The organism is Actinomadura barringtoniae (assembly GCF_017573505.1).
In the GTDB taxonomy this organism is placed as follows: domain Bacteria; phylum Actinomycetota; class Actinomycetes; order Streptosporangiales; family Streptosporangiaceae; genus Spirillospora; species Spirillospora barringtoniae.
In genome coordinates, this window is the sequence record NZ_JAGEOJ010000024.1 from 112275 (window position 1) to 169399 (window position 57125).

Genomic DNA, 57125 nt, shown 5'->3' on the forward strand with positions numbered 1-57125 from the left:
TGTGGGACGGCGACCGCGAGGCCGAGGGCGACGTGGTGTTCGCCGGCGCGATCATGCGGCCCGAGTCGTTCACGTTCCTGCTCACCCAGGTGTGCGGGCACCCCACCGTGCCGTGCGCGCCCGGCGTCCTGGACCGCCTGGAGATCGACCCGATCCCCGGCGAGGGCGACCGGCACGGCACCCGCCCCCACGTTCCGGTGGACCTGGCCGCCGGGACCGGCACCGGCGTGTCGGCCGCCGAACGCGCCGCCACCGTCCGCCGCCTCGCCGACCCCGGCGCCGCGCCGGCCGACTTCCTGCGGCCCGGGCACGTGTTCCCGCTCGCCGCCCGCCCCGGCGGCCTGGCCGAACGCGGCGGGCACACCGAGGCGACCGTGGCGATGTGCGTCGCCGCCGCGACCAGCCCCGTCGGCGTGTGCTGCGAGGTGATGAACCCCGACGGGACCATGGCCGGTCCCGCCGACCTGGAGGCCGCCGCGCTGCGCTGGGGCCTGCCGCTCGTCGACGTCGCCGACCTGCGCGCCTGGCTGTGACCGGCCCCGCAACCGGCCCCGCAACCGGCCCCGCAACCGGCCCCGCAACCGGCCCCGCGACCGCGACCGGCCCCGCCTGACACAACGACGAAGCCCCGGCCCGCCGGTGAAGGCGGACCGGGGCTCAGCCGACCCCCGCGTCTCAGCCGACCCCCGCGTCTCAGGCGGCGACCGGCAGCGCGACCGGCTCGGGCAGCTGCTGGGCGGCCGGGCGGACCGGGTTCATCCGGCTGCCGACCATCATCTTCAGCACCCGCCACCCGTCCCGCCAGGTGTTGAGGTGCGACTCGCCGAACAGCCGGTTGCCCTCGAACGACGCGACCTCGGCGATCTTCAGGCCGGTGGTGACGGCGTTGACGCACATCTCGGTCTCGATCTCAAAGCCCGTCGACTTCAGCTGCAGCCGCTCGACCGCGGTGCGGTGCATGGCGACGTAGCCGTAGCACAGGTCGGTCCACTGGGTGCGGTAGAGCGTGTTGGCCAGCCGGGTCAGCCACTCGTTGCCGGTGCGGCGCAGGAACGTCAGGTCCTCCGACCCGCCGCCGCAGGCGTAGCGCGAGCCCTTGACGAAGTCGAAGCCCCGCCCGACCAGCGCCACGAACGAGGGGATCTCGGCCGGGTCCATGCTCCCGTCGGCGTCCAGCATCACGATCACGTCGCCGGTCGCGGCGGCGAACCCGGCCTGCAGCGCCGAGCCCTTGCCCTGCGGCGGCTGGCTGATGACGACCGCGTCCGGGCGCAGCGTCGCGGCGACCTCGGCCGAACCGTCGGTCGACTCACCGTCCACGATCACGATCTCGTCCACCCCGGTCAGCCGGGGCAGGAGCCATCGGAGGTTGTCGGCCTCGTTCAGGGTCGGGATGACGGCCGTGACCGTCGGCGCGGGGGTGTTGATGCGGCTCAGGTCTGCGGTGGCGTTCATCTTCAAGTCTCCGTGGCTTGCTGGCTGGCGATGTCCTGTTAGATGTGACGCCTGCCACGAGATGTTTGAAAAAATCTTCACGCGGACCTTATGTACCAAGGTCATCTTGTGCTAAAGCAGCGTGAGCTGCGTCGGGCCGTCCGCACGTCGCCGCACGTCACGGTGCGGGCGCCGCCCGATCCCGTGCTTGTCGGCCAGCTCCCGCACCCGCTGGGAGATCTTGTCCTGGAACGCCTTGGGCGCGTACGCCCTGCCCCCGTACAGGCGCGCGTAGGGCACCACCAGCTCCGGCCGGTGCTCGCGCAGCCACGACAGGAACCACTCCCGCGCGCCCGGCCGCAGATGCAGCGTGATCGGCGTGACCGACGTCGCGCCCGCCTGCGCCGCGCGCCGCACGACCTCCTCCAGCTGCGCCGGCGAGTCGGTCAGATACGGCAGCACCGGCCCGATCAGCACCGCGCACCCGATCCCCGCCTCGTTGATCGTCGCGCACACCTCCAGGCGCTTCTGCGGCGCGGGCGTGCCCGGCTCCACCAGCCGCCACAGTTCCTTGTCCAGGAAGCCCACCGACACCGCCGTGCTGACCTCGGCCCGCTCGTTCGCCTCCACCAGCAGCGGCAGGTCCCGCAGGATCAGCGACCCCTTGGTCAGGATCGAGAACGGATTGGCCGCGTCCCGCAGCGCCGTGAGGATCCCCGGCATCAGCCGGTAACGCCCCTCGGCCCGCTGGTAGCAGTCGACGTTGGTGCCCATCGCGATGTGCTCGCCCCGCCACCTGGGCGCCGCGAGCTCACGCCGCACCACCTCCGCCGCGTTCACCTTCACCACGATCTTGGAGTCGAAGTCGGCGCCCGCGTCCAGCTCCAGATACTCGTGCGTCTTGCGCGCGAAGCAGTTGTGGCTGATGACCCCGTTGGAGACGTAGTCCCCTGTCCCCGTGGTGATGTCATACAGGGGAATCTCGAAACCCAGCGGCTCGATCGACACGACCCTCGTGCGGCATTCGGCCTTCACGGCCATGCCGTCGATGATGCGCTTGCGGGTGATGACGGGATCGGTGAGGTGGAAGAAGCGAAGCCTCGCCCTGAGACCTCCGAGCAGCCTGATGGTGCATACCGGCTTCTCCCGGTCAGGGCTCGACGCCTCCTTGGTGCATTCGAAACCCAGACGCCATAGGCAGGTCTGGATCTGGTGGAGGATCTGGGGATCTGTGTTGCTGATGCGGAGTGCTTCACCCGTCGCGGGCGTGTTCCCTTCCGCGTCGAAGATTCCAGCAAGAAATCCCTTGGACCAGTCCATGGTCGGGAAGGTCGGCCACGCGATGATCTGTGTGATGGCGCTGACCGCGTCCCACCGGTAGGCGTTGATGGAATCCATGCGCCTGTAGCCGGGACGTTCCTTCTGGAAGATCCCGCGGTTGGTGGGGATGCTGAAACTCAACAGGTAATCGGCTGTGCGATCCAGAGCCTCATCATCCACGAGCGCGAGACGGAAGCAGTGAACGTAGAAGTTCTTGCGCACGCCGGATCGGTCGTACCACCGCGAATCGAGATGCGCGTCACCGCGGAGCATCCCGCACAGGTATCCCCGCCTGTATTCCGCGGTGTCCTTGGGGGAATCACCGAAACCACCGGTGCCGAGCAACCTGTTCTGCGTTGTCAGATGGGGTCGCTGACAGCCGGGTGGAGCGTCACTCACATGCTTCCATCCCCGATCGGTCAGGAAGCGGTGGTCGCCGCTGGTGATGAGCTCCGTTCCATCTTCCAGTGTCGTGCGGTAGGCGGGCTTAATGGTCGACCAGTGGTCCAGTACCTTCGTCGGCGTGTACCGCAAGTACCTCCCGCGGCGTTCCGTGCCGTAGATCCGGTCTCCAGGGCGAATATCCTTGATGGGCCTGACGCGGCCGTCGGCCATGAGGATGGGTGTTTCGCCCGATGTGCAGTACGTACAGGAATGGGAACATCCACGGTACGGATTAATGGTCCATTGGAAGCTCATCCGCGAGGCGGGCGGGACCTTGTTGATGACCGAGCGGGCCTGGATCTCGTAGAAGGTCATGCCCTGGAACTCAGGGGTGTCGAAGGTGCGGGCCACGGCCTGGCGCTCGATCAGGGGCAGGTCGGGGCGGTTCTGGTCCTCGGTCAGCCGGAGATGATCCCAGCGCACGGAACCCCCAGATCGAACGTGTGCACGATGGTGAAGCAGGGTCACAGTCTGGAACGTTTGTTCGAAGAGCGCAAGTCGAACCGGTCGATCGGGACGCTGGGGCATCAGGCGGGCGTGGCCGTTTCGTACGCACCACCACATTGGGTGCGTAACAATGGGCCGCTATGGCTTCGCGTTCGGGGACGGGACTCAGGGCGGCGGGCGCCGCGATGGCGGGCTCGCTGCTGCTGGCGGGCTGCGTGCCCGCGTTCGGCGGGGCCGACGAGAAGGGCGCGGGGGAGCGGGCGCCGGTACCGGCGAACGCGCGGGCCGAGTGCTCGGCGATCGCGGCGCCCGGGGACTCCAAGTCCCGGCAGCTGCGCGGCATGTGGATCGCCACGGTGACCGGCGTCGACTGGCCCAAGGACTCGGGGGAGTCGATCGCGCGTCAGCAGGCCGAGTACCGCAAGCTGCTCGACACCGCCCAGGCGATGAACCTCAACGCGGTGTTCGTGCAGATCAGGCCCAACTCCGACGCCTTCTACGCCTCGCCGTACGAGCCGTGGTCGCAGTGGATCACCGGGACGCCCGGCAAGAACCCCGGCTACGACGTGCTGGCGTTCATGCTGAAGGAGGCCCACGCCCGCAACCTGGAGTTCCACGCCTGGTTCAACCCCTACCGCGTCAGCCGCCAGAGCGACCTGAAGAAGCTCGCGCCCGGCAGCCCCGCCCGCAAGCACCCCGACTGGGTGCGCAAGTACGGCGACGGCCTGTGGTACGACCCGGGGCTGCCTCAGGTGCGCGACCTGGCGACCAAGGCCGTCCTGGACGTCGTGCACAAGTACGACATCGACGCGGTGCACTTCGACGACTACTTCTACCCCTATCCAGAGTCCGGCCAGTTCCCCGACAAGGCCACCTACAAGGCCTACGGCAAGGGCATGAAGCTGGCCGACTGGCGGCGCCAGAACGTCGACACGCTCGTGCAGAGCCTGTCGGCCCAGATCCACAAGGCCAAGCCCTGGGTGCGGTTCGGGATCAGCCCGTTCGGGGTGTGGCGCAACAAGAGCTCGGACCCGGCCGGGTCGAACACCCACGCGCTGCAGAGCTACGACGACATCTACGGCGACACCCGCACCTGGATCAAGAAGGGGTGGATCGACTACGTCACCCCGCAGCTGTACTGGGCGATCGGCGACGACCGCGCCGACTACGCCACCCTGGTCGACTGGTGGTCCAAGCAGGTCGCCGGGACCAAGGTGCAGCTATCCATCGGGCAGGCCGGCTACCGGGTCGGCGAGGACTCCACCTGGAAGAAGCCCGCCGAGCTGTCCAAGCACCTCACCCTGAACGAGAAGTACCCGGCGGTGCGCGGCGACGTGTTCTTCAGCGCCGCCGACCTGGCCGCCAACCGGCGCGGGTTCGCCGCCAAGCTGCGCGGCGACCACTACAAGCAGCCCGCGATCCCGCCGGTGGTCGACGGCCGCGGCGGCGAGGCACCCCCCGCAGCCCAGGGCGTGCGCGCGCAGGCCGATGACAAGGGCGTCAAGGTGCAGTGGCGCCAGTCGCAGGGCGCCACCGCCTACGCCGTCTACCGCGTCCAGGGCAAGAAGCCCGGCTGCGCCCCCGTCAACCCCGCGACGCTGCTGACCAGCGTGCGCGGCGGCGGCATCATCGACCCCGCCGCCAAGCCCGGCACCACCTACACCTACTACGTCACCGCCCTGGACCGCCTCCACCACGAGAGCGCGCCCGGGCGTGGCGCAACGGTGACCGTCCGGAGTGGATAAAGATCTTGCTGAAGGGGGAAGAAACACAAGACTTGTACGGCCCCCCGGAGGTATGGCATGGCGCTGTCGATGGATGAGCAGCGGATCCTCGCGGAGATCGAGATCCGTCTCAGTGAGGACGACCCGCGGCTGGCCCATCGCCTGTCGCGCATCGGAAAGGAACGGCGCCGGCGCCGGATCCGCCTGATCGCGGCTATGGCGGTGGCGGTGATCGGCGTGGTGACGGCGTTCGTCTCCGCGATCATCACCGCGTTCTCCTGACCCGGAAACGCCCGAGGCCCCGGCGAGAGATTCTCGCCGGGGCCTCGCACGTCAGGCCGGTGTGGTAGGTCGCCTCACGGCGAAAGGCACAACGTGGCTCCTGCCTGGAGACCAGCGGTATTCCACGAAGGCTTTATTTAGAGCCCGGGGGACACATGCCACACCGACACCAACCACCATAGCGGCAACTGCAGCGTGCCCGATCCACCCTGGCGTCCGGACATCGATCCCCTGTCCGGAAAGTGAGGCTTGTCTGTAGTGGTGCACCGGCCCTCCGGACGGCGCGTCCTGATTGTGGACAACGCAGGAGGAGCGGTGAGCTGAGGCGGATCGAGGCCGGCGGCGCACCCGGTGCGCCAGGGCGGAACGGTGCGAGCACCATCGCCGCCACCGGTACGGGGAACTCCCGGTTCGGCCAGATCTGGAGACGGGGCCTATCGCGCGGCGTGTCGCCGGGAACATGCCTGGTGGGCGCTGACCTGCGGCAACCGGCGAAAGTGAGGAGTCGGGGCATTGAGTACGAAGTGGCTCGGAATCGACGGGGGAACGGGGCACGCGCAGCCCACGGCGGTCTGGGAACTGGCCGCCGAGGCGCGCGCCGCCTCCCGGGCACGGGCACTCACCGGACAAGCGCTACGCGACTGGCGGGTCACCGACCCCGCCGACATCGACGACATCGTCCTCATGGTCGACGAGCTCATCACCAACGCCGTCGTGCACGGCACCGGCCCCGTCCGCCTGCGGCTCACCCTGGACGGGCCGCAGATCATCGGCGAGGTCACCGACGACAACCCGGCCACGCCGATCACCGGCGTCGCCCCCACCGCACCCGCCGTCCTGGACTGGTCCGAGGCCGGCCGCGGACTGCTGCTGGTGTGCGCCCTGGCCACCGACTTCGGCGCCCGCCCCGAGGGCACCGGCAAGACCGTGTGGTTCTGCCGGCTGCTGGCCACCGACCCGCCGCCCGCACCGACCCCGCCCTGACCCGGCCCCACGCCCACGCTCAGACCTGCAGGGGGCAGCGGTCCACCACCCAGACCCCCTCGTCGTCCTCGCCCAGCTCGGCCGCCCGGCCGTCATCGGCGAGACGGTCCAGATGCCACTCGATATGAGCGAGCGGCCCCCGCCACCCGGCCAGCAGATCGGCCAGTGGCCGCGGCCGCTCCAGATCGCCCGGATCGGGCAGCGGCTCGGCCCAGTACGCGTCGTCGCAGTCGGCCGCCCACCGCGCCGCGTCGTCCAGCGTCCCCTCCAGATCCCTCGCCAGCTCCCCCAGCGACCGCACCGCCATCGCGTCCTGGATGATGTGCTCCCGCGTCTCGTACGGAAGCTCCCGATCGAACGCCGCCGACAACGCCCCCGCAGCCGAGCCCGCCGAACGCGCGCCCGCGCGCTGAGCCGGAACGCCACCGCCACCACGAACAGACCGGGCTCGCGGCCCTGCCTCGGCCCGCGAGCCGGGCCGGGCACGCACATCGGAACGACCGCCCGCGCCGGCCCGGGCAGGCGCCGCGGGCCGCGCACGCGAATCCGAACCGGCATCCGCGTCGGGCTCAGCGTCCGCGTCCGGCCTGGGATCCGCGTCCGGCCCGACGTCCGCGGTGGGCCCGCCGGGCGGAGCGGGCTTCGGGCCGGGGACGTCGCAGGCGGCCTCGGCGGCGACGCGGACCGCCGCGACCTGCCAGCGCGTCCACTCGGCCAGATGCCCCAGCACCGCGCGCAGCGCCGCCGCGCCCTCACGGCTGGTCCGCACGCCCGCGATCGAGTCGGTCAGCCGCGACCGCACGTAGCGGATCCGGTCCAGCGTCCACGCCCGCGCACGGTCGGCGCCCTCGGGACCGCGCGGCGCGTCCTCGGCCGGGATGCGCGGCAGCGGCACCCGCAGCACCGCCAGCAGGTCGTCCAGATCCCGCAGCCCCGCCTCACGGCCGCTCAAGTAGGCCGCGCCGATCCGGTCGACGCGGAACATGCGCGCGCCGTCGCGCATCCGGCACCACCCCACCAGGTACTCGGCCTGCGGCGCCGACACCAGCCCGTGCGCCTCCACGTCCCGGCACGTGCGCACCCCCGCCTGGTCGGTGTAGACCATGCGGACGATGCGGCGGCCCCGCACGGCGGCCGCCAGCGTGTCACGCACCGGCCCGACCAGCGACGCGGCCTCCGACAGCGGCTCGGGCGGATCCGGCGGCGGCAGCACATACCCGTGGCCGCGTTCATGAAGCACCGGCAGCCCGCCGTGTATCAGCAGCTCCAGATCGCGCCGCACCGTCCGCGCGCTCACCTGCAGGCGGGCGGCGAGCTCGTCGGCGGGCAGCGGCTCGGGCGCCGCGGCACGCAGCTCGGCGGTCAGCGCCAGCAACCGGTCCGCGCGATTCACCCCTCCATGGTGACTCGCCGCACTGACATTTTTCAGTGCCGCAGTCCGGCCACCGTCAGTGCGACAGCTCGGCCGCCACACCCTCGAAGTCGGCCGCCATGAGCGTCAGCGCCGACGCGCTGCCGATGGCGTGCGTCGCCTCGGCGCGCCCCAGGTTCCGCGACGCAGCACGGTCCAGGTAGGCCTCGATGAGCCGCGCTCCCGTCAGTCGACCGCGGCCGCGCAGCGCCGCCAGCTCACGGTGCACGACCTCCCAGGCGTCCTGCGACAGCCGCAGCCGCCGCTCCTCGGCCAGCAGCGCCAGCAGCCGCGTGCGCGGCCGCATCTCCGACAGATCGGGCAGCCGTACGGCGCGCAGGTCGGCCACCAGCTCCGGCGAGGCCGCCGACAGCTCGCCCACCCGGTCCGGTTCGCACGTGCCGAGCAGCGCGGTGTCGCTCACGCCCTCCAGCCGCGCCCGGTAGAACGCCGAGGCGTACGCGCCGCCCTGCGAGTCGTCCAGGATGAGAGTCTCCAGGCCCTCCAGCAGCAGCACGTGACCGGCGTGCTCGTCCAGCGCCGCGCGCAGCCCGTCGGGACCGGCCTCACGCAGGTCCTCCGAATGCATGCTGTGGACCTCGCCGCTGGACACCTCCACCTCGGCCAGCGCGCGGGCGACCATGCGGGCCAGCCGCCGCTGCCCGCTGGACGGGGTGCCGATCAGCAGCAGCGCCGGTACCGACGCGCTGGACACCTCCTGGCCGCGCAGCCCCTTGGCCCACTTGCCGCGCCGCCGCACCTCGGTGACGACGCGTTCTATGTCGTCGGCACCGCACAGGAAACGGATGCCGTACGCCTCGGCGACCTGCGTGCCGGTCTCGGGCGCCGGTTGCGGCGGCGCGGGCGGCGGCGGCTCGGACACCGGCACCGGAGGCGGCGGCAGATTCGGCTGCGCGGCCGCCGCGGCGGCCGCGGGGGGCTCGGGGGGTTCGGGCGGTCCGGTCGGCCACACCGGCTCGGGCGCCGCGGGGGGCCGTCCCGGGTCCAGCTGGGTCGCCTCGGGGTCGGGATCGAACTGGGTCGCCGACGGATCGACCGGCCACGCGGGCTCGGGCGCCTCGGGCATCAGCGGCACCGGCGCCGCCGCGGGCGACGCGGCGGACGCGGAGTCGGCCTGCGGCCAGGCGGGCGCCGGCGGCGGCACGGCATGCGGGTCGTCCACCGTGGCGTCCGCCGCGGGCATGGGCGGCGGGGGAGGCGGAGGCGGAGCGATGCGCGGCGGCGGGCCCTGGGCGGCGAACGGATCCCGCCCCTGCGCCGCGGGCGGTGGCGCCGCGACCTCGGACTCGCTGCTGCCGTACGGGTCGATCGGCGGTGCACCGGCCGATCCGAGCGGCGCGGAGGGCGGCGGGCCGGGCGGCGCCTCTGCCGGGGACGGGATAGGGATCGGCGGCGCCTCCGGGGGAGGCTCGGGTGCGATCGCGGGCGGCGGCTCGGCGGCCTTGCCCTGCTCGCGCTGCGCGGCCAGGTGTTCGCGGGCCGCCTTGATGAGGTCCCACGCGCTGAGCTCGTCGGTGGAGGGCGGGGTGTTCACGCCCGCGCCCGCCAGCTCGGTCGCGGCGGCCTGCGGCACCGCGAACCCGACCGCGGGCGGCGGGACCTGGGCGAGCCGGCACCAGGTCAGCCCGAGGGTGTAGGTGGTGGCCAGCAGCGCGGCGGTGGCGTCGGGGTCGCTCGCGGCCAGCGGCTCGGGCAGCCGTCCCTCGCGCGGCCACAGCTCCCGCAAAGGGTTGCCCGGGTCGGCCAGGACCGCCTGCAGCGTGCGGGCACTGTCGGGGTCCAGCCAGCGCTGCAGCGCCGGGAGCGCGTTCGGCGCGGCCTGCAGGTCGGCGGCCAGCACCGCCACTCCCGCGCGGCGCACCTCGTCGTGGCCGCGGCCGACGGCGGCCGGGCGCGGCCCGGTGAGGCCTGAGACGATCTGCTGCAGGTCGTACAGCGCCAGCCGCAGGAACTCGCCCGGCGCCGCGTCGCGCACCATCGTGGTGGCGTACTCGGCGGGGCAGCGCCGCCGCCACTCCTGCAGCACCGCGGCCGGCCCGTAGCGGGCGGTCGCCATGTCCTGCGGTACGAGTCGCAGCGACGCGGCGGTCACGGCGGCGAGGGCGTCGGCGCCCGGCCGGAACCGCGGGTCGGCCTGCAGCCCGGCCGCGACCTCGTACATGACGCGGGCGATGTGGGCGGCGCCGCCGGCGTCACCGGCGCCCAGCCGGCTGGTGTAGTAGCCGGCGAGGGTGGCGAAGTCGGGCGGCATCATCCAGTGCAGCCGCTCGGCGGGCGTGGTGAGGAACGGGACGAACGAGGCGATCAGCGGGTGCTCGGCGAGCGCCACCGGTGAGCCCGCGCACCACAGCAGCGACGCCCACGCGGCGGCGATGGTGCTGGGCGTGCCGGGCTGGAACGTGGGGTCCTGCTGGGCGAACTGCGCCGGGTTGACCGCCAGCGCCGTCGTGATGGCCTGGGAGATCCGCGCGACCACGGCGGTCTCGGGCTGCGGGCCGAGGAACCCCAGTGAGGACACCCGGCCCGCCGACAGGTCGGGGCCGGTGGGGAACAGCTGCGGGGGAACGGGCGGGGTCGCGGCGCCGCGCGGCGCGGGGACCGCGACGCGGCGGTCGCCGGGGTCGGTGGGCGGCGGGCAGGGGTGCCAGCTGCCGTCCAGGCCGCCGCGGTACCAGCGGCCCCAAGCGCCGAACAGCCACCATTCGCCGGCGCCCCACAGCATCCGCGCGATGATCTGCTCGGCGCGCTGCTGCGGCGCGGCGGCCCGCCACCACTGCGAGGCCACCAGCTCCCGGACGTTGGCCTCGACCGCGGCGAACAGGTCGCCGGCCGCCCCGCCCCCCGTGCCGCTTCCGGTACCGGGTCCGCTCCCGGTTCCGCCGAGTCCCGCCCCGGCCGCCTGCCAGTTCACGCCGAAATCCTAGTCTCCCCGCGCGGATCAACGGTCATCGAACGCGATCATCGGCCCGGACGGGCGTCCATCCCTCGGACGCCTGTCGACGTGTAATGAGCGTTATGTCACTATGCTCCTTAGTCGGGCGGGGATCGGGCAGGGGAGCGGGGATGAGCACCATGACGCGGACGAAGGCCTGGGGGCTCGGGCTGGCCGTGTTCTCCTCGGTCTGCTTCGGCGCCTCCGGCCCGTTCGGCAAGGCCCTGATCCAGGCCGGGCTCAGCCCGCTGCAAGCAGTGTGGCTGCGGATCCTGGGCGCCACGATCGTCCTGGTCCCGCTGGTCGCGCTGCTGCGCAGCCGCGGCAGCCTGACCGCGGCCCGCGCGCACTGGCCCGCGCTGGTCGGCAACGGCCTGCTCGGCGTCGCCGGCTGCCAGGCGCTGTACTTCGTGGCCGCCTCACGGCTGCCCGTCGGGATCGCGATCCTGCTGGAGTTCTGCGGCCCGATCCTGGTGCTGGGCTGGATCGGCCTGGTCCGCCGCGCCCCCGTGCACCGCACCGCCGCCGCGGGCGTCACCGTCGCCATGATCGGCCTGGCCATGGTCGTGCAGGTGTGGTCCGGGCTGAAGCTGGACGCCCTCGGTCTTGCGGCGGGCCTGGGGGCGGCGGCGTGCCAGGCCTGCTACTTCCTGCTGATCGAACGGCTGTCGGGGAAGGTCGACCCGCTGGTCGCGACCGCCTCGGGCAGCCTGGTCGCCGCGCTCGCGCTCACCGCGATCGCCTCCCCGTGGTCGCTGCCGTGGACCGTGCTGTCGGATGCGGTGCCGGTCGGCGACCATCACGCGCCCGGCTGGGCGCTGGCCGCCTGGGTGATCCTGGTCAGCACCGTGCTGGCCTACCTCACCGGCGTCGCCGCCGTGCAGCGCCTGTCGGCGCAGGTCGCCGGGGCGATCTGCTACACCGAGGCGGTCGCCGCCACCCTCATCGCCTGGGCCGCCCTGGGCGAGCGCCTCACCACCGTGCAGCTGATCGGCGGCGCGATCGTGCTGGCCGGGGCGTTCATCGCCCAGCGGGCCACCATCGAACGCCCCGTCCCCGTCCCGGCCGCCCCCGGCCGCTCCGACACCGTCCTGGCCCACTGACCCTGGCCCACTGACCCTGGCCCACTGACCCTGGCCCACTGACCCTGGCCCACTGACCCTGGCCCACTGACCCTGGCCCACTGACCGGGGCCCGCCGACCCCGGTCCGGACCGACCCGACCGCGCCCTATCCGTCAGGCGTTCTCGCGGCGGAACCGGCGCGTGCCCAGCGCGACCGACCCCACCAGCAGCACCACCGTCACCGCCGCGCCCTCGGCCACCGCCGCGCTCGCGTACTCGCCCAGGAACACCGCCCGCACCGCGTCCACCACGTACCGGAACGGGGTGAGGCGCGACACCACGTTCAGCCAGGTGGGCGCCATGCTCATCGGCAGCAGCATCCCCGACAGCAGCATCAGCGGCAGCGTCACCGTGGTCAGCAGCGGCGCGAACGCGTCCTCGCTGCGCGTCATCAGCGCCAGCACGTACGACAGCGACGCCACGCTCACCGCCAGCGCGACCACGATCACCAGGCCGATGACCAGGCCCGCCGCCGGTGCGCGCAGGCCCATCACCAGCCCGACCGCCAGCAGCATCACCGCCTGCACCGACAGCACCACCGTGTCGCGCAGCACCCGCCCCAGCAGCAGCGCGACGCGGCTGACCGGGGTGACGCGCAGCCGCTCCACCACGCCCGAGCGCAGGTCGGCGATCAGGCCGAACCCGACGAACGCCGCGCCGAACAGCGACAGCTGGATGAGGACGCCCGGCACGAACACCTGCCAGGCGTTGCCGCCGCCGAAGCCGCGAGTGCCCGCCATCTTGGTCAGCAGCGGCCCGAACAGCAGCAGGTACAGCAGCGGCTGCATCGCGCCGAACACCACGGCGACCTTGCTGCGCAGCGTCTGCCGCAGATGCCGGCGGAAGATCAGGTAGGTGTCGCGAGAAGTCTGGGCGAAAGACATGGAGGAGAGTCCTTTCAGGCGGCGTCGCGCAGCGAACGGCCGGTGACGGTGAGGAAGACGTCGTCGAGGGTCGGGCGGGCCAGGTGCAGCGAGCTCAGCTCGGCACCGGCCGCGTCCAGCGCGCGGACCAGGCCCATCAGCTCCCGGTCGCCGTTGTGGACGGTGAGGCGGACCGTGTCGCCGGCCACCACCGCCTCCCGTACGGCCGGATGCTCCGACAGCGCGGCGCGGACGCGGTCGGCCGCGCCGGCGCCGGTGCCCGCGAGCTCGAGGGTGACCACGTCGCCCGAGACGCGGCGCTTCAGCTCGTCGGGGGAGCCCTCGGCGACGATCTCGCCGTGGTCGATGATCAGGATCCGGTCGCACAGCGCGTCGGCCTCGTCCAGGTAGTGCGTGGTGAGGAACACCGTGGTGCCGTCCTCGCCGCGCAGCCGCCGGATGTGCTCCCACAGGTTCCCGCGGCTCTGCGGGTCAAGGCCCGTGGTCGGCTCGTCCAGGAACACCAGCGGCGGCGTGTGCACCAGCCCGAGCGCGATGTCCAGGCGGCGCCGCTGCCCGCCCGACAGCGACCCCGCCGGCCGGCCCGCCAGGCCCTCCAGGTCCAGCCGCGCGCACAGCTTGGCGATGCGCTCTCCCGCGTCCGCCACCCCGTACAGGCTGGCCTGCAGCTCCAGCTCCTCGCCGACCGGGACCGACGGGTCGGTGCCGCCGCCCTGCGCGACGTAGCCGATCCGGCGCCGCACGCCCGCCGGGTCGGCGCGCAGGTCGTGCCCGGCGACGGTCGCGGTGCCCGCCGTCGGCGCCAGCAGCGTGGTGAGCATCCGCAGCGTGGTGGTCTTGCCCGCGCCGTTCGGGCCGAGGAAGCCGACGATCTCGCCGGCGCCGACCGCCAGGTCGACGCCGCGCACGGCCTCGACCGTGCCGTGCTTGGTGGTGAAGGTGCGGGCCAGCCCGCTCGCCTCGATCACAGGGTTCCTCCCGGGAGTGACGACGCCGATAGAGTAACCACAAAATTTAAGTGACACCAAATTTTCATCGACACCAGTCGCGGTTAGACTGGCGGGCATGAGCAAGCACCCGGCCGCGATCGGCGCCGACGACCTGGAACTGGGGCTGCGCGAACGCAAGAAGCGCGAGACGCGCCTGCGCATCGCCGACATCGCCACCGGGCTGTTCATGATGCGCGGCTTCGACGAGGTCACCGTCGCCGACGTCGCCCGCGCCGCCGACGTGTCGGTCAACACCGTCTTCAACTACTTCAAGACCAAGGAAGACCTGTTCTTCGACCGGCAGGAGGAGATCGTCCAGCAGGCCGCCGCCGCGTTCCGCGACCGCGGCCCCGGCGAGTCGGCCGTCGCGCTGTTCCGCCGCCGCTTCTTCGAGGGCCTGGACGAGGGCGCCTATGTGACCGGGTTCCACGAGGGCTCGGAGATCTGGGCCAGGACCGTGCGCGACAGCCCCGCCCTGGTCGCCCGCCAGCGCGAGATCGGGCAGCAGACCGAGGACCTGCTGGCCGGCATGCTCGCCGAGGAGACCGGCGCCGACCCCGACGACATCGCGCCCCGCCTGGTCGCCGCGATGCTCATGACCGCCCAGTACCGCCTGGTGAACGAGGTCCTGGACCGAAAACTGGCGGGCGAGACCCTGGAGGAGATGCGCGAGGGGATCTACGCCGCCGCCGCCCGCGTCTACGACCTGCTCGAGCAGGGCATCGGGGACTACGGCACCAAAAAATAAGTGTCCGGGAGCTCACCAAGATTCTTAGACTCCATGATTGCGGAGGCACAATCATGGAAACCCCGACCCCCCTCACCACACCGGCGCTCCTGGCCCACCTGGAGACCCACGACGGCCCGCTCGCCCTTCCCCGGGGCGGCACGCTGTGCTGGGACGACGCGGACCTGCACCGCGCCGCCTACACCACCGACCCCGAGGGCTACGCGCTGCTCGGCCTGGCGCCCGGCGTGCTGCCCTGGCAGCGCGCCCGCGTCCTGCTGCAGATCCTCGCCGCCACCCAGGCCGGGCTGAACGAACCCGCCCGCCACACCCTCGCCCGGGTCGCGCACGTGCTCACCCTGGCGCTGCCGCCCGCCGCAGTCATCACCGTGCTGCTGGCGCTGCGGCGGCTGCGCGCCAACCACAAGCACACCACCCGCGCCGTCCTGCGCTTCGTGCTGGAGCACCCCGAGGCCGACACCCTCATCGCCGCGCGCCGCCCCGCCCTCGCCGACTGCTTCGAGCACGCCCTCGGCAAGGCGACCGCGCGCGGCTGCGCCCGCCGCATCCAGGCAGGCGACACCGGCTCGGAATACCTGCGCCGCCGCCTCCTGCGCTTCCTGGCGGGCACCGCCCCGGCACCGGCACGGGTGCTGGCGCTGTACGAGGCGGCCGACGAGACCGCGTACATCCCGTACGAGCCGGTGCTGCCGCTGGACGCCCGGCGCGAACGCGAGCCGATCGTCACCACCACCAACCGCGGCGACATCGCCGCCACCCTCGTCCACCTGTACCGAGGCGGCGCAGCGGGCGAACCCGGCGGCGCCGCGGGCGGCGCGGGCGGCGCGGGCGAGCTGGAGGCGGCGCTGGGCCGCTACGTCGGCGCCGCGACCGCCGCCTACCCCCGCTTTGAGGGCAGCGTGGCGCTCGTGCTGGACGTGTCGCCGTCGATGCGCGGCTACGGCGACCGCGAATGGGCGCTGCTGTCGCAGGCCGCCGCGCTGCGGATGGTGCTGGCGGGCATCTGCGACCGGCTGGAGGTCATCGAGACCGGCAGCGCGGCCGGCAGGGCGGCCGGTGGCGCGACCGACCTGGCCACCGGCGTCCTGGACGCCCTGGCCACCGGCCCCGACCTGGTCGCGGTCGTCTCCGACGGCTACGAGAACCTGTTCCCCGGCGACCTGGCCCGCGTCGCGGCCACGCTGCCGCGCGCCGGGATCGCCACCCCGCTGGTGCTGTGCACGGCGCTGTTCACCGGCGCCGACGACCTCACCCTGCGGCGCCCCGCGCCCGCGCTGCCGCAGCGCGGGTTCTGGCACCAGGACGACTTCGCCGAACTGCTGCCCTGGATGTTCGGGCACTGCGCGGCGGGCGCCCCCTGGCTGCGCGCCGCACTGGCGGCACGGCTGGACGACCTGGACCACCAGGCGGCACGGATCGGAGGGATCGCCGCATGACCACCGCACTGCAGGGCCTGGCCCCCGGCGCCCTGGACCTCACCGGCCACCGGCTCGGCGTCCCGCAGCGGGCGGGCGCGCTCACCATGGTGCCCATCACCGGCCCCGCCCACCCCGGCATCACCCCGCCGCGCGGCGGCCTCAAGCTGACCCGCGTCGCCGGCTACGGCCGCGTGGAGCTGCGCAACGGCGGCGACGGCGTCGCCATCGTGCCGCTGCACATCGGCTACATCCAGGACGCCGCGCAGAACCACGCGCTGTGCCGCTCGGCGTTCATCGCCCCCGGCGCCGCGCTGATGTTCGAGGACGCCTGCTGCGTGCAGGAGAGCCAGGGCGGCTACCTCGCCGAACGCGACCAGTGGTTCTTCGTGCTGCCCGCCGAACTGCGCGCCCGCGCGCTGGAGCTGCGGGGCGTGCACGACTACGCCAAGCTGTGGGACGACATCGCGGACCTCAACCGTTCCTACGGGCTGGCTCGGCGCGGCCACCTGGAGCAGATCCTGTCGCGCAAGCGCGCCGTCCTCACCCAGTTCCAGAGCCGCCTGGAGCTGCAGGACGGCCAGCTGGGCGCGGTGTTCCTGCTGAACGGCCGGTTCGCGGGCCTGGAGCTGGCACCCGACCCGGTCTACTTCGCCGAGGTGTGGATGGCGCTGGTCTGCTTCGCCTACGGCGCCGCCGCCTGGCGCGCCGAGCCCGCCGCCGCCCAAGCCGTCCCGTACGAGGTGGAGGACGGCGCTGGCCTGGCCGGGCTGCGCGCCGCGCTGGAGGGCGACCGCGCCGAGCGCATGAACGAGATCGCCGTTGCGCTGGCCGGCCTGCCCGCCGAGCCGGTGACGCTGCGCGAGGAGGAACGCTACCTGGACCTGCGGCTGTCCACCGTCACCGGCGCGCACCTGGCCGGGCAGGTCGTCACCGACGGCGACCGGCCCGTCTACGCCTCACTGTTCGCCCGGACCGGCGCATAGGTCAGCGCAGGGTCGTTCCCGACACGTGCGGGCGGCCCGAGCCCCGGTAGAAGACGCCCGGCAAACCGGCCGTCTGGAAACCGGCGCTCGGGTTGCCCGTCAGGCGCGAGGACTCCAGTGCGAGCGTGCCGGTCAGGTCGTTGCTGACGAAGAAGATCGCGCCGCCGCCCTCGGCGGCGCGGTTGCCGGTCACCACCGACCCCGCCACCCGCACGGTGAACCGGTTGCCGTCGGCGTAGATCGCGCCGCCGCTGCCACCGCCCGGCGTGCCGCCCCGCGCCGGGTTGGCGCCCCGGCCGATCGCCTGGTTGCCGGTCAGCACGCTGTTCAGCACCGACCACGACACCCCGATGCTGCTGAGCGCCCCGCCGTTGGAGCACACACCGCCGGCGAACGTGCTGCCCACCACGTACACGGGCAGCCCGTGGTACTGGTCCAGCACCCGCACGGCCGCGCCGCCCAGGTCCGGGCCGGTCGAGTCGCAGCGGTTGCCGGTGAACCGCGCGCCCGCGATGTTGAACCGGCCGCCCCGCACGAAGACCGCCCCGCCGCCACCGCCCTCGGCCTTCTCGCCCGTGGAGTTCCCGCTGGAGAACGCGATGCGCTGCACCGTCAGGTGCGGGGTGGACTGGTCGTTGCAGTGCGAGGTCGTCCAGCCCAGCGCCTTGTCGCAGGTGTTCATGTAGAGGACACGGCGTCGGCCCGCGCCGCTGAGCGTCACCAGCCCGCCGCCGTCCAGGACGACGCGGGCGCGGCTGTTCACCACGCGCGCCGTCGCCGTCATCGTGATGGTGACCGGCTTCGGCCCGCAGTCGAAGGTGATGACCCCGCCCTTGGCGACCGCCGCCACGACCGCCGCCGACGTGCAGTCGCGCGGGCCGCCCTTGCCGATGACCGTCGCCGGATGCGAGACGTCAGCGGGCCGCGCCTCGGCCGGCACCGAGGCGTGCCCGCCCGGGTTGCCCGCGCTGAACGGCTTGTAGGCGCGCTTGACCTTGAGCGTCGGCGTGCCGGACGGCGTCGGCGGAATCGCCTGGGCGGCGGGGGAGGACGGCGCGGGCGTCGCGGACGCGTGCCGTCCTCCACCACCGCCGCACCCGGCCAAGGCCAAGGGCACGACCAGGGAAGCGATCAGCAGCGGCGCGGCAGGGTGGTGACGCACGCGCCGACAATAGCGGGACGAAACCGGCTAAGCGGGCAGGTTGAGGAAGCCCAGCCCCCGCTTGCGCAGCTCCCCGGCGATGATCAGCCGCTGGATCTCCGAGGTCCCCTCCCAGATGCGGTCCACACGCAGCTCCCGGTAGAGCCGCTCGACCGGGCAGTCGCGGTCATAACCGCGCCCCCCGAAGATCTGCACGCACCGGTCGACGACCCGCCCGGCCGCCTCCGACGACGACAGTTTCGCCATCGACGCCTTGGCGTGCACGGCGACCAGGCGCTCGAGCCGCTCGGCGTGTGGTTGCGGCTGTGGGGCACCGACCCCTACACGCGCGGCTACGTCACCCAATGGGCGCCCAGCGACCTCATGGCCGTCGGCCCCGCCCACGGCGCGCACGAGCCGCCGTTCTACATCTGCGGCTCCGACCAGTGGGTCGCCGGCTACATGGAGGGCGCCGTCCGCACCGGACGCGGCGCCGCCGCCGAGGTAGTGAAGCATGGCTGACCTCGTCAACGTCATCGGCGGCCGGGAGCTCCCGGCCCGTTCGGGCGAGACGATGCCGCTCATCGACCCGGCGACGGGCGTGCTGCACGGCACCGCGCCCCGGTCCGGCGAGGCGGACGTCGCGCAGGCCTGCCAGGCCGCCGAGGCGGCGTTCGAGAGCTGGCGGCACAGCACCCCGGCGCAGCGCCAGGACGCGCTGCTGCGGCTCGCCTCGCTGATCGAGGACAACGCCGCCGCGTTCGAGGCCGCCGAGGTCGCGGGCACCGGCAAGGACCGCTTCGCGGCCGACGAACCGCCCGCGATCATCGACTGCCTGAAGTTCCGGCGCCGCCCGCGCTCTGCCCGGATCACCCGCGGGGGAGTACACCCCCGGCCACACCTCGATGCTGCGCCGCGAGCCGATCGGGGTGTGCGCGCAGATCACGCCGTGGAACTACCCGCTGATGATGGCCGCGTGGAAGATCGGCCCGGCGCTGGCCGCCGGCAACACCGTCGTGCTGAAACCCGCCGAGACCACCCCCTCGACCGCCGCTCTGCTCGCCCGCCTCGCCGCGCGGGAACTGCCGCCGGGCCTGGTGAACGTGGTGTGCGGCGACCGGGAGGCCGGCCGCGCCCTGGTCACCGACCCGCTCACCCGCCTGGTCGCGATCACCGGCAGCGTCCGGGCGGGCCAGGAGGTCGCCGCCGCGGCCGCCCCGCAGGTGAAACGTCTGCATCTGGAACTCGGTGGAAACGCGCCCGTCATCGTGCACGACGATGCTGACCTGAGGGAGGCGGCCGCGTTCCTGGGCTCGCTGGCGTTTTACAACGCGGGCCAGGACTGCACGGCGCCCTCCCGCGTCCTCGTCCACGACTCCGTCCACGACGAGTTCGTGTCGGCACTGGCATCCGTAGCCGCCTCGGCGGAGTGCGGGCCGGTGAACAACCCCGACCAGCTCGCCCGCGTCCAGGGGCTGCTGGCCAGGCTCCCCGCCCGCGCCAAGGTCGCCGCGGGCGGGCGCCGCCTGAACCGGCCCGGGTACTGGCACGAGGCGACCGTCGTCACGGAACTGGAGCAGGGCGACGAGATCGTACGGTCGGAGATCTTCGGGCCCGTCGCCACCGTGCAGCGATTCGGCAGCGAGACCGAGGCGCTCGCCCTCGCCGGCGACAGCCCGTACGGCCTGGCCGCGAGCGTGTGGACCCGCGACCACGCCCGCGCGATGCGCGCCGCCCGCGACCTGCGCACCGGCATCGTGTGGATCAACGCCCACGGCACGACCGTGGCGGAGATGCCGCACGGCGGCACCGGCCACAGCGGCTACGGCAGCGACCTGTCGATCGCGGGCCTGCTCGATTACACCCGCCCCAAGCACGTCATGTCGGCGCTCACGTAACGGCCCCGCTCGCGGCGATCGCGAAAAACGGTTGCCCCGGGCGGGTGCGGACCACTTGAATCGTCATGCGGGAACTGAGCCGGGTACGTCGGGTAGAAAACCCGATTCCAGATCCGGGGTAGTCGTCACTAAAACGATCAAGCTCCCGACGAGGCGCCGGCCGCCCGTCCCGCCCCTCGCCTCACGGCGCGCTCGAAGCCTCATCCGACACCAGGTACGGCTCCAGCGCGGCCCGGGCGTCCGGCGGAATCTCCTTCTTGCCCCCGGCCGTCGGGTCGATGAACACGTGCCGGATCTCCCCGTCGGCCATCAGCCGGTCCCCGACCCGGAACTCCGGGCGCACGATCATGCTCGTGACGCCGAGTTTGGCGATCGGCATCGAGATGTCCAGCAGATCGTCGAACCGCGCCCCCTCCCGGTAACGGATCCGCGCCTCCGCCACCACCAGGTCATAGCCCTGCTCGACCATGTCGGTGTAGGCGCCGATCGCCTCCCGCCACAACTCGGTCACCGCGACGTCGTAATAGAAGAGGTAGTGCCCGTTGAAGACCACGCCCTGCTGGTCGCATTCGCTGTAGCGCACCCGGAGGCGGTGCGTGAAGATCTCTCCCATGGGTGCATCCTCCCGCGCGGTCTGAAGTCTCGGCAAAGGTTGCCGTCACCCCGGTGCGTGCCGCCCGGCGCCCGTCGCGCGCGTGGCTAACGTGCCTGGCCATGGAGCAGACGCCGAACGGGGCAGCCGCCGACGCCCCAGACCCGGCGCGCGACCAGGCCGCCCCCATGCCGCGCTGGCTGCCCAAGGCGTTCATGCTCGCCGCCGCGACCGTGCTGCTGTTCGCGGGCGGGCTGTGGATGCTGGCCAAGCTCAAGGGCCTGCTGCTCCTGCTGCTCACCTCGCTGTTCCTGGCGTTCGCCATCGAACCGGCCGTCAACTGGCTCGCCGACCGCGGCTGGCGGCGCGGCGTGGCGACCGGGGCGATGTTCCTGCTGCTGGCCGTCCTGGCGAGCGTGTTCTTCGGCGTGCTCGGCTCGCTGCTGGTCACCCAGTCCACCAACCTGGTGAACGGCTTCCCCAAGTACGTCGACGAGCTCATCGACTGGGTCAACTCCACCTTCGGCGCGCACGTGTCCAAGGACACCCTGTTCAGCAAGCTGCCGACCGTCACCGAGCAGGTCTCCCAGCACCTGTCGGACCTGGCCGGGAACGTGTGGGGGATCGGCGCCACCGCGTTCGGCGTCATCTTCAAGGCCCTCGGGGTGGTCCTGTTCACCTTCTACCTGTCGGCGCAGGGCCCGCAGTTCCGCCGCACCGTCTGCTCGCTGCTGCCGCCCCGCCGCCAGCACCAGGTGCTGTGGGCCTGGGAGATCGCCGTCACCAAGACCGGCGGCTACATCTACTCGCGCGCACTGCTCGCGCTGTTCTCCGCCGTCGCCCACTTCGCGGCGATGTGGTTCCTGGACGTGCCCTACGCCCTCACCCTCGCGCTGTGGGTCGGGGTGGTGTCGCAGTTCATCCCCACCGTCGGCACCTACATGGCCGGGGCCGCGCCCGTCCTGGTCGCCCTCACCCGCAGCCCCTCCACCGCGCTGTGGGTGCTGCTGTTCATCATCGCCTACCAGCAGTTCGAGAACTACGTCCTGCAGCCCCGCATCACCGCCAAGACCCTCGACATGCACCCCGCCGTCGCGTTCGGCATCGTCATCGCCGGCGCCGCCGTGATCGGGCCGGTCGGCGCGCTGCTGGCCCTGCCGATCGGCGCGAGCCTGCAGGCGTTCCTGTCGGCCTACATCCGCCGCTACGACGTCGAGGAGCACCCCCTCACCACCGTCGCGCCGAACCGGTGGCGGTTCCGGCCCCGCAAGCACGACTGAGCAGGGCGAGCGACCGGCGGTGAGCGGGCGGTGAGCATGGCGATCTCTGCCGTTGACGGCGGCGACCGGCGTGCTTACCGTGGCGGCAGAAACGCGATCTTGGTCGTGTCCTCCGCCGTTCGGGGGCGGCGCCGGAGCCACCGCAGGGAGCAGCCATGCACCGACCCCGTCGAACGATCGTCGCCGCCACCATCGCGGCGCTCGCCATGTCGAGCCTGACCCCGGCCGCCGCCCGCGCCGGCACCGCCGACCGGCCGCCCGGCGGCGACCGGCAACTGCTGCGGATGATCGGGTCGATGACGCTGGAGGAGAAGGCCGCGCAGCTGTTCGTGCTGCAGGTGTACGGCAAGAGCGCCGACACCACCGACCCCGCCGACGTCGCCCGCAACCAGAAGCTGTACGGCCTGGACAACGCCGCCCAGCTCATCACCCGCTACCAGCCCGGCGGCATCATCTACTACTCCGCCGACCCGCCCAACGTCGACAACCCCAAGCAGGTCGCCGCGTTCTCCAACGGCATCCAGCGCGCAGCCAAGGCCACCCGTCTGCACATCCCCGCCACCATCGCCACCGACCAGGAGGGCGGCATCGTCGCCCGCCTCCAGCCGCCCGCGACCCAGTCGCCCGGCAGCATGGCGCTGGCCGCGGGCCGCCGCCCCAACGACGCCCGCACGCTCGCCCGCATCACCGGCCAGGAGCTGCGCGCCGTCGGCATCAACACCGACTACGCGCCCGACTCCGACGTCAACTCCAACCCCGCCAACCCCGTCATCGGCGTTCGCTCGTTCGGCTCCGACCCCTCCCTGGTGTCGAAGTTCGTGACCTCGCAGATCGACGGCTACCGGTCCGGGAACGTCACCGCCACCGTCAAGCACTTCCCCGGCCACGGCGACACCTCGCTGGACAGCCACATCAGCGTCCCCAGGGTCGAGCACACCCGCGCGCAGTGGGAGAAGACCGACCTGCCGCCGTTCAAGGCCGCCATCGCCCGCGGCGTCGACTCCATCATGACCGCGCACATCATCTACCCGGCGCTGGACCCTTCCGAGGACCCCTCCACCCTCTCCAAGCCGATCGTCACCGGGATCCTGCGCGACAAACTGCACTACAACGGCGTCGTCATCACCGACGCCCTCGACATGCAGGGCGTGCGCGACAAGTACGGCGACGACCGCGTCCCGGTCCTGGCGCTCAAGGCGGGCGTGGACGTGCTGCTGAAGCCGCCGTCGTTCGACGCCAACGGCAACGGCGTGTTCCGCACCCAGCTGAACGCGGTCGTGAACGCCGTGCGCAGCGGTGAGCTCAGCGAGAAGCGCATCGACCAGTCGGTCTACCGGATCCTGGCGCTGAAGAAGAAGCGCGGCCTGTTCCGCAACCCCTTCGCCGACGAATCCAAGATCGACCAGGTGGTCGGGACGCCGCGCCACCTCGCCGACGCGCAGCGCGCCACCGACCCGACCACCACGCTGGTGAAGAACGACGCCAAACTGCTGCCGCTGAAGCCCGGTGCGCGCAAGGTCCTGGTCGCCGGCTGGGGCGTGACCACCACCAAGACCATCGCCGACACCTTCACCGCGCACGGCGCGACCGCCGGCGTCCAGGAGAGCGGCGTCAGCCCCACCCCCGAACGCATCCAGCAGACCGTCGCCGCGGCCAAGGACCAGGACCTCATCGTCGCCGTCACCAACCGCGCCTGGGACATCAAGGCGTCGCTGCCCGCCGAACCCCACAACGGCCCCGGCCAGATGAACCTGGTCAAGGCCCTGGTCGCCACCGGCAAGCCCGTCGTGGTGATCGCCGCACGCGACCCCTACGACATCGCCTACTTCCCCGAGGCCACCACCTACCTGGCCACCTACTCCTACACCGCCGAAGCGCTGCGCTCGGTCGGCAAGGTGCTGTTCGGCGAGATGAAGCCGGCGGGCAAGCTGCCGGTCGTCATCCCCAGCCGCGACGACCCGGACAAGGCGCTCTACCCGTTCGGGCACGGCCTGAGCTACTGATCGACACCTACTGATCGACGAAGCCGAGATGGGTGACGGTGGCCGCGATGCCCGCGATCTTCACGGCCACCTCCACCTTGCCGATCGTCCAGCTGGTGCTCGAATCGTCCGGTGCCCCCAGCTCGTTGATCGCCGCCACCGCTAGCTTGTCGCGGTCCTCGGTGCTGGGGATCAGCGCGACCATGCACAGCTGGTCGCGCTTGTTGAAGGAGTACTGGGTGATGTGCGTCTGGACCCCGAAGAACTTCTCGGGGCCTTGCCCGGTCCACCACCACTCGCCGTTGTGAAAGCTCGCCTCGGGAAAGCGCGCCTTGAAATCGGCGACCGAGGAGCCCCACGGCACCCCGTTCCAGCCCTCGGCGATCGCCTCCCGCGCCGAATACCCGCGTGCGCCCGAACCTGCGGCCGGAAGCGGGATGGCGGCACGGCGCCGCCGGAACAGCCGTCCCAGGCCACGGCCCGCCCGAGCCTCGGCTTCAGCAGGATCGGCACCGGGAGGATCGGAGGGAGCGTCGGCTTCGGGGGAGTCGAGACGTTCGGTGGGCTCGGCGTCCTCAGGCGGGCCGGCCGGCACGTCGATCGCGGTGACCATGGCGTCGACCGGCGCGGGCAGCCAGCCCTCGCCGCCGCCCGGTGACGCGCACGCCGCCAGCACGTCGGCGACCTCGGGACGCCCGGCCGGATCCTTGGTCAGGCACGCCTCGACCACCTCCGCCAGCTCCGGCGGGACGTCCTTCAGGTCGGGGCGTTCCTGCACGATCCGGTAGACCACGGCCGTCGGCATGCCGTCGCCGAACGGCGGCGAACCGGTCGCCGCGTACGCCAGCACCGCGCCGAGCGAGAACACATCGCTGGCCGGCCCGACCTCCTCGCCGCGCGCCTGCTCGGGCGACATGTAGGCCGGGGTGCCGAACACCGCGCCGGTCGTCGTCCCCGAGGTGACCTCCAGCGCCCGCGCGATGCCGAAGTCGATGACGCGCGGCCCGTCGGCGGCCAGGATGACGTTCCCCGGCTTCAGATCGCGGTGCACCAGCCCGCACTCGTGGATCGCGGCCAGCCCCTCGGCGAGCCCCGCGCCCAGCGTCCGCACCGTCGACGCCGGCAGCGGGCCGTGCTCCAGCACCGCCGCGCGCAGCGACGGGCCCGGCACGTACGCCGTCACCAGCCACGGCCGTTCGGCGTCGGGATCGGCGTCCACGACCTGCGCGGTGAAGAACCCGCCGACGCGCCGCGCCGCCTCCACCTCCACGGCGAAACGGCGGCGGAACTGCCGGTCGGCGCCGTACTCGGGCCGCACCAGCTTCACCGCGACCGGACGCCCGCCCGCCGAGCGCCCGAAGTACACCTGACCCATGCCGCCACCGCCAAGGCGGCCGAGAAGCCGATAGTCACCCACCTGTTCGGGATCGCCGGATTCGAGTGGTTCGATCGTCTCGCCTGGAATCGTCACATCTGGAATTGTCCCGGTCCGGATGGTAGGCACGCCACATGAACACTCCCACCGGCACGCCGGGACCGCAGCGGTTCGGGATCTTCCTCGCGCCGTTCCATCCAGTCGGGCAGAACCCCACCCTGGCCCTGGAACGCGACCTCGACCTCATCGCCCACCTGGACGCGCTCGGCTTCGACGAGGCGTGGATCGGCGAGCACCACTCCGCCGGCTACGAGATCATCGCCTCGCCGGAGGTGTTCATCGCCACCGCCGCCGAACGCACCCGCCACATCCGGCTCGGCACCGGGGTGTCCTCGCTGCCCTACCATCATCCGCTGATGCTGGCCGACCGGATGATCCTGCTGTCGCACCTGACGCGCGGCCGCGTGATGCTCGGCGTCGGGCCCGGCGCGCTGCCCTCGGACGCGTACATGATGGGCATCGAGGTCGCACGCCAGCGCGACATGATGGAAGAGGGCCTGGAGGCGCTGCTCGCGCTGCTGCGCGGCGAGGAGCCGGTGACCCGCAAGACCGACTGGTTCGAGCTGCGCGACGCCCGCACCCAGCTGCGCCCCTACCAGGACGAGCTGGAGGTCGCCGTCGCCGCGATGGTGTCGCCGTCGGGGCCGCGCGCCGCCGCCAGGCACGGCTGCTCGCTGCTGTCGCTGGGCGCCACCCAGACCGCCGGGTTCGACGCGCTCGGCTACCACTGGGGCGTCATGGAGGAACGCGCCGCCAAGTACGGCACCGTCGCCGACCGCGATTCCTGGCGGCTGGTCGGCCCGATGCACATCGCCGAGACCCGCGAGCAGGCCGCGCGGGAGGTGAAGTACGGGCTGGCGGACTGGGTCGGCTACTTCCAGAAGGTCGCCGCGCTGCCGATCGTTCCCGAGACCGAGGACCCCGACCAGCTCGTGGACGCCATCAACTCCGCCGGGATCGGCGTCATCGGCACCCCCGACGACGCCATCGCCCAGATCGAACGGCTCACCGCGCAGTCCGGCGGGTTCGGCACGTACCTGCTGATGGGCCACGAGTGGGCCGACACCGCCGCCACCCGCCACTCCTACGAGCTGTTCGCCCGCCACGTAGCCCCCGCCTTCCAGGGCACGGCCGCCGCTCTGGCCGCCAGCCGCGACTGGGCCGCCGCCAACCGGCCCCAGTTCATCGGCCAGGCGACCGACGCCATCATGACCAAGATCAAGGAGCACGCCGAGGAGACAGCCGGGGAGACGGCCAAGGAGACGGCCGGGGAATCGGCCGGGGAATCGGCCGGGGAATCGGCCGGGGCCGAGGGCGCGTCGCAGGGGTGAAGCACCTCGTCCCGTAAGGCAAGATCGAAGGATGCAGGTGCTCCGATCGGGGGGTGAGCGCCTTCCCTCCCGCACGCGTCCGTACGGGCCCTATGTCCTGCCGCTGGTCGCCGCGGCCGTCACCGTGGCGACCACGCTGGACGTGGTGGCCGGCGGGCCGCTGCGGCGTTTCGACGACTGGATCTTCTCAGGCGGGCTGCCGCCGCGCACCGGCGCCTGGCACTGGTTCTGGCGGACGATCGTCAACGGCGGCCAGTACTGGCTGGTCGGCACGGGCGCCGCGCTGGCCGCGCTGTGGGCGGCGTGGCGGATCCGCGACCGGGGCTGGCCACGGGTGCTGTGGCTGCTGGCGACCGCCGCCGCCTGGCTGGTCGGCACCGAGCTGGTGATCCGCGCGGCGCAGGTCGGCTTCGGCCGGACCCCGCCGCGCACCGGCACCGACCACCTGTTCCAGGACGGGTTCCTGTCCTATCCGTCCGGGCACGCCGCCAACGGCGCGGCCTGCTGGATCTTCATCCTGGCCGTGCTCGGCGCCTCGCGGCGCGCGGCGATCGCGGTCCACGCGCTGATCGCCGCCGTCGCCGTCGCGGTGGTCGCGCTCGGGTACCACTGGCCGACCGACGCCATCGCCGGATGGGGCCTCGGGGTGCTGCTCGGGTATACCGGGAGGGTCCTGGTCCTGGGGTGGGCTGGGTCACAGCGGGCCCCGGACCATTGACCGTAACCAAGCGCTTACCCAACGATGGGGGCGTACGGGCACAACGGTGTGAGGTGGTACGGCGATGGCCATCCAGGCGCGGCCGGGCGGAACGCACGACGAGATCAACATCAGCGACCTGAGGTTCTGGCTGCGGCGCCTCGAGGATCGCGCCGCCGCGTTCGCGGTGCTGCGCGGCGAGGACGGGCCGCGCTTCTACGCCGACCCGCCGATCCCGTTCACCGGGCGCGGCAAGGGCTACTGGGCGCTGGTGCGGCACGCCGACGTCGCCGAGGCCAGCCGCAATCCCAAGATCTTCTCCAGTGAGCCGAACGCGACCAGCGTCATCGACTCGCCGAGCTGGCTGAACCGCTACATCAACTCCATGATCAACATGGATGATCCGCGGCACGCCAAAATCCGGCGGATCGTGTCGCGCGCGTTCAGCCCCAAGATGCTGAGCAAGACCGAGGACGACGTGGTGAGGCGCGCCGAGCGCATCGTCGACGAGCTCATCGCCACCGGACCCGGCGACTTCGTCGCCAAGGTCGCGGTGCGGCTGCCGGTCGAGGTCATCTGCGACATGCTCGGCATCCCCGACGACCACTACCCGCGCGTCATCCGCCTGACCAACATCGTGCTGGGCAACTCCGACGCCGAGTTCACCGGCATCACCCCCGAGATGAAGAAGCTGCGCACCGGCATCGGCCTCGCCAAGGTCGCCCTGGCCAGCCGCGAGCTCCACAAGATCGCCGCCAAGCTCGGCAAGGAGCGCATCGCCGAGCCGACCGGCGACCTCACCTCCGCGCTGGTGAACGCCAACATCGAGGGCGAGAAGCTCACCGCGCAGGAGTTCGGCACGTTCTTCCTGCTGCTGGTCGTCGCCGGGAACGAGACCACCCGCACCGCCATCGCCCACGGCCTCAAGCTCTTCAGCGACAACCCCGCCCAGCGCGACCTGCTGCTGGAGGACTTCGACGGGCGGATCGGCGGCGCCGTGGAGGAGATCGTCCGCTACTCCACCCCGGTCATCAACTTCCGCCGCAACCTCACTCAGGACCACGAGATGAACGGGCATCTCTACCGCAAGGGCGACAAGGTCCTGCTGTTCTACAACTCGGCCAACCGCGACGAGAGCGTGTTCGAGGACCCCGACGCGTTCGACATCACCCGCGACCCCAACCCGCATCTGGGCTTCGGCGGGCCCGGACCGCATTTCTGCCTGGGCGCCAACCTCGCCCGCCGCGAGATCGCCGTGATGTTCCGCGAGCTGTTCACCCGCCTGCCCGACCTCCGCACCGACGGCGAGCCCGACCGGCTGGCCTCGACGTTCATCAACGGCTACAAGCGCCTGCCCTGCACCTTCACCGCCCCGTAGAGGCCGGCGCCGGCGGCCGGGCGCGGGCGGTCAGGGGTAGGTGGCCAGGGCAGGCGGTCAGGCGGGGAGGGTCACGCCGACCAGCTTGACCAGGAAGCGGTCGATCTGGTCCTCCAGCGGCGGGAACTCGTTGCCGGGGGAGTTGACGCGCAGCGACACCGCGCCGTGCACCGCGGCCCGCAGGTCGAGCGCGACCGCGGCCGCATCGTCGGGCGGGGCCAGCCCCGCGTCCATACAGCGCTGAACGGCTTCACGCGAGCGCGAGTTCAGCTCCTCCTTGAACGCCAGGTGCATGCGCTTGTTGAGGTCGCTCTCGTGCAGAACCTTGTAGAGCCCGCCGTTGGCGTGCACCCACGTGCCCAGGAAATGCAGCCGCGCCCGTAGCCGGCCCACCGGATCGACCGCCGACGCCTCGGCCTGGTCCAGGTCGCGGATCAGGTCGTTATGGCACCTCTCCAGCGCCGCGACCACCAGCTCGTCCTTGTCGGCGAAGTGGATGTAGACCGAGGTGGCGGCGATGCCGACCTCGCGCGAGACCGCCCGCATCGACAGGGCCTCGTCGTCGCCGAGCTCGTTCAGCAGCCGCAGCGTCGCCTCGAGGATCTCGCCGCGCAACCGCTCGCCCTGACCGCGCGGGTTGCGGCCCCGCCCCTTCGGGGGGCCGGGCGGCGGCGAGGAGTCGGACGAGGAGATCGCGTTCATGACCGGCATTGTATCGGTACGCCCGTTGCCTTACAGTCGTAGCGCTACAGCTGTTCAGTTAACGGGAGAACGCCTTGACCACCACCACGAGCACGACGCGGGCCCCCGCCGGCGCCGCCGTCCCCGACCCCCGCCGCTGGTGGGCGCTCGCCGCGGTCGCGACCGCCCAGCTGATGATCGGGATCGACCTCACGATCGTGAACATCGCGCTGCCCTCGGTGCAGCGCACCCTGCACATGTCCGACCCCACCCGCCAATGGGTGGTGACCCTCTTCGCCCTCTGCTACGGCGGCCTGCTGCTGCTCGGCGGCCGCCTGTCCGACCTGGCCGGACGCCGCCGCAGCCTGCTCATCGGGCTGACCGGCTTCGCGATGGCCTCCGCCCTCGGCGGCGCCGCCACCAGCCCCGCGATGCTGCTGGCCTCGCGCGGCCTGCAGGGCGTCTTCGGCGCGCTGCTCACCCCGGCGGTGCTGGCCACCCTCGCCGCCTCGTTCCCCCTGCCCGCCGAACGCGGCAAGGCGTTCGGCATCTACGGCACCGCGATGGGCAGCGCGTCGGGCCTCGGCGTCCTGCTCGGCGGAGTGCTCACCGACTACCTCGACTGGCGCTGGTGCATGTTCGTCAACCTGCCCGTCGCCGCGCTCGCCGCCGCCGGGGTCCTCTACGCCGTCCGGCCCGCGCCGCGCGTCGAGGGCGTCCGCATCGACTGGGCGGGCGCCGTGCTGGCCACCGCCGGGCTGATGGGCCTGGTCTTCGGCTTCGCCCGCGCCGAGCCCGACGGCTGGGGCGCGCCGGTCACGTTCCTGCCGCTGGTCGGCGGCGTGCTCGTACTGACGGCGTTCGTGCTCGTGCAGCGCAAGGCCGGGTCGCCGCTGCTGCCTTTGCGGGTGGTGCTGAACAGGCGCCGCGGCGGCTCCTACCTGGCGGTGTTCAGCCTGGCGGTCGGCATGTTCGCCGCGCTGTTCTTCCTGACCTTCTACCTGCAGAACGTCCTGCACTACTCGCCCGTGCGGGCAGGCGTGGCGTTCCTGCCCATCACCGCCGGGCTCATGCTCGGGGTCCGCGCGGTCAGCCGCCTGCTCGCACGAGCCTCCGTCCGGCTCCTGCTCGCCCCGGGCCTGCTGACCATCGCCGCCGGGCTCGGCCTGCTCGGCACGGTGCGAGCCGACAGCGGCTACTGGCTGCACGTCCTGCCGGTGCTCGCCCTGGTCGGCGCCGGAGCGGGCTGGTCCCTGGTCGCCGCCAACAGCATCGCCACACTCGGCGCGGGCCCCGACACCGCCGTCGCGGGCGCCATGGTGATGACCTCCCAGCAGATCGGCGCCTCCCTCGGCACCGCCCTGCTCAGCACCATCGCCGGAACCGCCGCCGCCCACCACCACGCCGCCACCCGCGCCGAGTCGGCCGTGTACGGCTTCAACGTCGCGAGCCTAGGAGCGGCCGCCTTCCTGTGCCTGGCCGCAGCCGCGGTCTTCCTCATCACCGGCAAGAAGGACCCAGCGCCCTGACCTGAGCACACCCTCACCTGAGCACACCCTCACCCGAGCGAACCCTCACCTGCGCGAACCCTCACCTGCGCGAACTTTCACCTGCGCGAGACCTGACCTGAACGAACCCCGATCTGAGCGAACCCTGATCTGAGCGAACCCTGATCTGAGCGAACGCAAGGCCCGGCAGACGCACACTCGTCCGCCGGGCCTTACCCGTTCGCGAGGAACCGTCAGGCGTCGGCCGCGAGGATTTCGGCGAGCTCGTGCGGCGTGGAGAACATCGGCCAGTGCCCCGTCGGCAGCTCCCGGTAGGTCCACTCCGGCCCGCTCATCAGCGCGAACGCCGGAATGCCCGCCGAGGCCATCTGCTCCACCGCCGCGAGCGGGAAAGTGTTGAGCACCAGCGTCTTGGGCGTGCTCGGCAACGGCTCGGGCCGCGTCATCGCCTCGTCCCACGACGCGTACGGCTGCGGCGTCCCGCGCCGGGCGAACTCCTCGAGGTGCTCGGCCGTGAGCCCGGCCAGCAACTGCGGATCAGCGGCCGGGTCCAGATCGCGCACTGGGATCTTCCACCCCTCACCCTCGCTCTCCACCTGCTTGACGGTCGCCGCCTGCTCCTCGGGGTCGAAGAACTCGATGCCGCGCATCCCCGACGGCAGCGGCCCGGTGTCGACATACACGACCCGCTTGATCCGCTCGGGAATCCGGTCGGCGGCCCCCGTTCCCGGAACGTTGGCGCCGCTGTGCAGCACCAGGATCACCTCGCGCAGATCGTTGTCCTCGATCACCCCCGTGATGTCGGCGACGTGAGTCTGCACGCCCACGTCCCGGGTCAGCTCGCCCGCCCGTTCGGCCAGCCCCGTGAGCGTCACCGCGAACACCTCGTGACCCGCCGCGCGCAGGTCCGCGGCCACCTCGTCCCACGCCCACGCGCCGAGCCAGAAGCCGGGGACCAGCACATATGTCGCCATCTCGAGATCCTCTCCTCGTTGGTGATGTCTTCAACGTACGGTTGATACCGGACAACTCCCGCCCGGATAAAGAGAGTGACCTGTGTCACATCCGACGACCCGCGTTCTGGCGATGCTGGAACTGCTGCAGGCCCACCACCGCATCGGCGGCGCCGAGCTCGCCGAGCGCCTGGGCGTGGACGAGCGCACGGTCCGCCGCTACGCCGCCCGCCTGGAAGAACTCGGCATCCCTGTCGTTGCCGACCGCGGCCGCTACGGCGGCTACGGCCTCATGCCCGGCTACAAGCTCCCGCCGCTCATGCTCAGCGACGACGAGGCGACCGCCGTCGTCCTCGGCCTGATCGCCGGGCGGCGCCTCGGCCTGCCCGGCGACTCCACCGAGACCGCCCTCGCCAAGGTCCAGCGCGTCCTGCCCACCGCCCTGCGCGAACGAGTCCAGGCACTCCAAGAGACACTCGGCTTCACCCTCGCCGCCCGCGACGGCACCGCACCCGGCACCGCCGCCCTCCTCACCCTCGCCGCAGCCGCTCGCGACCAGCGCCGGGTCCACCTGCGCTACCGCTCATGGCAGGGCGGCGAGAGCACCCGCGACCTGGACCCCTACGGCCTGGTCTTCCACTCCGGCCGCTGGTACGTCACCGGTCACGACCACCACAGCGGCGAGGTCCGCACCTTCCGCGTCGACCGCGTCCTGTCGGCCGAGGCGGGGGAGGAGACCTACGAGGTCCCCGACGGCGTAGACCCCGTCCAGCACGTCACCCGTTCCCTGGCCGAGGTCCCCTACCGCCACGAGGTCGAGGTCGTCCTGGAGACCACCCTGGACCAGGCCCGCCGCCGCATCCCCGCCTCCACCGCCACCCTTACCGAGACCGACGGCGGAGTCCTCATGCTCACCCGCGCCGAACGCCTGGACGGCATGGCCCACATGCTCGCCGGCCTCGGCTGGCCCTTCACCATCCGCCGCCCCGAAGCCCTCCGCTCCGCCGTCCGAGACTTCAGCGACCACCTCCGCGCCCAAGCCAACCGCTAACCCCCACCACGCCACCACCACCAGCGCGGCGTGAGTGAGGTGGTGGGTGACGGGCCGGGCGGGGGCTAGGCCAGGCCGGCGTCGTGGGCTAGGAGGGCGATCTGGGTGCGGTTGTCCAGGTCGAGCTTGGTGAGGATGTGGGACACGTGGGCTTTGACGGTCGCCACGGTCATGTAGAGCTCGGTGGCGATCTCGGCGTTGCTGTGGCCTCGCGCGATCGCCAGGACCACTTCGTTCTCGCGCGGGCTGAGGCCGGCGAGCGCGGCGCGGGCGCGTTCGTAGGCTCCGGCCTGTACGGCGGTGCGGTCCATCAGGCGGCGGGTGATCTGCGGCGACAGGATCGGCTCTCCGGCCGCGACCGAGGTGATCGCCTCGACGATCCTGGCGGGCGGGGTGTCCTTGAGCAGGAAGCCGCTCGCCCCGGCCCGCAGCGCGTGCAGGATGTTCTCGTCGGTGTCGAACGTGGTCAGCACGATCACCTCGGGCGGGTCCGCGCGTTCGCGGAGGCGGCCGGTCGCGGTGATGCCGTCCACCCGGGGCATCCGCAGGTCCATGAGCACCACGTCGGGTGCGTGCGCGTCGGCGGCCGCGGGCACCTCGGCGCCGTCGGCCGCCTCGCCGACCACCTCGATGCCGCCCGCGCCGTTGATCATCATGGACAGGCCCGCGCGGACCAGGGGGTCGTCGTCGACGATCAGCACGCGCAGCGCGCGGGGCGGGTGGTTCACGCGGGCCATGGTAGCCAGGCGTGCAGCCGGAACTCCCCGCCGGTCACCTGGTGGTCGAGGCTCCCGCCCGCCAGCCGCACCCGCTCGGTCAGGCCGACCAGACCGGTGCCGCTGCCGGGGATCGACGGCGCCGCGCCGGGGTCGGCGGGGAGGCGGTTGCGGATGTCGATGACCAGCCGGTCGCCGGGGCTTCCTTCGAGGGCCACGCAGACCTGGCGCCCTGCGGCGTGCTTGCGTGCGTTGGTCAGGCCCTCTTGGACGACGCGGTAGACGGTCCGGGCGGTGGCGGCGGGCAGCGTGGCGGCGTCCACGGTCGTGTCGGTCAGTTCTACTTCGCCTCCGGCGTCGCGCGACTCCTCGACCAGGCGGGGGAGGTCGGCCAGGACGGGCTGGGGACGGGAGCTCTCGCCCTCCTCGTCGTCCTCGCGCAGCACGATGATCACCTGGCGGAGCTCGTCGAGGGCCAGGTGCGCGCCGTCGCGGACCACGCCCGCGGCCTTGGCCAGCTGCTCGGGAGGGGCGTCGGGCCGGTACTCCAGCGCGCCCGCGTAGGTCGCCAGGAGCGAGAGGCGATGCGCCAGAACGTCGTGCATCTCGCGGGCGATCCGGGTCCGTTCCATCATCCGTGCCTCGGCGACCCGGCGGCCCTGCTCGGCCTCGGCCCGCCGGGCCCGTTCACGCAACGAGTCCAGCAGCGCTCGGCGTGCCTGGCCGAGCGTTCCCCAGCCGACCAGCGCCCCGTAACTGATCACGATCAGCGCCAGCCACCAGCCGAACGAGATCCCCCCGCTGGGCCGCCACAACCCCTGCACCACATGCGCCGCGACACCGGCGGCCGCCACCGCCAGCGCGACCGGGAAACGGCGGCGCTGCGCCACCAGCAGGGCCGCGACCGTGGCGGGCGCCGTCGCCGCCGGTGACAGGGTCGCCAGGGCGGTCAGCACGAGCGCCCCGGCGATCGGCCACCGCAGCAGGACCGGCATCAGCGCCAGGCTGAGGACGCCGATCGCGACGTCCAGCCAGGGCAGCGCCGACCCGGGACGCGCGACGAACTGGCCCCAGACCGTCACGCCGATCATGGCGGCCATCGCCACGATCACGCCCGCCTCCGCGGCGAACGGGATCGGCGGACGCTTGACCTCGGTATTCACGGGCTCAGGCTAGCTCCGTGCCCGCTCGCGCCGACACCGACGAAAGTAGGTGGTCGCCCCCACTCTCGTCGCAACCGCTCCCGTCTCGCGGCCGATGCCGAGCCCTCCGCCCAGGCGGCACTGTGGGAACTCCCCGAGCAAGGAGGCCTCCGGTGCCCTACGGATATCTGTTCAGTGTGGCGCTCATCGCGTGCGGCACGGCTGCCGCGCTGTACCCGCTGCGTCGGCCGGAGCGGCTGGCCGGCCTGACCTTCCGGGCAGGCATCGTGCCGAACGAGGTCCCGTTCATGGCGCTGTTCCTGCTGCTGGGCTCCACGCTGATCGCCGCCGCGCAGCAGGACCTGGGATCGCTGGGCGCCAAGATCACCGCCGGGGTCGCGGTCGCGGCCGCCGTGGGTTTGGTGGTCGTGATCCGGCGGCAGCTGACGGCCGGTCCCTCGATCGAGAACGCTTTCCGCGACGCCCTGGGCGGCGGATGGCGGGAGTCGCTGGCTCCGGATTTGGCCGACGGCCTGCGTCGGCGGCTCCCGTACGGGCGGATCCTGGTCGGGCTCTTCATCTGGCGGCGGGACGTGAAGCGGATCGCCAACCTCAGCTACGGCGACGCGGGCAAGCGCAACCGCCTGGACGTCTACCGCCACCGTTCGGCCCCCAAGGGCGGCCCGGTCCTGGTCTACTTCCACGGCGGCGGCTACTACAGCGGCCGCAAGAACCGCGAGGCCAGGCCGCTCCTCAACCGGCTGGCCGGCCAGGGATGGGTCTGCATCAGCGCTAACTACCGGCTGCGGCCCAAGGCCGACTTCCTCGACCACCTCACCGACGCCAAGAAGGTCATCGCGTGGGCGCGCGAGCACGGCCACGAGTACGGCGCCGACACCGACACCCTCTTCATGTCGGGCAGCTCAGCGGGCGCCCATATGACCGCCCTGTGCGCGCTCACCCAGAACGACCCCGCCTATCAGGCGGGCTTCGAGACCGCCGACACCTCCATCACCGGCGCCATCTGCCTGTACGGCTACTACGGCGACTACTACGGGCACCCCGAAGGGACGTCGACGCCCATGGCCTACGTCCGCGAGGACGCGCCCCCGTTCCTGGTCGTCCACGGCGACGCCGACTCCCTCGTACCCGTGCAGGCGGCACGCGACTTTGTCGGCACGCTGCGCGGCGCCTCCGCCAACCCGGTCATCTACGCCGAGCTGCCCGGCGCCCAGCACTCCTTCGACCTGTTCCACTCGCTGCGCTTCGACCGCGTCGTCGACGCCGCCGAGGCGTTCGCCGCCTGGGTCAGGTCCCGGCAGGACACCGATGACCGCGCCTGAGGAACGGCCGCGTGCAGTCCGGGCTTCGGCTCGGGCTTGGGCTTCGGACGTGTGTTCAGCCGCGGCCGACGAACGAGGGCATCGCGGTGGCCATCACGGTCATGAACTGGACGTTGGCGTCCAGCGGCAGGCCCGCCATGTAGAGGACGCCGTCCACCACGTTCTTGACGTCCATCACCGGCTCGGAGTTCAGCGAGTCGTCGGCCTGCAGCGTCCCGGTGCCGAACGCGCTGGTCATGTCGGTGGCGGCGTTGCCGATGTCGATCTGCCCGCACGCGATGCCGTGCCGCCGGCCCTCCAGCGACAGCGTCTTGGTCAGCCCGGTCATGGCGTGCTTGCTGGAGGTGTAGGCGATCGAGTTCGGGCGCGGCGTGTGCGCCGACAGCGAGCCGTTGTTGATGATGCGGCCGCCCCGCGGGCTCTGGTCCTTCATGAGGCGGAACGCCTGCTGGGCGCACAGGAACGAGCCGGTCAGGTTGGTGTCGATCACCGCGCGCCACTGCTCGTACGAGAAGTCCTCGACAGGGGACGGGCTGCCGAACTGCCCGGCGTTGTTCACCAGCAGATCCAGCCGCCCCCACCGGTCATGGACGGCCGTGAAGAGCGCCTCGACCGACTCCGGCGAGGTGACATCGGTGGGCACGGCGATGGTCTGGGTTTCGGCGGACTCGGCGATCTCTTCGAGAGGCTCGCTGCGGCGGCCCGCGAGCGCCACCTGCCAGCCCGCGTCGATCAGCGCCTTCGCGACGGCCGCGCCGATCCCCGAACCTGCACCGGTCACCAGAGCCACCTGGGTGGGAGCGTCCACGGGTCACCGTCCCCTTCGAAGCGTCATTGATCCTCGGGATTGAGTCTGCCAGGCGCCGCGAGTCACCCGGCCGCCGCAGCCAGTGAACCCGCCAGGGCGTCGAGCGCCGCGGCGTAGGCGTGCTCGGCGGGCGTCGCGTAGCCGACGACCAGCCCCTGCGGGTGATCGCCGGGCTCGTGCCAGCGGTCGCCCAGGCGTCCGACCTCCAGCCCGCGCGAGGCCGCCTCCTCGATGACGTTGAGCTCGGTGGGGCCACCGGCGGGCAGGTCGATCAGCGCGTGCAGGCCAGCCGCGACACCGTTCACCACGAACCGGCTCCCGATGCGTTCCACCAGGCGGTCGCGGCGCCGCTGATAGCGCAGGCGGCACGTGCGGATGTGGCGGTCATAGGCGTGCCGGTCGATGAAGTCGGCGAACGTCAGCTGACCGATCGTCTCGGTGTGGTGATCGCTGAAGCGCTTGGCCTCCACGACCGGCTCGAGCAGCCGAGGCGGCACCACCATCCAGCCCAGGCGCAGGGCCGGGCCGAGCGTCTTGGAGGCCGTTCCGAGGTAGACGACATGGTCGGGCGCCGTGCCCTGCACCGCGCCCACGGGCTGCCGGTCGAAGCGGAACTCGCCGTCGTAGTCGTTCTCCAGTACCAGGCCACCGGAGTCACGCGCCCAGTCGGTGAGCGCTCGGCGCCGGTCCGGGTGCAGCGTCTCGCCGGTCGGGTACTGGTGGGCGGGCGTCACCTCGACCGCGCTCATATCGGGGAACGCGCTGGTGGACAGCAGATCGGTCCGCGCTCCCAGGCCGTCGACCGGTAGCGCGACGACCTCGCCGCCGTTGCGCCGCACGACCTCGCGGTGGAACGGCGCGCCCGGGTCCTCCATCGCGATCGTAGCCGCACGCCTGCGAACGCCACCGCCAACGCCAACGCGAGTACCAACGTCAACGTCGGCGCGAACGGCACCGCCACCGCGACCGCCGGTGCGAGTACCAACGTCAGCGCCGGTTTGAATGCCACCGCCAACGCCTGTGCGAAGGCCAACGTCAGCCCCGGTGCCAATGCGGGCGTCGAGGCTGACGTTGGCGCAGGCTCCGGTGCCGGTGCCGGTCTCGGCGAGAGCGCGGGTGAGCAGGGCGAGCGCCTGAACGTAGCCGTTGGTGATCACGATCAGGTCCGGGGACGCGGAGACGCCGCGCGCACGCCCCAGGTATTCGGCCAGCGCCGTGCGCAACTCGATCCGGCCGCGCGGATCGCCATAGCCGTACGCCTCGGCCGGCGCCGCCACGAGTGCCTTGCGCGCCGACCTCAGCCAGGCCGCCGTGGGGAACGCCGAGACGTCCGGGCTGCCCGGCCGCAGATCGTGTCGCGGGCGTTCACCGCGTGGTGGATCGAGGAGCGGCGGAGCAGGGCCAGGAGCGGGCTCGTCGTGGGGGAGCCGTGCGACGCGGGTGCCCGATCCCTGGTGGGCGACCAGGTAGCCCTCGGCGATCAGCTGGTCGTAGGCCGCCCGTACGGTCCCGCGTGACAGGCCCAGGTCGGCGGCGAGCCTGCGGCTGGCGGGCAGCCGCGCGTCCGGCGTGAGCCGCCCGGACCGTACGGCATCGCGGAGCGCCTGCTCCAGCCCGACACGACGGCCGGTGGCCGGATCGAGCTCCAGAAGCAGGTCGACGCCGAAAGTGGGCCAGGATTCGCTCACAGTATTGGATCTTAGCTCTAGCCCATTCGCGCCTTAACGTCGCTGGCGTGACCTCACGGACCATCTGGCTTCTCGCCCTCACTAACGGCCTCACGGTCGCCAACCTCTACTACTGCCAGCCGCTTCTGCCGCAGATCGAAGCCTCGTTCGGCGGCAGCGCGGGGGTGGGGAGCCTCGTCACGCTCAACCAGGTGGGCTACGCGCTCGGCCTGGTGCTGGTGGTCCCGCTCGGCGACATCGTCCGGCGGCGGCTGCTTGTCTGCGTGCTGCTGTGCGTTGAGGTCGCGGCCCTGGTGGTCACCGCGGCGGCCCCCGGCGTCGGGCTGCTGCTGGTCGCCGGAACGGTGCTGGGCGTCGCCACCTCCAGCGTTTTGCAGATCCTGCTGCCGTACGCGGCCACCATCGCCGCCGAGCACGAGCGGGGCCGGGCGGTCGGAACGATGGTGATGGGGTCGCTCACCGGCGTGCTGCTGTCCCGAACGGTCGCCGGGCTGGTCGGCGAGGTGGCCGGATGGCGCGGGATGTTCGTGGTCGCGGCCGTCATCACGGCTCTCCTGGCACTGATGACGGCCCGCGTGATGGACTCGGCGCCGCCGGAGCTGGCGATCGGCTACCGGGCGCAGCTGAGGGAAACCGTTCGGCTGGCCGTGACCGAGCCCGTGCTGCGGCGCCGGTCGATGATCGGCGCGTGCGTGTTCGCGGCCTTCGGCGCGTTCTGGGCGACCATCGCCTACCTCCTGGCCGGGCCCCACTTCAGATACAGCGGAGCCGAAATCGGTGCGTTCGCGCTGGTCGGGGCTGCGGGGGCGATCGTGGCCAGGCCCTCGGGGCGGGCCGCCGACCGGGGGTGGCAGCGGCCGCTGACCGGTGCTCTGCTCGCGCTCGGCGTCCTCTCGTACGCGGCGCTGTGGGCGGGTGAACGGAGCCTGGCCTGGCTGATCGTCGGCGTCCTGGTGGTGGACGTGGCGATCTCCGGCACCCACCTGCTCAACATGAGCGTCGTCTACGGGCTCGTTCAGGGCGCGCGTTCGCGGATCGCCTCGGTCTACATGACCGCCTACACGCTGGGCGGCGTCGCGGGATCGGCCGCGGGCACGGCCGCGTTCAGGGCAGGCGGCTGGAGCGCGGTCTCGGCGGTCGGCGCGTCGTGCATGCTGCTCGGCCTGGCTGCCTGGGCTTGGCCGCCGAGGCTGAGGCTGAGGCTCGGCCGCCTGCGCGACTCGGGTGATCTGGTGAAGCCAATGTCACCTTCGCGGTGAGCGCTGAGCTCGTACGGGCGGGCGCAGACTCCGGTGTCATGGAGATCGACGGAGTCATCACGACCGGCGAGGACGTCGCGGACGAGACCCGGGAGTTCAACCGCAGCCTGGCGGAACTGCTCGCGAGCATCCCCGCCCCGTACGAGGTCGACGACCCTCCCGCGACCCGGGCGGCCCGGGCACGCGGAGACGGGCCGTTCCCGGCGCCGGTGCGGCTGCCCGAGGGGAACGACTCGGCGGTGCCCGGCCGTTCCGGCGACATCCCCGTACGGATCTTCCGGCCCAGCCAGGCGCGCGGCGTCTACCTGCACATTCACGGCGGCGGTTGGACGCTCGGCGCGGTCGACGGGCAAGACCCGATGCTGTGGCAGCTGGCCCAGTCGGCGGGCGTCGCGGTCGTCAGCGTCGACTACCGGCTGGCGCCCGAGCATCCCTACCCCGCGGGGCCCGACGACTGCGAGGACGTCGCGCGGTGGCTCATCGCGGAGGCGCAGGCCGAGTTCGGCACCGACCGGCTCGTGATCGGAGGAGAGTCGGCGGGCGGCCACCTCAGCGCCACGACCCTGCTGCGCCTCGGGGAGGACGCCCGCCACTTCAGCGCGGCGCAGCTCACGTTCGGCGTCTTCGACCTGGGGCTCAGCCCGAGCCAGCGGTACGCCGACGAACTGCTGGTCATCCCCACGGCGACCATGCTGTGGTTCTACAAGCAGTTCCTGCCGGACCGCGACCGCGAGGAATGCCGCGACCCCGCGTACTCCCCGCTGTACGCGGACCTGCGCGGGATGCCGCCCGCCCGCTTCGTCGTCGGCAGCGCAGACCCGCTGCTGGACGACAGCCTGTTCATGGCCGCCCGCTGGCGCGCCGCCGGCAACGCCGCCGAACTGGAGATCGTCGCCGAGGCGGTGCACGGCTTCACCGCCTACCCCCTGACGATCTCCAAGCGGGAGCTGGACAAACAGGCCGAGTTCATCGGGCGCGCCGTCGGCCGATGAGTTTTCGTCCCCGGCCGGGTCCACACTCCGACCTGAGGAATGCCCGGATCGGGAGGCACGATGATCGAGAAAGTACGTTCGGCCGACGGCACCGAGATCGCGTTCGAACGTTCGGGCACCGGCCCGGTGGTGGTGCTGGTCTCGGGCGCGACGTGCACGCGGCACAGCGACGCGCCGCACGCCGAGCTGCTGTCCGAACGGTTCACCGTGCTCAACTACGACCGCCGGGGCCGCGGCGACAGCGGCGACACCGAGCCGTACGCGCCGCAGCGTGAGATCGAGGACCTCGCGGCCGTCATCGCGGCGGGCGACGGGCCTGCCTGCGTGCTCGGCTTCTCCTCCGGGGCCGCCATCGCGCTGGACGCCGCTGCCGCCGGCGTACCGATCGACAAGCTGGCGCTGTGGGAGGCACCGTTCTCCGTCGACGACCCGGAGGCGCCCGCCCGTGCGAGGGAGGAGATCGCTGAAATCCAGTCCCTGCTCGCCGAAGGTCGCCACGGCGACGTGGTGGCGCAGTTCTTCATGAAGACGGGGATGCCCGAGAGCGTCGTCGCGCAGATGCGGCAGCAGCCCTGGTGGCAGGGCATCGAACGCATCGCGCACACCCTGGTCTACGACTACACGTTCATGGCCGACGGGCTGGTCCCCGAACGCTACGCCGCGCTCGAGACGCCCACGCTCGTGCTGGGCGGTGGCGAGAGCCACGGCTTCCTGGAGCTCGCGGTCCAGGCCACCGCCAAGGCCGTCCCGGGCGCCGACCTGCGCATCGTCGCCGGACAGAACCACGGCGTCCAAGCCGAGGCCCTGGCACCCATCGTGACCGAGTTCTTCGCCACCTGACCACCAGCCCACCACCTGCCCACGTCTCGGCCACCCCGGCGCCTCGGCCGACCGCCGTCGGCTTAACGTGGTGGCCAGGGCGTGGTGGCCAGGGCGTGGTGGCCAGGGCGTGGTGGCCAGGGCGTGGTGGCCAGGGCGTGGTGGCCAGGGCGTGGTGGCCAGGGCGTGGTGGCCAGGGCGTGGTGGCCAAGGCGTGGTGCTCAGGGCGTGGTGTTCAGGTGCAAGGCGCCCGCCCGGCCGTCATTCGGTAGGTGGTCTTGGCGGGCGGGCGGTTGCTCGGTCAGCCGGTGGTGACCCATTCGACCTGGTGGGCTTCGGTGGGGTCGGGGAGTTCCCAGCGGCCGGCGAGGCGGTCGATGACGGCGTCCGGGACCGGGGCCGTGCGGCCCCGGTTGCGGCTTCGCAGGACGGCGGGCGCGGCCTCCAGGGAGACCAGCTCGATCCTGCCCTTGTAGTCGGCGATCAGCCCGGTGCACTGCTCGCGCAGCATCCGCGACACGTTGGTGGCGTTCCACACGAACGGGCGGGCGGCCCGCAGATGCTCGCGCGCCAGCTCGTGCGCGGCGGCCGCCACCGGGCGCTGGTCGCCGGTCGGCGGAACGCCCATCTCAGCGCGCAGCCGGTCCAGGCTCACCACGGGCAGGTCCGGCCGGTTCGCCGAGATCCAGTGGTCCTTGCCGACGCCGGGCAGTCCCGACAGCACGGTCACGGTCACGCGGGTGTCGTCGTAGGCGGCGTAGCCCGGGTCGCGGCCCGGTTTGCGGAAGTACCAGAAGCGGGCGTGGTCGGAGGGGAACTCGCGCGGCCGGTCAAGGCACTGTTGCTCGGCGCAGTACTCCCCGTACAGCCCGATGTTCTCCAGCACCTCGGCGGTGTCGCCGCAGATACGGCCGAGGATGTCGGCGGTGGCCAGCAGCACCAGGTCGTCGTTGCGCGCCAGCAGGCTGACGCGGAACGCGATCTGCTGCAGGTCCGGGCGTTCCAGCGCCCAGAACGGCACCTGGTGATGGCGCACCAGCGCGGCGACGTGCTCACGCCAGGCGATCGGCGCGCCGAGCTCCCACAGGATCCGGCGCACCATCAGGTCGCCGCGCCGCGAGTGCCCGTGCGCGGTGATCCGCCCGCCCTCGTCGATCTGCGTGCAGAACGGCTTGGCGATGTCGTGCATCAGCACCGTCGTGAACAGCCGGACGCGTTCGGCGACCGGGCGCGCACGCCACTCGGGCAGCGCGGCCAGCGCCTCGCAGGCCATCCGGGTGTGGATCTCAACGTCGCCCTCGGCGTGGTGGATCGCGTCCTGCGGAACGCCCGCCAGGTTCCGCACCCAGTCGAACGTTTCCCGGATCTCCGGCCACGGCACCTGCCAGTGTGGCGGCGCCGGGCACAGGTCCTCAAACACCTGCATAGAGCACCCCCGGATCGGCGAGCCCGTTGGCGACGATCGGGCGGTCCTGCCAGTGCGTGCCCGCGTCGAGGATGGCGGTGAGGAAGCTCGGCCGGACCCACTTGTAGCGGTCGACCGTCTTCCCGTCCTCCTCGACCTTGATGTAGAGGCCCTCCATCTCGTCGGAGGTGTCGGACTCCTGCGCGACCCGTTCGGGATCGGCGCCGCCCGCCTTGGCCGCGACCAGCATCGCGTCGCGCCAGGCTGGCGTACGGCACGTGGAGGGGCCGACGAACGCCGTGAGAGCGGACACGTCCTTCAGCGGGCCTTCGTGCAGAACGGGGACCGAAACGACCGGCGTGCCAGAGAGGAGCTCGCGGCGGGCGTCGGTGGACAGGAACGAGCCGTCGACTTGGTCGAGGACGTCGAACTCGCAGAAATAGTGGGGGAGCGCGTCGTAGAAGACCGTGTGCTTGGCGTACAGCCACTCGCCGTACAGGACGTAGCGGTCGCCGAGCCGTTCCCACAGAACGTGCTGAACGGAGGCGGCCCAGGCCTTCAGGGGCCCGAACTGCCGCTCGCGGGGTCCTCCGGTGAGGAAATGCCCGCGGCTCTGCAGCCGCAGTTCCCCCTCGGAGGAGAAGCTGATGCCGGAGTTGGCGCCGTCCAGCTTCTCCTCCACCACCAGATACCGCCCGGCGATGGCCCGGAAGGGCACGGCGGCGAGATCGTGGTCTCCGGGCTGAAGCCGGGAGCCCTCGATGTGCCGGGTCCGGGGGTACTTGTGAAGCATGCTCACCGTTGTAGCGAACGGTGAGCAGCTCGGCCAAACGAATTTCAGCGGGCGGGGACGATGCGGGTCAGGGCGAGCGCCACCAGCCACAGCCCCAGACTGACCCAGGCGAGGGTGTGCAGCCCCGAGGTGAAATGGGCCGCGTGGGCCTGGTCCGCGAGCGACTGGGCCGCATGGGACTGAGCCGCATGGGACTGAGCCACATGGGCCCGGGACGCCGATCCGGCGACCGCCCCGTACACCGCGACGCCGAGAGCCGTGCCGACCTGCCGCGCGGTGTTGTTGAAGCCACCCGCCAGCCCGGCGTGCTCGGCCGGAGCCGCCCGCATCGCCCCCGCGACCGCCGCGGTCACGATCAGGCCGTCCCCGACGCCGATGCCGACCAGGACGGGCAGCAGCGCCACGTACGACCCGTTCGGCCCCGCCGACATCAGCCACAGCGACCCGGCCGCCGCGATCGCCGTGCCCGCCGTGAGCGGCAGGCGCGTGCCGAAACGGGCGGTCAGGCGTCCGCTCACCGGCGCCAGCAGCGCCAGCGGAACGGCCATCGGCAGCAGCATCGTCCCGGCGGTGAGCGCGGAGTGGCCCTGCTGCTGTTGCAGGTGCAGGGTCACCACGAACAGGACGCCGTTGGTGACCAGATTCATGATCAGTGCGATCATGTTGGCGCCCAGGAACGCCGGGGCCCGCAGCAGCCCGCCCGGCACCATCGGCGCGGTCGCACGCCGTTCCACCACCACGAACGCAGCCCACAGGACGAGTGTGGCGATCAGCGCCGCGCCCGCCGCGCCCCGCTGACCGTGGCCGGCGGCGATGACCGTCCAGACCAGGGTGCCCAGGGCCGCCGGTGCCAGGATCATCCCGGCCCGGTCCAGGGGCCGCTCTTCGGCGGTGGCCGGTCGGCGCGGCTCGCGTACGAGAGCGAGGACGCCCACCATCGCCGCCGCGACGATCGGCACGTTCACCAGGAAGATCCACCGCCAGCCGACCGAGTCGACCAGCGCCCCGCCCAGAAGCGGCCCGGCGGGCAGCGCCGTGGAAGAGATCCCGGCCCACACGCCCAGCGCGCGGGCCTGCTCGGCGCGGCCCGGGTAGATCGCGGTGATGACGGCCAGGCTTCCGGGCAGGAGCAGCGCCGCGCCCGCGCCCTGCACCACCCGCGCGGCGATCAGGCTCTCGGGGCCCGGCGCGGTTCCGCAGGCCAGCGACGCCACGCCGAACAGCCCGAGGCCGATCAGCGTCATCCGCCGATGCCCGATCCGGTCGCCCAGCGCCCCGCCGCCGAGCAGCAGCCCGGCGATCGCCACGGCGTAACCGTCGACGACCCCCTGCAGCCCCGGCAGGTCCGTGCCCAGCGACGTGCCGATCCCCGGCAGCGCGACGTTGACGACGGTCACGTCCAGCAGAACCAGGAACATCCCCGCGCACAGAACGCCCAGCATCGCGCCTCGGTGCGCGGGAGGTGCCGAGCCGGTGCTCTCGTGGGTCCGGTCAGATGTCGATGTCGATGTCGATGTCGCATCCGTCATGCATCCAGGCTGTCCCGCAGACGTTTCGTCCGGGCTCGAAGCGTGACCGCGCCGGTGTGTCCGCTCTAACCGGCCGCCGTGTGATGCATGATCACCCGCGGTCCGAGTGCGTGCAGGCCCGCGTCGATCTCGGCCTGCCAGCGCGCGCGCAGGTCCGGTCCCCACTGCTCCTGCGGGAATTCGCTGAAGCCGTGGCGGGCGTACCACGGGCCGTTCCACGGCACTTCGCGATAGGTGATCAGCGTGAGTTCGCCGTCGGCCCGTTGAACGACCTCCTTGAGCAGCGGACCGCCCAGCCCGCGCCCGGTGTGCGAGGCGTGCAGCGCGATCTGCTCCAGGTGCGGGTGCCCGTCCTGGGTGATCACCGCCGCGAAACCGACCGGGGGATCGCCCAGGACCAGGATCTCGGCGGTGCCCGTGTCGACCTCCTCGATCACGGTGGGGCCCGGCGGGAAGCGGATTCCCAGCGGCCCGAACAATCCGTCGGCGCTCGACTCGATCGCGGGTAGGAGAGGAAGATCGCGCGGCTCGGCGACTCGCACGGTGAAGGCCATGCCGCGATCGTAAGCGGCGACCGGCGGCTGGAACACTGGATAAATCGTTCGGCGAGACGGGTTGGCGGTGGGTGTGCGGTGGACGAGACGGAGTCCGTGCCAGACGTGGCGTCTGCGCGGCCATCGGCGCAGCCATCGGCGCAGCCATCTGCTCAGCCCTCGGCGCGGCTGTCAGCGCCCAGGCCGGGCTCGGCGGCGTTCCTTGCCGCCGAACGAGTCGCAGCCAAAGCCGTCACCACCGCGGGCCGCCTTCGCCTCGCCGCCGAGTTCTATCCGCCCCAGTCGGGGGAGCGCGGCCGCTACGGACGGGCTGAACTGGCGTTCCTGCGCTGGGTGATCGCCCGCGGCGTCCTGAACCCGCCCGGCACTGAACGCCCCGGCAGCCCGTGGTGGCGAGCCGTCAACGACCGTCTCCTGCGCGACAAGATCGAGGCCGACCTGCTCCACAGCGGCCCCGCCGACAACCCCGGCGACGCCTCATCCGGCAGCGTTGAGCTGTGGAGCGAGTTCCTGCGCGCGCCTACACCCGCATCCTGGTACCGCGCCCACAACTCCAGCGTGATCGGCGGATACCTAGACCACCAACACCTCGCAGAGGCCGAGCTCCCCGCCGAACGCTTCTTGATGAACGTCGCGCTGGTCCGCGTCCTGTTCTCACACGCGCTGGTCGCCCTGCCCAGACTCGCGCTCGGCTCCCTCTCACCGCTCGGCCGCCTGGCCGGTGATCCCCGGCGCGGAACGGTCAAGCTCTTCCTCGACCTGCGCCGCGTCTTCCCCGAGCAGTACCCGCTGGCCGAGATCAGCGCCCAAGAGCTCATCGCCGCCGAAGGCGCCCTGCCGCACCTTCTCGACTACGGAGTGATCGCCCCGAAGCTGCCTGAGCTGTACGCGTTCGCGGCCGTGTCGCTGGCGGAACCGAGGGTCGCCGGGCTGATCAGCGGCACCTCGCCCTGCTACGCGTGGCCGACCGCGCTCGGCGGAATCTGGCGGGACGAGGAACGAATGTCGATCAAGCTGACCGCCTACGCCACCCGCACCCGATAAGTACCGCCTACGCCACCCCGCGCACGGTGACCAGCGCGATCACTCCTTGTCCTTGCGTCGCGGCTTGGCGCGGATGTGCATGCGTTCACCCTGCCGCCCGAACAGGCTGAGGACCTCCACGGGCTTGTCGTCCGCGCTGTAGAACGCGTGCGGCACCCGGCAGTCGAACTCGGCCGCCTCACCCGGCTTCAACACCAGATCATGCTCGGCCAGGATCAGCCGCAGCTTGCCCGACAGTACGTACAGCCACTCGTACCCCTCATGGGTCTCCGGCTCGGGAACGCCCCGCTCCGGCGAGATGATCATCTTGAACGCCTGGAGCGGCCCGATGTTGCGGGTCAGCGGCAGCGACGTCATCCCGTTGGCCTCACGCGGCGCCGACCGTACGCGCGGATCGCCGACCTTCTCCGACCCGACCAGCTCATCCAGCGCGACCTGATGCGCCTGGGCGATCGGCAACAGCAGCTCCAGGCTGGGCTTGCGCTGCCCGGACTCCAGCCGCGACAGGGTGCTCTTGGAGATCCCCGTGGCCTCCGACAGCCCCGCCAGCGTCACGCCCCGTTCACTGCGCAGCTGCCGCAGCCGGGGCCCGACCTCATCGAGCACCCGTGCGGTCGCCGGTGTCTGATCCACATCAGCTCCTTTCCCTGTTTCGGCAACACTATTTGCCTCCACCACCTGCCCTGACGCACCCTCGATCCCATGAGCGACCGCCATCACCACCACGACCACTCCGACGTCGACTGGGAAGCCTGGGGCGACCAGCTGGAGTGGGAGGGCGAGATCCGCCTGCCCGCCCTCAAGGAGACCGCCGCGTGGCTGAGCACGCTGGTCGCCAAGCCCGACCGGATCCTGGACGTGGGCAGTGGTCCCGGCTATGCCGCCTGCCAATTCGCCCAGACCTTCCCCAACGCCGAAGCCGTGGCAGTCGACGGCACCCAGCCCCTCCTCGACCGCGCCGTCCTCCGCGCCACGACCCTCAACGTGCACGTCTCCACCATCGAGGCCGAACTCCCCGACGGCTTCGACAAGCTCGGCACCGCAGACCTGATCTGGAGCAGCCAGGCCGTTCACCACCTAGGAGACCAGCAAGGCACCCTCGACAACCTCTCTGGCGCCCTACGCCCGAACGGCCTCCTGGCCATCGCCGAACGAGGCCTCCCGCTCCGCTACCTGCCGCGCGACATCGGCATCGGCCGCCCCGGCCTCCAAGCACGCCTGGACGCCGCCGAAGAAGACGCGTTCGCCCAAATGCGCGCCGACCTCCCCGGCCACATACAGGCGATCGAAGACTGGCCCGGCATGCTCGCCAAGGCAGGCCTCGTCCCCGCCGGCACCCGCACCTTCCTCACCGACCTACCGGCGCCCCTGGACGAACACCCCCGCGAACTCCTCCACCGCCGCCTGACCCGCATCCGAGAAGCCGCCGCCGACACCCTCACCCAGGACGACCTGCAAACCCTCGACGCACTCCTGGACCGCGAGTCCCCCTCCGGCATCCTCGCCCGCCCAGACGCCTTCTACCTGACCGCCCAGACAATCCACACCGCCCGCAAGCCGGCGTAACCCTCCGGGGACGGGGGCGTGCCAGAGTTATGGCATGTCGACTCTGGTTCCGGAACTGATCTGCTCCGACATCGAGGCCAGCCTGGCCTTCTATCGCCTGCTGGGCTTCCGGGTGCGTTACGACCGCCCGGAGGAACGTTTCGCCTACCTAGAACTTGGTGAAGCGGAGCTGATGCTGGAGCAGCCGCTGGCCCGGGACCGGCTCTACCCTCGCGCGGAGCTTCTGTATCCCTATGGCCGGGGCATCAACCTCACGATCCAGGTGAAGGACGTCGACCAGGTCCACGCAGCGCTGCTGGCCGTCGACTGCGAGCTGTTCCTCCCGCTGGAGGACCGCTGGTACGAGCGCGCCACCGACGCCGTCGGCGTACGCCAGCTGGCCGTGCAGGACCCCGACGGCTACCTGCTCCGAATCTCTCAACACCTGGGAACCCGCCCGCGTTAACCGAACCGCCGACCCGATCCGAGTCCGGTGCCCATGTCACGCCGATGGGAGTCCGGCGCCCCCGGTCACGCCAATCGGAGTTCGGCGGCCGTCTGCCATGCCGATCGGGGTCCGGCGCCCCCCGGTCATGCCGATCGGAGTTCGGCGGCCACTGCCCGCTCGCGCTGGGCCGCCGCCTCCTCCCTCGCCGCGTCGCGTTCGCGGGCGAGCTCGCCCATTCGAGCCTGCTCGCCCCGCAACTCCAGACGGACTTCGCCCAGCTCCTCGCGGACCCGTTCGAGGGCCGCCCGTAGCTCGGCGGCCTCCGTACGAGCGACCTCGGCCCGGTCCACCGCACCCGTCTCGCGTGCGCGAGCTCGCTCGACCTCGCCGCGTGCCGCATCTCGCGCGGTCACCGCCTCTGCGAGCTGCGCCTCCGCCTGCTCCCGGGCCTGCTCGAACGACTCGGCACGGATCTCGGCTGCGACGCGTTGCCGGTCGGCAGCCGCCACAGCATTCCCGGCCTCCGTTCTGGCGGCCTTGGCCTCTTCCCGTGCCTCCTGAACGTCCGCCCGGGCCCGGTGCACTAGCGCCTCGGCATCAGCGCGTACGGCCTCGACCCTGCGGTCCGCCTCGGAGCGGGTCTCACGAACGAGCGCTTCGGCATCCTGCAGCCGTCGCTCGCAGTCCAGCCGGGCTTCCTGGATCGCGCGACCGGCCTCGGCGTGTGCCTCGCGCACCCGCTCGTCGGCCTCTTCACGCACACCCTCGATCGCCTGCTCGGCCGAACGGACGCGCTCATTGGCCTCGGCACGGATGACCTCAACAGTCTGTTGGGCCTCTTCCACCGCCGCGTCGGCCTGGGCTCGCGTCTCATCACGTTCACGCTCAGCCTGCTCGACGGCTTGCCGCGCCACCCGCGTGCGCTCCTCGGCCTTCTCCGCCGACACCTCCGCACGCGTCGCACGTTCGGCCGCGTCTTCTCGTGCCGCGAACGCCGCAGAGATCTGCGCCTGAGCCTCCGCCCGTACGGCACTGATCTGCGCCTCAACGCCCCTGGGGGAGAGCTCGGCGTCCAGCGCCTGCGCCAGCGGAGCCAACGCGGCCGTGAGCCCCTGCTCCATCCGCTCGTACAGATCCTCGGCCCGCGCCAGCGCTCCCTCCAACCCCGGCGTGCCCCGCTTCAGCTCCCGTTCGCGCTTGGCCTTCGTCTGGCAGTCGCCCTCCAGGCAGTACTCCCGCGGCCGCCCTCGTCCCGCCCGCTGCGCCACGGGCCGCCCGCAGTACCGGCAGGCCCGTTCCGTCTCGCTCACAACCGCCGCATCGCTCACCTCACCGACTCTAGCTTTTCTGGATTTCTATTTCCGGAAAATAAGAAGCTCCAGAAAACGTGTCGTTCTAACTAACGACAATGTTCGTTTGCGGAAGCTGACCGTCTGAGCGGGCATCGCGAGGGCGGCCGCTAGGCATGCGGCTGGGACGACGGGCAGGACGTATCGGTGATCAAAGTCGAGCAGCGCCACGGGCAGGACCAGGAGGGTGATCGCCGTCGCCCAGGGCAGGAACGAGCCACGGCGTAGGCCGAGCGTTCCGGCGAGGAGGATCAGGGCGAGGAACGGCCCGCGGAGGTAGGCGGGGTACTGGTAGCCGCGCAGGAATCCGGCGTATGGCTCGGCCGAGTAGTAGACGCCGCTGGCGCCAGGGTCGTACGTGGTGAGAGTTCGTCGCGCCGACGCAGGGACTCCCGTTGGTTCCCAGCGTCCCTTCTTGAAGCCGAACGCGGGCGTCACGCGTTGTGGGTGCCGGGCAGGAGTCCAGTGGAAGGCCAGGGAGACGTCATGGGCGACCGCCTGGAGGTAGTCCAGCGGTTGCGCGGCCATCGCGTGGAGTGCGAAGGACCGGGCGAGGTCGTTGTCAGCCGCAGCGCCGCCGGGCATGCGGTTGAGTGAGGAGTCCGGCGCCCACACGTACTCCGACGCGGCGTCCTGCCACGAACCGTTCGGGCACAGTGCCTCCTCCGGCTGAGGCGGCCTAATCCTGTCGCAGTCGGCGAACGTCATGGTCCGCGCCCACAGCGAGACTCCATCGACTCCGGACAGCGTGAACTTGCCGTTCTCGGCCTCGTACCAGCTCGCGTACAGGATCAGTGGCAGGAGCCCGGCCAGCGCGGCGATGGCCAACCGGCTCCAACCGATGCGGCGGGCAACCAGGTAGGCGAGGACCAGAAGGAGCAAGGGCAGCCCTACGCTCCGGGTGAGCGCAGCCATCGCGAGCAGGAGGCCCGCTGCCGCCGCAGCACGTGGTGACGGGTGGCCCGGCGACCACATCAAGGTCGTGACCGCCGCAATCACGAGGAAGATGAAGAGCATGTCCGATAGAACGGCGTGCTCGAGCTGCAGCATCTGGGCATCGAACAGCACCGGCACGCTCGCCGGCACCGCTGCCCAGACCGATACCGACCTGCGCCGCAGCAACGCGTAGACCATGACGCCGACCGTTAGCCCCATGAGGTGCTGGACGGCCACCACGAGCTCGATGCTGTGCAACGGCATGAGCAGCTTCAGGAACAGCGGATAGCCGATGTTGCGGAACCCCTGTGAAGGCCGCGGATGCAGCGCGAGCTCAAGGTACTCATAGGAGTCCACGTAGTAGATCCGGCCGGGCCGGTAGCCCAGCATCGTGACGGCCCGCAGCCCTGCAGCGAAAGCCAGCAGCACGGCGAACACGGCATGCCTTCGCGTGAACGCACCTCCGCGGCCTCCGCGGCCTTCGGGAGGCTCCGGCGGCGAAACGCTCGCCTTCTCGTCCGTATCCGGGCATGCCAAAGAGAGCTCCTTGCTCGGGTGAATGTGATGACGCCGTCAAAGTCCGGAAAGACGGCTCAGGAGTTCGGCCCCCGCGGGCTCAGTTCCAGTACGGGTCGTCCTCGAAGACGCAAGGCTTGACCGGCCCGGCGATCAGGAAGGCGCCGAGCTTCCACTGCTTCGTCCGGTGTGACTCGCCGATCTGGACGACGAGCGTCTGTCCCTGCTTGATGTGCTCGGGGAAGATGGCGAACGAGTTGGGCGACTTCTCGGGCGACATCATGCGGATGGCACGTGACGTCGGCAGGTGGTAGCCGTACTTGGCGACCCACTCGTCCATCGCTTTGGACCGCATCGGGGTCCCGGGCGGCGGCTGTGGGTCCACGGGAACGCCACGGTCGTCTTCGGTGCACCTCTCGTGCTGCGGGAGATAGGTGATGTCGGTCCGTGCCCCGTGCTCGGCCAGGTCCCGCTCCAACCGCTCGGGGTCGCGGAACTCCTTGATCGTGACGGTGATCGAGCCGTCGGCGTTCCTGGTCAGCGCGTAGGCCGCAGCCCGCGAACCGGTGAACGTGGGCGCGACGATCGCCACGAGCGTGCAGGCGGCCGCGATCGCGGCCGCCGCTGCCACACGGATGGTGACGGCCTTCCGCGATCGGCGGGCACGCTGCTCGTCCGCCCGCCTGACCGCCTCAGCCTTCAGTTCGGTGAGAAGCCGCTCCTGGAAGGTCATCGGCACCCCTCAACGGCGGTCGCCGAGATCAGGCCAGGGGCACGGCGGAGAGCTTGCCGGGCTCGATGCAGCCGGACCCGGGCGGTGCCTTGCTTGATGCCGAGTGCGGCGGCCGCCTCCGCGACCGACAACTGCTCGATGGCCACCAGCTCCAACACGGCCCGCTCGCTCTCGGGCAGCCCCTCCATCGCTTCGATGGCATGCCGAGCCTGCCGTTCCGCATCGATCTGGTCGTCGATACGCGACAGGTCATCGGGGTCCAGCAGCCGACGGCCGGCGATCCGGCTCTCCAGCTTCTTCTCCTGCACCGCCCGCCGCCGACCGGCCGAGAGCGTGTTGCGGGCGACGCCGTACAGCCAGCCGAGCTCGGTGCCGCGGTCGGAACGGTAGGTGTGCGCCGAATCCATCGCGGCCAGGAACACCTCGGCGACCAGGTCGGCCGCCATGTGCGGATCATCGACGCGGCAGGCCACGAAGCGGCTGATCTCGTCGACATGCCGCCGGTAGAACGCCTCCAGCGCCACCGGGTCCGTGGAGATCGCAGCCAGCCCAGTGGCCTTCCCACCCACTGCCCGCGCCCTCTTCACCGCTTGCCCGATCACATCACTACTTGGTAGCAGCCGGACGAAGCGTTACATATACCGACTCAAGCCACCCCTACGAGGGCCGCCGCAACCCCACGTGCGCAGAGCAATCCACCAGCGCTCCGCTGCGGACGCAGGGGTTGCCTTCCCCAGCGCCCTTGCCTGCGCAGGCGGGGGTTGCTCTGCGCATGCGGAAGGCACTGCACCCGGATGTGCGCTGTACGCCGTGGGCCGCCTTGCGCCTGCGGGGGCTGCACGCGGGGTGGCGTCGCACGCGCGGGTTTGCCCTGCACACTGGGGTGGTGCTCCACACTGAAAGTGACTCATGCCTGTGGGGTGTGCGCGGGGTTGCGCTGCAGATGGAGGTTGCCTTGCGCCCGCAGCACGGGCGCAGCACGGCGCTGCGCGCGGAGTTGGCACTGCTCACGTGAAGATTGCCCGCTGCACGCGGGACGCTGCGCACAGAGGCGGCGCCGCACCACGTGAAGGTTGCTCTGCACACGCGGAGGTGGCGTTGCTCAGAGGGCGGTCCGGGAGCTTCTGGCGCGCTGACCAGGCGCCAGAGTTGGCGACGCGGAGGTTGCCTTGCGCACGCCAGGTGGTGCTGGGGATGTGGGGTTGTGGCTTGTCCTGGGTGTCTGTGTGGCTCGGCTCGTGGTTGTGGCGTCCGGCGGGCGGGGCCGGACGCCACAACCTCGGGCGTTAAGGCGGGGGTGTGAGCTTTAGACGGTGGGGGTGCCGAACCAGCGGGTGAGGTGGGCGTTCAGGTCCTGCTGGTCGTCGCCGATCCAGGCGATGTGGCCGTCGGGGCGTAGGAGGAGGCACGGAACGTCTAGTGGTGCGGTGGGATCGGCCAGGTAGTCGACGCGGTCGGACCAGCCGCCCGCGGTCAGGCGTTCGGTGCGGTCGAGCAGGAGGCCTCGGCCTTGGTGCAGCAGGTCGTAGAGGCGGCCCTGTTTGAGGTCGAGGTCGCGTAGGCGGCGGCCCACGAGGTCGGGGCCTTCGCCGAAGTCGTAGCGGATGCCGATCGCGGTGATCTTCTCGATGAGGTGGCGGTTGACCTCGTCGATGTCCATGAGTTCGGTGAGCAGCCTGCGGACGGCCTGCGGACCGGGTTCTGGGGAGTGGACCTCCATCTGGGCTCGGGTGTTGTCGAGGACGTCCGCGGCGACGGGGTGGCGTTCGGTCTGGTACGTGTCCAGGAGGGTTTCCGGTGCCCAGCCGCGGATCTGTGCGGCCAGTTTCCAGCCGAGGTTGCATGCGTCCTGGACGCCCAGGTTGAGGCCCTGGCCGCCGGTGGGCGGGTGGATGTGCGCCGCGTCGCCGGCTAGTAGCACTCGATTGATTCGGTAGCGTTCGGCCAGCCTGGTGGCGTCACCGAAGCGCGACAGCCAGCGCGGGGAGTGCACGCCGAAATCGGTTCCGGCGATGGCGCGCAGTTGTTGTTTGAAGTCGTTGAGAGTGGGCGGGTCTGTGCGATCGCTGACTCCTGCGGCGGGGACTACGACCTGGTAGGCGTTTTCGCCGATCGGCCTCAGGCTGACTCGCCTGTTGGTCCGGTGGATTTCGGCCAGCTTGGCGGCGATCTCCTCCTGTGGAACACCCACTTGCATGTCGCCCATCAGCGTGTCGTTCCGCGAGGGCTCGCCGGGGAAGCCGACGCCGAGCAGTTTGCGCACCGAGCTGCGCGCGCCGTCGCAGCCGACGAGGTAGCGCGTACGCAGCTTTTCGCCGTCGGCCAGTTCGACGGTCACGCCCTCGTCGTCCTGTTCGAAGGCGGCGACCTCGCAACCGTGGCGGACCTGTGCACCGAGGGCGATCGCATGGTCTTCGAGTAGGCCAACGATGGTCGGCTGCTGGATGCCCAGGATGTAGGCGTGCGCGGTGTCCAGGTCGGTGGGAGCCGGTTTGTTGATGGCGGCGAAGAATCCGGCGGCCGGACGGCGCCTTCCGTGTTCGAGAATGGGCTCTAGCAGGCCGCGCATGGCCATCAGCTCGAGACTGCGAATGTGCAGTCCGACGATGCGGACGTACGACGGGGGCTCGGTTTCCTTCTCCAGGACGAGGACGCGCACGTCGTGCAGGCGTAGTTCGGCGGCGAGCATCCCGCCGGTCGGGCCGCACCCGGCGATGATCACGTCGTACGTGAGGGGGGTGTGATCGGCGCCGGAGGGCTGCGGTTGGAGGCCTGGGGCCGTGTCCGCGGCGGAGCCGCGCTCGGCCGGGGCGTTCGACGACGGCTCGGCGGTGAAGTGCTGAGAGTGCATAGGTGTTGCCTTTCGGGAGTGCCTTGGTTCGAGGCGCTCCCGGCGACACCTACGTCAATCGCCCGACCGTGACGGGAAGGCGGAGCACCCACGTCAATACTGAGTTCATGGGTCTCACCTCCTCGGGCGGTGTCGCGGTCGACTGCAAGCTATAAGCCCGAGTCTCGGTGCGTCCAATCATTTCCGAGCTGTGGTTGCCGAGCGCCGGGCTCCCGGGGCTGAGTTGGGGAGCCCGGCACTCGGGCGGGCGCTGATGATCAGCCTGGGGTGAGGACGTCGAACTCGTTGTTCTCCGGGTCGGCCAGGCAGACCCAGGAGACGTCGCCCTGGCCCAGGTCCAGGTCGGTGGCGCCCAGGGCGTACAGGCGGGCCACCTCGGCGGCCTGATCGTCGCCCGGGTAGGGACGCAGGTCGAGGTGGGTGCGGTTCTTGACGGTCTTCACGACGGACGTACGGACCAGCTCCAAGTACGGGCCGACGCCCTGGGCGGAGCGGAGCCTCGCGTGGTCATCGGTCACCTCGTGCAGGGTCCAGTCCATCGCCCCGCTCCAGAAGGCGGCCATGGCCCGCGGGTCGAGGCAGTCGGCCACGACGGCGGCGATGGGGCTGGTGTCCCGGTAGATCTCTCGGGGCTCCAGCACGCAGAACTCGTTGCCCTCCGGGTCGGCCATGACCGTCCACGGAACGTCGCCCTGGCCGATGTCGATGGCCGTGGCGCCGAGGTCCTTGAGGCGCGCGACCAGCTCGGCCTGGTGGGCGGTGGAGGTGGTGGCGAGGTCGACGTGCACGCGGTTCTTCACCGTCTTGACGTCCGGAACGGCGAGGACGTCGATGCAGACGGCGGTCGGGTCCGGATAGGAGAAGCCCTTGGGCTCCAGGTTGGTCACCCCGGGGCCTTCGCTGGACATGCTCCAGCCGAGCGCCTCCGCCCAGAACCGGCCAACTGCAGCGTCGTCCTGGGCATTCATGGCTATTTGAACAAGTCGCATCGGCATGCCGCCGATCTTATGCATGGCCCGGAACCGGCGGGCACACCACGGGGCACGGTGTGATCCCCACCGCGCGCCATGGGGGCGCCAGGGCCGCTACGGAGTGCCGCAGAGGCCGTTAGGGGCCACTGGGGTCGGCAGGCTGCGATCTGGGGCCGCGAAGGTGATCAGCAAGTGCCGCGCGGCCACGAGGCACTCGCCAGGGGCCGCCGCGGAGGTCGTCAACGGGTGCCGCGCGGTCGTGGAAGGCACCACAGGCGGCCATGGGAGGCCACGGGGCGTCAGCTGGCTCGCGAAGGGGCCACGAGGGGCGCCGGAGCCGCCGTGAGGGTAATCAGCGGGCGCCGTGTTGTGGTGAGGGGGCCACGAGCGGTGCGGGGGGCGGGGTCAGGGGGTGGTGGGGGCGGGTTGGGTGGCGAAGGTGCGGACCAGGGGGTTGGGGGTGGCGGTTAGCCAGGCGAAGGCCCAGGTGACGGGTGGGGCGTCGCGTACGGGGAGGTAGACAAGGTTGGGCCAGGGGTAGAAGCGGGCGGCCTCGGCGGGGCAGGCGATGACGGCCGCGCCGGTGCTGACGGCCTTGAGTTGGTCGTCCCAG

51 protein-coding genes and 1 pseudogene (2 of these 52 cut by a window edge) are annotated in these 57125 nt (G+C 71.7%); 24 read left to right on the forward strand and 28 right to left on the reverse strand.

What is annotated here, in order from left to right:
* A protein-coding gene (locus J4573_RS43995) for a riboflavin synthase (protein ID WP_208262263.1) crosses the window boundary here: on the forward strand, positions 1 to 533 show its 3' portion. Its footprint begins 679 nt before the window's first position; only the last 533 of its 1212 coding nucleotides appear in the window; its start codon lies off the left edge, out of view; its stop codon occupies positions 531 to 533.
* Between the two features lie 160 nt (positions 534 to 693).
* On the opposite strand, the gene J4573_RS44000 is transcribed toward J4573_RS43995, so the two are convergent.
* Entirely contained in the window at positions 694 to 1455 is a 762-nt protein-coding gene (locus J4573_RS44000) for a glycosyltransferase family 2 protein (protein ID WP_208262265.1), read from the reverse strand.
* 111 nt (positions 1456 to 1566) lie between these two features.
* Positions 1567 to 3726, reverse strand: a complete 2160-nt coding sequence (locus J4573_RS44005; protein ID WP_208262267.1) for an intein-containing Rv2578c family radical SAM protein — start codon at positions 3724 to 3726, stop codon at positions 1567 to 1569.
* Positions 3727 to 3785: 59 nt separating this feature from the next.
* Here J4573_RS44005 and J4573_RS44010 point away from each other — a divergent pair, with 59 nt between their 5' ends.
* From J4573_RS44010 to J4573_RS44020, 3 genes are all read left to right on the forward strand, one after another.
* The gene (locus J4573_RS44010; protein WP_208262269.1) at positions 3786 to 5390 is read left to right on the forward strand and encodes a glycoside hydrolase family 10-like protein; all 1605 of its coding nucleotides are present in this window, start codon (positions 3786 to 3788) and stop codon (positions 5388 to 5390) included.
* Positions 5391 to 5447: 57 nt separating this feature from the next.
* Positions 5448 to 5651, forward strand: a complete 204-nt coding sequence (locus tag J4573_RS44015; protein ID WP_208262271.1) for a DUF3040 domain-containing protein — start codon at positions 5448 to 5450, stop codon at positions 5649 to 5651.
* A 513-nt stretch (positions 5652 to 6164) separates the two neighbouring features.
* Entirely contained in the window at positions 6165 to 6635 is a 471-nt protein-coding gene (locus J4573_RS44020; protein ID WP_208262273.1) for an ATP-binding protein, read from the forward strand.
* Positions 6636 to 6654: 19 nt separating this feature from the next.
* Here J4573_RS44020 and J4573_RS44025 read toward each other — a convergent pair whose 3' ends face one another.
* Both J4573_RS44025 and J4573_RS44030 read right to left on the reverse strand, forming a co-directional pair.
* Positions 6655 to 8028 (reverse strand): WYL domain-containing protein, encoded by a 1374-nt coding sequence (locus J4573_RS44025; protein ID WP_208262275.1) that lies wholly within the window; start codon positions 8026 to 8028, stop codon positions 6655 to 6657.
* 55 nt (positions 8029 to 8083) lie between these two features.
* Positions 8084 to 10978 carry a hypothetical protein gene (locus J4573_RS44030; RefSeq protein WP_208262277.1) on the reverse strand — a complete coding sequence of 965 codons (2895 nt, stop codon included), beginning with the start codon at positions 10976 to 10978 and terminating at the stop codon, positions 8084 to 8086.
* Between the two features lie 152 nt (positions 10979 to 11130).
* Here J4573_RS44030 and J4573_RS44035 point away from each other — a divergent pair, with 152 nt between their 5' ends.
* A complete protein-coding gene (locus J4573_RS44035) occupies positions 11131 to 12102 on the forward strand; it encodes an EamA family transporter (protein ID WP_243774559.1) in 972 nt (323 codons plus the stop codon).
* Between the two features lie 133 nt (positions 12103 to 12235).
* Here J4573_RS44035 and J4573_RS44040 read toward each other — a convergent pair whose 3' ends face one another.
* Positions 12236 to 13006, reverse strand: coding sequence for an ABC transporter permease (locus tag J4573_RS44040; protein WP_208262279.1), 771 nt, complete (start codon positions 13004 to 13006; stop codon positions 12236 to 12238).
* A 14-nt stretch (positions 13007 to 13020) separates the two neighbouring features.
* A complete protein-coding gene (locus J4573_RS44045) occupies positions 13021 to 13974 on the reverse strand; it encodes an ATP-binding cassette domain-containing protein (RefSeq protein ID WP_307797400.1) in 954 nt (317 codons plus the stop codon).
* 97 nt (positions 13975 to 14071) lie between these two features.
* Here J4573_RS44045 and J4573_RS44050 point away from each other — a divergent pair, with 97 nt between their 5' ends.
* The 3 genes from J4573_RS44050 to J4573_RS44060 are packed head-to-tail and all read left to right on the forward strand — an operon-like array spanning position 14072 to position 17144.
* On the forward strand, positions 14072 to 14743 hold the full coding sequence (locus tag J4573_RS44050) for a TetR/AcrR family transcriptional regulator (protein WP_208262283.1): 672 nt from the start codon (positions 14072 to 14074) through the stop codon (positions 14741 to 14743).
* 53 nt (positions 14744 to 14796) lie between these two features.
* The gene (locus tag J4573_RS44055) at positions 14797 to 16179 is read left to right on the forward strand and encodes a hypothetical protein (RefSeq protein ID WP_208262284.1); all 1383 of its coding nucleotides are present in this window, start codon (positions 14797 to 14799) and stop codon (positions 16177 to 16179) included.
* Positions 16176 to 17144 carry an ARPP-1 family domain-containing protein gene (locus tag J4573_RS44060; protein WP_208262286.1) on the forward strand — a complete coding sequence of 323 codons (969 nt, stop codon included), beginning with the start codon at positions 16176 to 16178 and terminating at the stop codon, positions 17142 to 17144. Before J4573_RS44055 ends, J4573_RS44060 begins: the two co-directional genes overlap by 4 nt.
* A 1-nt stretch (position 17145) precedes the next feature.
* Here J4573_RS44060 and J4573_RS44065 read toward each other — a convergent pair whose 3' ends face one another.
* Positions 17146 to 18306, reverse strand: coding sequence for a hypothetical protein (locus J4573_RS44065; protein ID WP_208262288.1), 1161 nt, complete (start codon positions 18304 to 18306; stop codon positions 17146 to 17148).
* 27 nt (positions 18307 to 18333) lie between these two features.
* A complete protein-coding gene (locus J4573_RS54790) occupies positions 18334 to 18552 on the reverse strand; it encodes an acyl-CoA dehydrogenase family protein (protein WP_243774560.1) in 219 nt (72 codons plus the stop codon).
* Positions 18553 to 18564: 12 nt separating this feature from the next.
* Between J4573_RS54790 and J4573_RS54795 the strand changes: the two genes are divergently transcribed.
* Complete coding sequence (locus tag J4573_RS54795; protein ID WP_243774561.1) at positions 18565 to 18807, forward strand: FAD-dependent oxidoreductase; 243 nt, start codon at positions 18565 to 18567, stop codon at positions 18805 to 18807.
* Positions 18800 to 20183: pseudogene (locus J4573_RS44075) on the forward strand (aldehyde dehydrogenase family protein). Before J4573_RS54795 ends, J4573_RS44075 begins: the two are co-directional and overlap by 8 nt.
* Positions 20184 to 20364: 181 nt before the next feature.
* On the opposite strand, the gene J4573_RS44080 reads toward J4573_RS44075, so the two are convergent.
* Positions 20365 to 20796, reverse strand: coding sequence for an acyl-CoA thioesterase (locus tag J4573_RS44080; protein ID WP_208262292.1), 432 nt, complete (start codon positions 20794 to 20796; stop codon positions 20365 to 20367).
* A gap of 101 nt (positions 20797 to 20897) precedes the next feature.
* Here J4573_RS44080 and J4573_RS44085 point away from each other — a divergent pair, with 101 nt between their 5' ends.
* Both J4573_RS44085 and J4573_RS44090 read left to right on the forward strand, forming a co-directional pair.
* Complete coding sequence (locus tag J4573_RS44085) at positions 20898 to 22055, forward strand: AI-2E family transporter (RefSeq protein ID WP_208262294.1); 1158 nt, start codon at positions 20898 to 20900, stop codon at positions 22053 to 22055.
* Between the two features lie 155 nt (positions 22056 to 22210).
* Complete coding sequence (locus tag J4573_RS44090; RefSeq protein WP_208262296.1) at positions 22211 to 24058, forward strand: glycoside hydrolase family 3 protein; 1848 nt, start codon at positions 22211 to 22213, stop codon at positions 24056 to 24058.
* A gap of 7 nt (positions 24059 to 24065) precedes the next feature.
* On the opposite strand, the gene J4573_RS44095 is transcribed toward J4573_RS44090, so the two are convergent.
* The gene (locus J4573_RS44095; protein WP_307797404.1) at positions 24066 to 25508 is read right to left on the reverse strand and encodes a serine/threonine-protein kinase; all 1443 of its coding nucleotides are present in this window, start codon (positions 25506 to 25508) and stop codon (positions 24066 to 24068) included.
* A gap of 38 nt (positions 25509 to 25546) precedes the next feature.
* Here J4573_RS44095 and J4573_RS44100 point away from each other — a divergent pair, with 38 nt between their 5' ends.
* The 3 genes from J4573_RS44100 to J4573_RS44110 all read left to right on the forward strand — a co-directional run bounded on the left by J4573_RS44100 (position 25547) and on the right by J4573_RS44110 (position 28878).
* Positions 25547 to 26803 carry an LLM class flavin-dependent oxidoreductase gene (locus tag J4573_RS44100; RefSeq protein ID WP_208262298.1) on the forward strand — a complete coding sequence of 419 codons (1257 nt, stop codon included), beginning with the start codon at positions 25547 to 25549 and terminating at the stop codon, positions 26801 to 26803.
* 31 nt (positions 26804 to 26834) lie between these two features.
* Entirely contained in the window at positions 26835 to 27521 is a 687-nt protein-coding gene (locus tag J4573_RS44105) for a phosphatase PAP2 family protein (protein ID WP_208262299.1), read from the forward strand.
* Between the two features lie 64 nt (positions 27522 to 27585).
* On the forward strand, positions 27586 to 28878 hold the full coding sequence (locus J4573_RS44110; protein ID WP_208262300.1) for a cytochrome P450: 1293 nt from the start codon (positions 27586 to 27588) through the stop codon (positions 28876 to 28878).
* Between the two features lie 57 nt (positions 28879 to 28935).
* On the opposite strand, the gene J4573_RS44115 is transcribed toward J4573_RS44110, so the two are convergent.
* Complete coding sequence (locus tag J4573_RS44115; RefSeq protein WP_243774562.1) at positions 28936 to 29580, reverse strand: TetR/AcrR family transcriptional regulator; 645 nt, start codon at positions 29578 to 29580, stop codon at positions 28936 to 28938.
* Positions 29581 to 29654: 74 nt separating this feature from the next.
* Here J4573_RS44115 and J4573_RS44120 point away from each other — a divergent pair, with 74 nt between their 5' ends.
* Positions 29655 to 31088, forward strand: a complete 1434-nt coding sequence (locus tag J4573_RS44120; protein WP_243774563.1) for an MFS transporter — start codon at positions 29655 to 29657, stop codon at positions 31086 to 31088.
* Positions 31089 to 31300: 212 nt separating this feature from the next.
* Here J4573_RS44120 and J4573_RS44125 read toward each other — a convergent pair whose 3' ends face one another.
* A complete protein-coding gene (locus J4573_RS44125) occupies positions 31301 to 32041 on the reverse strand; it encodes an alpha/beta fold hydrolase (RefSeq protein WP_208262301.1) in 741 nt (246 codons plus the stop codon).
* Between the two features lie 82 nt (positions 32042 to 32123).
* Here J4573_RS44125 and J4573_RS55720 point away from each other — a divergent pair, with 82 nt between their 5' ends.
* Positions 32124 to 33071, forward strand: coding sequence for a helix-turn-helix transcriptional regulator (locus tag J4573_RS55720; protein ID WP_307797406.1), 948 nt, complete (start codon positions 32124 to 32126; stop codon positions 33069 to 33071).
* A gap of 65 nt (positions 33072 to 33136) precedes the next feature.
* Here the strand turns inward: J4573_RS55720 and J4573_RS44135 are convergent, their stop codons facing one another.
* Both J4573_RS44135 and J4573_RS56440 read right to left on the reverse strand, forming a co-directional pair.
* The gene (locus J4573_RS44135) at positions 33137 to 33808 is read right to left on the reverse strand and encodes a response regulator (protein WP_208262302.1); all 672 of its coding nucleotides are present in this window, start codon (positions 33806 to 33808) and stop codon (positions 33137 to 33139) included.
* Positions 33796 to 34950 (reverse strand): sensor histidine kinase, encoded by a 1155-nt coding sequence (locus J4573_RS56440; RefSeq protein ID WP_307797407.1) that lies wholly within the window; start codon positions 34948 to 34950, stop codon positions 33796 to 33798. Before J4573_RS56440 ends, J4573_RS44135 begins: the two co-directional genes overlap by 13 nt.
* Positions 34951 to 35102: 152 nt before the next feature.
* Between J4573_RS56440 and J4573_RS44145 the strand changes: the two genes are divergently transcribed.
* A complete protein-coding gene (locus J4573_RS44145; RefSeq protein WP_208262303.1) occupies positions 35103 to 36272 on the forward strand; it encodes an alpha/beta hydrolase in 1170 nt (389 codons plus the stop codon).
* A 55-nt stretch (positions 36273 to 36327) separates the two neighbouring features.
* On the opposite strand, the gene J4573_RS44150 is transcribed toward J4573_RS44145, so the two are convergent.
* Positions 36328 to 37080, reverse strand: a complete 753-nt coding sequence (locus J4573_RS44150) for an SDR family oxidoreductase (RefSeq protein ID WP_307797408.1) — start codon at positions 37078 to 37080, stop codon at positions 36328 to 36330.
* A 62-nt stretch (positions 37081 to 37142) separates the two neighbouring features.
* Positions 37143 to 38768, reverse strand: a complete 1626-nt coding sequence (locus J4573_RS54815) for an aminotransferase-like domain-containing protein (protein WP_307797410.1) — start codon at positions 38766 to 38768, stop codon at positions 37143 to 37145.
* A gap of 47 nt (positions 38769 to 38815) precedes the next feature.
* Here J4573_RS54815 and J4573_RS44165 point away from each other — a divergent pair, with 47 nt between their 5' ends.
* Genes J4573_RS44165 through J4573_RS44175 form a run of 3 tightly spaced genes read left to right on the forward strand, consistent with a single transcriptional unit; the run spans position 38816 to position 41859 of the window.
* On the forward strand, positions 38816 to 40027 hold the full coding sequence (locus J4573_RS44165) for an MFS transporter (RefSeq protein WP_208262304.1): 1212 nt from the start codon (positions 38816 to 38818) through the stop codon (positions 40025 to 40027).
* Between the two features lie 38 nt (positions 40028 to 40065).
* Positions 40066 to 41019, forward strand: coding sequence for an alpha/beta hydrolase (locus tag J4573_RS44170; protein ID WP_208262305.1), 954 nt, complete (start codon positions 40066 to 40068; stop codon positions 41017 to 41019).
* Positions 41020 to 41079: 60 nt separating this feature from the next.
* Positions 41080 to 41859 carry an alpha/beta fold hydrolase gene (locus tag J4573_RS44175; protein WP_208262306.1) on the forward strand — a complete coding sequence of 260 codons (780 nt, stop codon included), beginning with the start codon at positions 41080 to 41082 and terminating at the stop codon, positions 41857 to 41859.
* Between the two features lie 280 nt (positions 41860 to 42139).
* Here the strand turns inward: J4573_RS44175 and J4573_RS44180 are convergent, their stop codons facing one another.
* From J4573_RS44180 to J4573_RS44195, 4 genes are all read right to left on the reverse strand, one after another.
* Positions 42140 to 43264, reverse strand: coding sequence for an AAA family ATPase (locus tag J4573_RS44180; RefSeq protein WP_208262307.1), 1125 nt, complete (start codon positions 43262 to 43264; stop codon positions 42140 to 42142).
* On the reverse strand, positions 43251 to 44036 hold the full coding sequence (locus J4573_RS44185; protein WP_208262309.1) for an RNA ligase family protein: 786 nt from the start codon (positions 44034 to 44036) through the stop codon (positions 43251 to 43253). The genes J4573_RS44180 and J4573_RS44185 overlap by 14 nt, the downstream gene beginning before the upstream one ends.
* 44 nt (positions 44037 to 44080) lie before the next feature.
* On the reverse strand, positions 44081 to 45478 hold the full coding sequence (locus tag J4573_RS44190) for an MFS transporter (protein ID WP_208262311.1): 1398 nt from the start codon (positions 45476 to 45478) through the stop codon (positions 44081 to 44083).
* A 152-nt stretch (positions 45479 to 45630) separates the two neighbouring features.
* On the reverse strand, positions 45631 to 46119 hold the full coding sequence (locus J4573_RS44195) for a GNAT family N-acetyltransferase (protein WP_208262313.1): 489 nt from the start codon (positions 46117 to 46119) through the stop codon (positions 45631 to 45633).
* A gap of 105 nt (positions 46120 to 46224) precedes the next feature.
* Between J4573_RS44195 and J4573_RS44200 the strand changes: the two genes are divergently transcribed.
* Positions 46225 to 47163 carry a hypothetical protein gene (locus J4573_RS44200; RefSeq protein ID WP_208262315.1) on the forward strand — a complete coding sequence of 313 codons (939 nt, stop codon included), beginning with the start codon at positions 46225 to 46227 and terminating at the stop codon, positions 47161 to 47163.
* 39 nt (positions 47164 to 47202) lie between these two features.
* On the opposite strand, the gene J4573_RS44205 is transcribed toward J4573_RS44200, so the two are convergent.
* Positions 47203 to 47796: a helix-turn-helix domain-containing protein gene (locus tag J4573_RS44205; RefSeq protein ID WP_307797411.1), complete on the reverse strand. Its 594-nt coding sequence runs from the start codon at positions 47794 to 47796 to the stop codon at positions 47203 to 47205.
* A 69-nt stretch (positions 47797 to 47865) separates the two neighbouring features.
* Between J4573_RS44205 and J4573_RS44210 the strand changes: the two genes are divergently transcribed.
* Together J4573_RS44210 and J4573_RS44215 are read left to right on the forward strand one after the other, a co-directional pair.
* Entirely contained in the window at positions 47866 to 48729 is an 864-nt protein-coding gene (locus J4573_RS44210; RefSeq protein ID WP_208262319.1) for a class I SAM-dependent methyltransferase, read from the forward strand.
* 34 nt (positions 48730 to 48763) lie between these two features.
* Complete coding sequence (locus tag J4573_RS44215) at positions 48764 to 49174, forward strand: bleomycin resistance protein (RefSeq protein WP_208262321.1); 411 nt, start codon at positions 48764 to 48766, stop codon at positions 49172 to 49174.
* A gap of 125 nt (positions 49175 to 49299) precedes the next feature.
* Here J4573_RS44215 and J4573_RS44220 read toward each other — a convergent pair whose 3' ends face one another.
* The 7 genes from J4573_RS44220 to J4573_RS44250 all read right to left on the reverse strand — a co-directional run.
* On the reverse strand, positions 49300 to 50484 hold the full coding sequence (locus tag J4573_RS44220) for a coiled-coil domain-containing protein (protein ID WP_208262323.1): 1185 nt from the start codon (positions 50482 to 50484) through the stop codon (positions 49300 to 49302).
* Between the two features lie 27 nt (positions 50485 to 50511).
* Positions 50512 to 51870, reverse strand: a complete 1359-nt coding sequence (locus tag J4573_RS44225; protein ID WP_208262332.1) for a phospholipid carrier-dependent glycosyltransferase — start codon at positions 51868 to 51870, stop codon at positions 50512 to 50514.
* 187 nt (positions 51871 to 52057) lie between these two features.
* Positions 52058 to 52690, reverse strand: coding sequence for a hypothetical protein (locus J4573_RS44230; protein WP_208262334.1), 633 nt, complete (start codon positions 52688 to 52690; stop codon positions 52058 to 52060).
* Entirely contained in the window at positions 52687 to 53214 is a 528-nt protein-coding gene (locus tag J4573_RS44235) for an RNA polymerase sigma factor (protein WP_307797412.1), read from the reverse strand. The genes J4573_RS44230 and J4573_RS44235 overlap by 4 nt, the downstream gene beginning before the upstream one ends.
* 782 nt (positions 53215 to 53996) lie before the next feature.
* On the reverse strand, positions 53997 to 55541 hold the full coding sequence (rox, locus tag J4573_RS44240) for a rifampin monooxygenase (RefSeq protein WP_208262336.1): 1545 nt from the start codon (positions 55539 to 55541) through the stop codon (positions 53997 to 53999).
* 257 nt (positions 55542 to 55798) lie between these two features.
* On the reverse strand, positions 55799 to 56536 hold the full coding sequence (locus J4573_RS44245) for a VOC family protein (RefSeq protein WP_243774564.1): 738 nt from the start codon (positions 56534 to 56536) through the stop codon (positions 55799 to 55801).
* Positions 56537 to 56917: 381 nt separating this feature from the next.
* A protein-coding gene (locus tag J4573_RS44250) for a LysR family transcriptional regulator (protein WP_208262337.1) crosses the window boundary here: on the reverse strand, positions 56918 to 57125 show its 3' end. 674 nt of this gene lie beyond the right edge of the window; only the last 208 of its 882 coding nucleotides appear in the window; its start codon lies beyond the right edge, outside the window; it ends in the stop codon at positions 56918 to 56920.

Excerpts from the sequence above, each read along its gene's own strand:
- J4573_RS44000 (WP_208262265.1), bottom strand. The coding sequence starts at position 1,455 with ATGAACGCCACCGCAGACCTGAGCCGCATCAACACCCCCGCGCCGACG.
- J4573_RS44005 (WP_208262267.1), bottom strand. The coding sequence starts at position 3,726 with ATGCCCCAGCGTCCCGATCGACCGGTTCGACTTGCGCTCTTCGAACAA.
- J4573_RS44010 (WP_208262269.1), top strand. The coding sequence starts at position 3,786 with ATGGCTTCGCGTTCGGGGACGGGACTCAGGGCGGCGGGCGCCGCGATG.
- J4573_RS44015 (WP_208262271.1), top strand. The coding sequence starts at position 5,448 with ATGGCGCTGTCGATGGATGAGCAGCGGATCCTCGCGGAGATCGAGATC.
- J4573_RS44035 (WP_243774559.1), top strand. The coding sequence starts at position 11,131 with ATGAGCACCATGACGCGGACGAAGGCCTGGGGGCTCGGGCTGGCCGTG.
- J4573_RS44040 (WP_208262279.1), bottom strand. The coding sequence starts at position 13,006 with ATGTCTTTCGCCCAGACTTCTCGCGACACCTACCTGATCTTCCGCCGG.
- J4573_RS44050 (WP_208262283.1), top strand. The coding sequence starts at position 14,072 with ATGAGCAAGCACCCGGCCGCGATCGGCGCCGACGACCTGGAACTGGGG.
- J4573_RS44055 (WP_208262284.1), top strand. The coding sequence starts at position 14,797 with ATGGAAACCCCGACCCCCCTCACCACACCGGCGCTCCTGGCCCACCTG.
- J4573_RS44060 (WP_208262286.1), top strand. The coding sequence starts at position 16,176 with ATGACCACCGCACTGCAGGGCCTGGCCCCCGGCGCCCTGGACCTCACC.
- J4573_RS54790 (WP_243774560.1), bottom strand. The coding sequence starts at position 18,552 with ATGGCGAAACTGTCGTCGTCGGAGGCGGCCGGGCGGGTCGTCGACCGG.
- J4573_RS44080 (WP_208262292.1), bottom strand. The coding sequence starts at position 20,796 with ATGGGAGAGATCTTCACGCACCGCCTCCGGGTGCGCTACAGCGAATGC.
- J4573_RS44085 (WP_208262294.1), top strand. The coding sequence starts at position 20,898 with ATGGAGCAGACGCCGAACGGGGCAGCCGCCGACGCCCCAGACCCGGCG.
- J4573_RS44090 (WP_208262296.1), top strand. The coding sequence starts at position 22,211 with ATGCACCGACCCCGTCGAACGATCGTCGCCGCCACCATCGCGGCGCTC.
- J4573_RS44100 (WP_208262298.1), top strand. The coding sequence starts at position 25,547 with ATGAACACTCCCACCGGCACGCCGGGACCGCAGCGGTTCGGGATCTTC.
- J4573_RS44105 (WP_208262299.1), top strand. The coding sequence starts at position 26,835 with ATGCAGGTGCTCCGATCGGGGGGTGAGCGCCTTCCCTCCCGCACGCGT.
- J4573_RS44110 (WP_208262300.1), top strand. The coding sequence starts at position 27,586 with ATGGCCATCCAGGCGCGGCCGGGCGGAACGCACGACGAGATCAACATC.
- J4573_RS44115 (WP_243774562.1), bottom strand. The coding sequence starts at position 29,580 with ATGAACGCGATCTCCTCGTCCGACTCCTCGCCGCCGCCCGGCCCCCCG.
- J4573_RS44125 (WP_208262301.1), bottom strand. The coding sequence starts at position 32,041 with ATGGCGACATATGTGCTGGTCCCCGGCTTCTGGCTCGGCGCGTGGGCG.
- J4573_RS44135 (WP_208262302.1), bottom strand. The coding sequence starts at position 33,808 with ATGGCCCGCGTGAACCACCCGCCCCGCGCGCTGCGCGTGCTGATCGTC.
- J4573_RS44170 (WP_208262305.1), top strand. The coding sequence starts at position 40,066 with ATGGAGATCGACGGAGTCATCACGACCGGCGAGGACGTCGCGGACGAG.
- J4573_RS44175 (WP_208262306.1), top strand. The coding sequence starts at position 41,080 with ATGATCGAGAAAGTACGTTCGGCCGACGGCACCGAGATCGCGTTCGAA.
- J4573_RS44180 (WP_208262307.1), bottom strand. The coding sequence starts at position 43,264 with ATGCAGGTGTTTGAGGACCTGTGCCCGGCGCCGCCACACTGGCAGGTG.
- J4573_RS44185 (WP_208262309.1), bottom strand. The coding sequence starts at position 44,036 with ATGCTTCACAAGTACCCCCGGACCCGGCACATCGAGGGCTCCCGGCTT.
- J4573_RS44190 (WP_208262311.1), bottom strand. The coding sequence starts at position 45,478 with ATGCTGGGCGTTCTGTGCGCGGGGATGTTCCTGGTTCTGCTGGACGTG.
- J4573_RS44195 (WP_208262313.1), bottom strand. The coding sequence starts at position 46,119 with ATGGCCTTCACCGTGCGAGTCGCCGAGCCGCGCGATCTTCCTCTCCTA.
- J4573_RS44210 (WP_208262319.1), top strand. The coding sequence starts at position 47,866 with ATGAGCGACCGCCATCACCACCACGACCACTCCGACGTCGACTGGGAA.
- J4573_RS44215 (WP_208262321.1), top strand. The coding sequence starts at position 48,764 with ATGTCGACTCTGGTTCCGGAACTGATCTGCTCCGACATCGAGGCCAGC.
- J4573_RS44230 (WP_208262334.1), bottom strand. The coding sequence starts at position 52,690 with ATGACCTTCCAGGAGCGGCTTCTCACCGAACTGAAGGCTGAGGCGGTC.
- rox (WP_208262336.1), bottom strand. The coding sequence starts at position 55,541 with ATGCACTCTCAGCACTTCACCGCCGAGCCGTCGTCGAACGCCCCGGCC.
- J4573_RS44245 (WP_243774564.1), bottom strand. The coding sequence starts at position 56,536 with ATGCCGATGCGACTTGTTCAAATAGCCATGAATGCCCAGGACGACGCT.